Raw genomic sequence first — 57,671 nt, forward strand, 5'->3', positions numbered from 1 at the left:
CTTGAGCCCTTCGCCCACATGGTGATCCGTCAGCACGACCTGGTCGAGCCGTTTGCTCAGCAGTTCATAACTGCAGTGCAATCGGCGACTTTCGCCCGAGCGCTTCCAGGTGCGCAGATGGGTAGCATCCACCAGACGGATGCATCCGGTGAAGCCCGCAGGCAGATCCAGAGCCTTTTCTGGCTCGCTCGATCCCACCAGGGTTTGTACGATCGAGAGCAACCAATCTGAGGACTGATGCGTCCGTTTGGCCCACGAGCGGTCTCCATTGGTGCTCAGTCTCGTGCTCACAGCCCAGGCAGCGAGCTCGCGGAACGAGCGGAAGCAAAAGACGTAGGCAAAGATGCCACGCAGCAAATCGGTTGGGCAACGCAACCCATTGGAGCGTGTAAAGGCTTGATGGGTAAAGGCTTGTTCATTGACATCTGGTGGTAAGAGCGCAAGGATTTCTTGCCATCCAGCATCATTGATCTGGCCCAGGGCTTGCTCTGTGAGACATTTTTGCGTATGATGAGGTCGGCTTGACATGGTGTTTCTCCTTCGTCACGTTTTGGTTTTTTGTAACGATACCAGAGAAAGACCGTGTTTGGCCTCTTTTTTCGTTGTTCAAGTACTATTGTGCTTACGTTCGCACCTATGGGGCTGGCCGCCCCTTGCATCCGGGGCTGGCCGCCAATACTTTTCGTTTAGCGATACGTAGAGAGATGGTTCGACGTGACCAGCAAGCAAGGTGTACGTGGAGAGGGCGCCACACGCGGAGGCCGCCCTGCTGCGTTTGCGCAGGCCAGCGTGCTCGAACGACTCGCAGTGCGGTGGCGCCTCTAGGGATCGTGTGTGCTGTGGCCGTGGCCTGCTCGCGCAGCAACGTGGTGGGAGAGCGCGTGGATCCTTCTCGAAGAGGATCACGACACAGGATTCGTCTCGGTGGAGGCGCCACAGGCATGCGATGCTCGTTGAGCCCCTCGCTCCACGAGAACGCCGCATGCCGGCCTCCGCGTGTGGCGCCCTCTCCACGTATGATTCTCTGCTTTTCTCCACAACGTCTTTCGTTGCCACAAAACTCGTTAAACGAAAAGTATTGGGGCTGGCCGCCCCTTGCATCCCGGCCTCGCCATCACATGATGTCTGACAGAGTACTAGAACGAGAGTACAACCGTGAGAGACCAGATATATAGCTATCAGACCTTAAAAGTGCGATAATAGGTGAAAACATCTTCGCGATGCGGTTGCGTGCTTAGAAAAATGTGTATCCTTCTCTATCCAATGCTATAGCATAAGCACGTTCAGCCGTCTGAGCCGAAAATATGTAGTCGTCTGGAAGCAGGAGCTATGTCGATGGAGTCTCACAACCCCTCTCGATCGTCTGGATCATCGCGCGATCTGGAAGGATCGGGTGACAGCGCACCACAAATTGAGCTACTTCCAATCAGTGAATTGGCTCGTTGTTGTTCTGAAGAGACCAACAAATTTCTGAAGCAGAGCGCCTCAAACGATCGTTTTTGCCTTGAGCTATTTCGTCGTGCCATCCTGTATCGGGATGATGAGGCCTGGGCCAGCCTCTATCAGCAATATGCGCCGTTGGTTCTGACATGGATAAGCCAGCATCAAAGCGCCACCCAATCCTGGGCCAGGATGGTGGGGCTCCTCTGGTGAATGCGGCCTTCGCTAAATTTGCTCAGGCGCTTACCCCTACGAAAATTGGCAACTTTGAAACCCTGGCTGCCATATTGAAATATCTCAAGCTGTGTGTCCATAGTGTGGTTGCCGATGAAGTGCGCGTGCGCCAATCACGCCAGTATGAAGACACACTGGAATCCATTGAGCATGAGCCTGCCAGTGATGATCCGGCCGATGATGTGGTGGCAAATCTTTCCGCACAGGATCTGTGGAAAATTATTCTGCAGGAGGTCCATAGCGAGGAGGAGCGCGTCCTTATTTATGAAGCGTATGTGCATGGGATGAAGCCGGGGGAGATCTGTAGCCTGCATCCACGTTACTTTGCATCGGTTGACGATGTCTACCGTATTAAACGTAATGTACTGGAGCGTTTGCGTCGCAATCGCCGACTTCAGACCCTTTTTCGGCGCTAAGCTATGCTGATATCAAGAAAAGATAAAAAACGAGTCCGAAAACTGGGTTTGAACTCGTTTATTTTGAAGAAGCAGAAAGACAACGAGCCTGCTGAGTATGGCTGTTTGCACTTATCCGATAGTAGTAGTAGTCTGTCAGACATCATGCGATGGGGAGGCGAGCATGCCGGGGGCATGATCAAGCGGCGAGCCCCTTGACCGGGGGATCGGGGGCTGTGCTCCGGCATCTCCCCCCATCCCGCCCGTGTAGCGGGCGCACAACCCATCACACGAAGTTTGGCGATGGAGTAGTAGCTTAATCTGCTTTTTTTTAAGTGTATAGACAAAGAAGACTGGTGCTGAACCTGTATCCTTTGTTGGTGTAGAGGAATGTCATGGAGTGTAGTGAACCAGGTGCTATTCGCGATGACGAGCTCATCGCCTACCTTGAGGGCGAAAAAGTGCGGCCCACGGTTGTTGAGCACCTTGCGCGCTGTCAAAAATGTTCGTCTCAGCTGGCCTCTTACCGGCAGGTAGAGCGCAAGCTGACTCACAGACTCTATCGCTGGGATTGCCCTCCGAATCAGGTTCTCGGTGATTACCTGTTAGGTATGCTGGATGGAGATGTGACGTTAATGGTGCAGACACATCTGCATCTGTGTGTGCTCTGTAGCGCTGAACTGGCTACGCTGACAAACTTTCTGGCGGTAGAGCCACTGGTGCCTGCTTATACGGTCGCCAGCGAGGAAGCGTGGCAGGCAGCGCCACAGGGGAGTCGGCAGCCATTGCAAGAGATCAAACGTACACTTGGTCAGGCCGCTTCGGGCGTGCGGCGTATCGCTGCGCTGCTCTTACCGCCCCAACCAGGACTGGCCTATCAGCGTAGCGTTACCCGCCAGGATATTACCTGGCCGCGTACCTATGCGGCACAAGATGTGACGATCTCCTTGCAATTGGAGAGCGGTCCAAAGTCCAGTGGCACGCTGCAGTTGATTGGCTTTGTAACGCGACAGGGAACGGCCGTGGATGCATTACAGGGAACTACCGCCCGGTTGCTTACCGCCGAGGGCGTGACGCAAACGCAGCAGATCGATGAACTGGGTAATCTGATTTTCTCGGCGCTTGAGCCTGCGGTGTATACCCTGGAAGTGCAATTGCCCGAAGGCACCGTTGTCGTGGATCAGTTGTCCCTTTCTAACCAAGAATAATAGAATAGTTGTTGAATATATGACCCCTCAGGATCTGGTAGCCGCTGTGGTCGGGATGAATGAGGAACAGGGTCGGCAATTGTTGCAGGACCATGTGCCCTTTTTCAGTTCCACTGCCCTTGATCGGCTGGTCTATGCCCTGAAAAAAGAGGCCGATCACCATTGGAATATCGATGCCGAGCGCTCGTTGCTATTGTCTGGCTATCTTTTACTGATTGGAGATCTGACCAAAAATGTGTATTACCATGCCCTTGGTTTGATGGCGCGTGGTGATGCTCTGCGCCGCCTGGGCCGTAACCAGGAATCCTTGCCGTTTTTTGATGCTGCTGGTGATGAGTTTCTTTCGATCAATGACGAGGTGAGCTGGGCGCGTACCCGTTTTGGACGTATCAATGCCTGTCTTGGCCTCAATCGTGCCAGTGAGGCATTGCGGGATGCTGAGGCTGCACGGGTGATCTTTATGCGCCATGGCAAGTTGATGCGTGCTGGCCAGATCGATGCGAATGCGGCTATTTTTAACTATGAGCTGGGTCACTATGAACAGGCTCTTCACCTGTTTGACCGGGCCATTGAAACCTATCTCTTACATGGACAGGATGTGGATCTGCATCTGGCGCGGGCGCAGGGTAATAAGGCTTTGACGCTGGCAGCCCAGGGGAAGTTCCGTGAGGCGGAAGCTTTGCATGAGCAGGCTCGTGCCACGTTTGCGCGTTATGGTGATCAGGAAGAGATCGCGGTGGCGCGTGAAGAGCTGAATATTGCTGAGATCTCGGCGGCTCAGGGTCACTATAGCCGGGCTCTGCTGCTGTATAATCAGAGCCGTGAGCGTTTTCAGCGCCATGAGATTACTTTTGCTGCCTATGAGGTCGCACAGCAGATGTGCCTGTGTCTGGTGCGGCTTAACCGGGCGCTTGAGGCATATGACCTGGCCGAAGAGACGATCGAGTATTTCCGTCGCGCCCCCGCTCAACCTCACTATCTGGCCCGTTCTTTGATGCAGCAGGCTGCCGCGGCTATCCTGTTAGATGATATCCGCGGTTCTGAGGCCATGTTGCGCGAGGCCAGTAGTCTGCTAGAAGAAGGTGGCTTTAATCGGCTTGCAGCCCTGGCGCGTCTACAGCGGGCCGAGCTTTATTTCGCCGATCAGCAGATCGATGCCAGCGCCATTGAGGTCGAGTACGTTGCCGACATCTTTGCCGAACAGGAAGATCTGCCGCGCCTCGCCCAGGCGGTCCTGCTCCAGGGACGGATCGCCGAGGCCCGGGGTGAGATTCTGACGGCCGAGGATCTTTGTTCGCAGGCCCTGGATGTCGCTCAGGGACAGGGTTTGCTGGATTTGCAGTATCGCTGCTTTGATCTGCTCGGACAACTGGCGGAACAGCGCGCTGATCTGGCCGGGGCGGCCGCATATTATGATCGCGCGATCCAGGGTATTGATGAAGTGCAGAGCCGCCTGGTTCTGGATGAGCGCACCAGTTTCCTGGAAAACAAAGGAGATATCTATCAGCGTGGCATTATTCTGGCCCTGCACCGTGGGGAGTTGGAGCAGGCCCTGACCTATGTTGAGAAGGCCAAGTCGCGGGTACTGGGCGACTATCTACGCCACAACATCGATATTCGCGTGCGCAATGATGACCGCATCAGTGAGGATATCCTGGATGCGCTGGTCAAGGCGCGTGAGGAGCAGGCCTGGTTTAGCTCGATTGTCTATCATACCGAGGATGAAGCGAATTTAAGCGATACCGCGATTATGCGCATCCGCTCGGTTGATCCTGCTACGGCCCGGCAGGAGATGCAGCGGCGCGAGCGGCGCATTGAGCAACTATTTGAGCAGATCCAGTTGCGTTCCGCTGGACCTCTGGTATCGCGTCCCCGCTCCAACTGGTCGGATCCTTCGGCTTCCATGCTGGGTAGACAGCTAGAGCCCGGCACGCTGCTGGTTGAATATTATCTGACCGAGCAGGATCTCTATATTTTTCAACTGACCCGCGATACAGTGACCATGTGTAGCGTGCCCGGGGCGGTCCCTCAGTTAGAGCGGCTCTACTCACTCTGGCGCACGAACCTGGACCTCTCCGGTCGCGCGGCCGCGACCAGTGAGCAGGCTCAGGCATTTCATAGCCTGCAGGGTAATAGCCTGGGTCTGCTCAAGCGTTTATATGATCTCCTGCTGGCACCTATCGCAGCGGACATTGATCGCTGCCAGCACCTGACCATCGTGCCCTATGGGATGCTGCACTACATTCCTTTCCACTGCCTGTATGATGGCACACAGTTCGTCATCGAACGGACCGAGCTTTCCTATCTGCCCTCAGCCAGTCTGATGTCCATTTGTCGCCAGCGCGGCCAGTCCGTCCTGTCCCAGCATATTCCCCTCTATAAGTCGCTGGTGATGGGCTTATCGGATAGTGGTCGCTTAGCCTATGCCATTCAGGAGGCGCAGACGGTGGCGCAGCAATTGCAGGTCCCCTGTGCGCTCAACGAGGCGGCCACCACCTCTTTACTATGGGATCGTGGTCCGGCCAGTCCGATCGTGCATATCGCGGCCCATGGTCTGTTTCGCCTGGATGCGCCGAATTTTTCGCATATCCAACTTGCCGATCGTCAGCTCAGCACCATTGAGGTATTTAACTTGAACCTCGCGCGTTGCTCATTACTTGTCCTCAGCGCCTGTGAGACCGGACGAGCGGTCGTGGGCGGTGTTGACGAAGTGATGGGACTGGGCCGTGGTTTCCTCTACGCGGGCGCTGCCTCCTTGTTGCCAACGCTCTGGAAAGTGGACGATGCCAGTAGCGCCGAACTGATGGCGATTTTCTACCAGGTTCTCTTGCAGGGAGCCAGCAAAGCCGCCGCCCTGGCCTATGCCCAGCGCATCTTTATTGCCCGCGTCCGCGCTTCACCCCAGCCTTATCGCATCCACCCCTACTTCTGGGCTGCCTTTCACCTCATCGGCGACGCCGGCCCCCTATTGTAACGGAGTGGGTGTTCTGTCGTAGCGGCAGCGCTGGTCGCCAATATTTTTCGTTTAACGATTTTTGTGGCTGCGAAAGACGTTGTGCAGAAAAGCAGCAAATCGTACGTCGAGAGAGCGCCACACGCGGAGGCCGGCATGCGGCGTGATGGTGGAGCGAGGGGCTCAACGAGCATCGCATGCCTGTGACGCCTCCACCGAGACGGATCGTGTTTCGTGATCCTTTGCGCACTGGTACGAGGATCCACGCGCTCTTCTACCACGTTGCTGTGCGAGCAGGCAACGGCACGGCACCCACGATCCCTGGAGGCGCCACCGCACTGCGCATCGTTCTTGCACGCTGGCCTGCGCAAACGCAGCAGGGCGGCCTCCGCGTGTGGCGCCCTCTCGACGTACATATGACTTGCTGGTCACGTCGAACCATCTCTCTACGTCTCGCTAACCGAAACGTATTGGCGCTGGTCGTTGCGACCTGTCGGCGTCCGACCAGGCACACGTAGCACGCTTGGATGCGCTCGTCTTCCACACGACTACGTGTTTGAGAGACATGGCTTACGTGAACCGGTCGCAGGTGCAAGACCTGCCGCTACATTGGGAGCCTTCATTCCACTATACGCATGAATTCAATTTTGTTATAATGCATTCAGTTTTTACGTGTAAAACAGCATAACTATCACCTGTAAAGCACACATTTTTTGTAGAAATGGGTCAGCACAGCTATGTTATTGACGATTTCAACCACACATCAACCAGCCACGGATCTTGGCTATCTGTTGCATAAAAATCCTGCTCGCTTGCAGAGTTTTACTTTGAATTTCGGGCAAGCGCACGTGTTTTATCCCGAGGCGAGTGCCGAGCGCTGTACGGCTGCGCTGCTATTGGATATTAATACTGTCGACCTGGTGCGCAGCAAGGATAGTTCTATCTCGATGGATCAGTATGTTAACGATCGGCCCTATGTTGCCTCTTCTTTTATGAGCGTTGCGCTGGCTGATGTCTTTGGTACGGCCCTCAATGGTCGTTGTAAGCAGCGTCCAGAATTAGTGACGACGGCTATTCCGCTGGAGGCGAAAATTGCAGCTATTCCCTCGCGTGGTGGAGAAGAATGGCTACGGAAACTTTTTGAGCCACTGGGCTATCAGGTCGAGATAATACAGCATAGTCTGGATGAAGAACATCCTGAATGGGGTGCCAGCCCATACTTTACGCTTACCCTCAAGGCCAATTGTCGCTTGAGCGAATTGCTGACCCATCTCTATGTTTTAATTCCAGTGCTGGATAATGCCAAGCATTACTGGATTGGCAATGATGAGGTAGAAAAGTTATTAAAGCGTGGCAGTGGTTGGCTGCAGGGACATCCTGAGCGTCGGAACATCGCCTATAACTATCTGCGCCATAAGCATAATTTGACTCGCGATGCCCTGGAGCGTCTGGTGGCAGAAGAAGTGTTAGCCGAAGAGGAGTCGGCTGCCACTATCGAGGCTGATGGCGTGGATGTTACTGCCTCTGGAAGTACCGTTGAAGTTGAGCCTATCACGGCTGAGGCGGCCCAGGCTGCTGAGAAGCGGACAAGTCTGCATGAGCAGCGTTTGCTGGCGGCTCTGGATATTCTTAAGCAGAGTGGCGCCAGGCGCGTGTTGGATCTGGGCTGCGGTGAGGGTCGTTTGCTGAAGAAGCTTTTACAAGAGAAAAGTTTTGAGCATATCCTGGGACTGGATGTCTCGTATAAGGCCCTGGAATTGGCGCAGAAGCGTTTACACATGGAGCGTATGGCGCCGCGCCAGCGTGAGCGAATTACCCTGTTGCATGGTGCCCTGACCTATCGGGATAAGCGCCTGGAAGGTTATGATGCTGCAGCCGTGATCGAAGTCATCGAACATCTGGATCCAGCGCGCTTGAGTGCATTTGAGCGGGTGCTTTTTGAGTTTGCGCATCCAGATACTGTCGTTATTACGACCCCAAATGCCGAGTATAACGTGAAATACGAGACGCTGGAGGCTGGCAAGTTCCGGCATCAGGATCATCGCTTTGAATGGACACGCACACAATTTCAGGATTGGGCCCGGCCGCTTGCCGAGCGCTCTGGCTATCAGGTAGATTTCTCGCCCATCGGGACCGAGGATGCCGAGGTGGGAGCCCCTTCACAGATGGCCGTTTTCGCACGCAGTAGCGCTACTATAGAGTCTGAGGTATAAAAAAGAAGTATATGAAAGTAACTATTCCTGAACTCTCGCTCGTTGTCCTGGTTGGTCCATCTGGCTCAGGTAAATCGACCTTCGCGCGTACGCATTTCAAGCCGACCGAGGTGCTTTCTTCTGATTATTGTCGTGGCCTGGTTTCTGACGATGAGAACGATCAGGCGGCTACCGCAGACGCTTTTGCGGTCCTGCACTTTATTGCGGCGAAGCGTCTGGCGGCCGGTAAATTGACGGTAATTGATGCGACCAATGTCCAGCCAGAGTCGCGTAAAGCGCTGGTTGCGCTAGCCCGGAAATATCATTGTCTGCTGACCGCGATTGTCTTTGATCTGTCCGAAAAGATTTGTCAGGAGCGCAACCGTGAGCGATCTGATCGACAGTTTGGACCACATGTGGTGCGGCAGCAGTTGAACCAGATGCGTAAATCCCTGCGTAATCTGAAGACCGAGGGTTTCCATAACATCTATACCCTCTCTACTCCAGAACGTATCGCTGACGTGCAGATCGAGCGTGAGCGGCTCTATAGTAACTTGAAGCATGAGCATGGTCCTTTTGATATTATTGGCGATGTGCATGGCTGTTTTGCTGAACTGTCAATGCTGTTGCAGGAACTTGGCTATGAGATCAAGCGCGATGAGCAGGCTGAGTCACAATTTCAGGTCAGACATCCCGAGGGACGGAAAGTTGTTTTTCTGGGTGACCTGGTTGACCGTGGGCCTGCCACGCCAGCCGTGTTGCGCCTGGTGATGGATATGGTGGAGTCTGGTGTGGCGCTGTGTGTGCCGGGCAATCATGATGTCAAGCTACTGCGTAAGTTGAAAGGCAAAGATGTCTCGCTAAAGCATGGTATCGTGGAGTCCTTGCAGCAGTTGGAGCAGGAGCCAGAGGACTTTAAGCGGCGCGTGATCAATTTTATGGATGGTTTGACCAGCCACTTTGTGCTGGATGCGGGTAAACTGGTGGTGGCTCATGCGGGACTGCAAGCAAGTATGCAGGGTCGTGGCTCACGGGCTGTGCGTGAGTTTGCGCTGTATGGTGAGACGACTGGCGAGACCGATGAGTTTGGACTGCCCATTCGCTATAACTGGGCCGCCGATTATCGTGGGAGTGCCATGGTGGTCTATGGCCATACGCCAGTTCCCACGCCTGCCTGGCTCAACCATACTATCAATATCGATACTGGCTGTGTCTTTGGTGGACAACTGACTGCTCTGCGTTATCCTGAGCAAGAACTGATCGCGGTCGCGGCCCAGCAGGTCTATTGTGAGCCTGTACGCCCACTACAACCTGTCGAGGCGCCCGACGTTCTTTCGGCCCAGCAGTCCCATGATGAGGTGCTGGATGTTGAGGATGTGATTGGTAAGCGACTGGTGCAGACCCGTTTGCAGCCCAGGATCACGATCCGCGAAGAGAATGCCATCGCTGCCCTGGAGGTGATGAGTCGCTTTGCGGCCAATCCCAAATGATTGATCTATCTGCCGCCGACGATGTCGCCGAGTGAAACCACGCAGCAAGCCGGACTGCTTGAATATCCTGAGGAAGCATTTGCCTATTATCGTCAAGAAGGGATCGAGCGCGTTGTCTGTGAAGAAAAGCATATGGGCTCACGTGCGATTGTGATCGTCTGCCGGGATGAACAGGCGGTGCAACGCCGGTTTGGAGTCATCAACGAGGGTATCGGCATCTGCTATACGCGTACTGGTCGTCGTTTCTTTGATGATCAGCAACTGGAAGCGGCGCTCCTGCAGCGTGTCCAGCAAGCCCTGACGGCCACCAACTTCTGGGAACGCTTCGAGACCGACTGGGTCAGCCTGGACTGCGAACTCTTACCCTGGTCCGTCAAAGCTCAATCCCTGGTCCTCAAGCAGTATGCTGCCGTTGGCGCGGCCTCGCGTACATCCCTGGATCAAACCTTGCTAGCATTGGAGCAGGCGCGTAGCAATGGTAGTGAAAACATCGATGCGGTACTGGATAGTTATCGGCAACGTCAGGGCTTAGCTCGGCGCTATGTGGATGCGTATTGTCAGTATTGCTGGCCCGTCAACAGTATTGACGACCTGAAACTGGCTCCTTTCCATCTGCTAGCTACCGAGGGCAAACTGTATATTGATAAAGATCACGTCTGGCATATGCAGACCCTGGCCGAGATCTGTCGCGCCGACGAAAAGATCCTGCTGGCAACGCCTTATCTGGTAGTGGATGTTAATGATCCTCTCAGTGTTGAGCAGGGCATCAATTGGTGGCAACAGGTCACCGCACATGGTGGTGAGGGCATGGTGGTTAAACCCTTTGATTTCATTGCCACTGGCAAACGTGGCATCTTACAGCCGGCCGTCAAGTGTCGTGGCTCAGAGTATTTGCGCATCATCTACGGATTGGAGTATGATGTGCCAGAAAATCTGACGCGCCTGCGTAAACGTGGTCTGGGTGCTAAACGTTCGCTTGCTATGCGTGAGTTCGCATTGGGAATAGAAGCCCTTGAACGCTTTGTCCATCGCGAACCACTACGACGCGTCCACGAATGCGTCTTCGGTGTCCTCGCCCTCGAAAGCGAACCCGTTGATCCACGCCTATAAATAAAGCTGTAGATTTGGCCCTTGTGGCGATTGGTTCCCCCACGCGAATCTCGCATTACTACGAGCAGGGATCTCCTTGGAGGCGAGATGGATGTGGAGCGAGGTATAAAGCGGCTTGATCGTGATCAAGGAAGGATGTCGTGGGGAGCCAATCGGGTGCAAGACCCGAACCTACATTTTCTCTTTTCTTGGTCATTTGATACAATCGAACCTACTTTTGTGATATTTGTGAGGTTGTTATGAAGCTAACTATTGTGCCGTTGACGCTGGCGATCTGTCGTCTGGCTGCGGATGAGCCGATTCCGGGGTGGGCGCTGTCGCGCCAGGGTTTCTTTTCGATTACGGTTACCGAGGATGAGTTGTCGATTGTGTGTCCAGTGGCGGCTGTGCCTGCGGGCGTAACGTGTGAGCAGCCATGGCGCGCCATCAAAGTTCTGGGTCCATTGGATTTTGCGCTGGTCGGTATTCTGGCCGCGCTGGCAGAAGTACTGGCACGGGCGCAGATCTCAATTTTTGCTATCTCGACCTTTGATACCGACTACATTCTGCTTAAAGAGCAGCAACTTGAGCGAGCCATCACCGTCCTGAAGCAGGCGGGCCATGACCTTTTTGGTGAATTAACTTGCAGCTAATACCTGTAGGTTGTCTTTTGCTGCTGACATTGTATCCGGTTGACCTCAACAGAACGTAATCTATGCAGATAGATTTATTCATCTCAAAAAAAAGAAAAATGAGGATAACAATGTCTTCAACAACTAATCCCAAGGGAATACAGCGGCCGACGCCTCAAACGACCGCCGGCGGTGAAGATCGCCCGGATGCGATGCGGCGCTATCGCATTCAGTTTATCTGCTGGTGTATTGGACTCATCGCCTTTATCATTTCCTGCTTCATTATCCATGGGCACCCTAAACCCTATCCTATCGATCTAAACGCGACCCACACGGTTCAGGGTTTCCAATTGCCCGCATATATCAATGCTATATTGATTTTTCCCAGCACTCTCAACAATCCCTTGCCATCTGAGATCGCGCTGGGTGCCTGGTTAGGTTTCATGCTGATCATGGCGCTGATCACCAAACTGCGTGGAAAATCCCCACTGACGTGGCTGCAATCGGCTATTTTTCTGGTGATTACCGTGATGAGTTCGGCTGGACTTAATGTGCTGGTCGATGATCTGGTTGCTCGCCCACGACCAAATCCGAAGGTTGATCATATCCGTCTCATGACCCCGCTGGTCCCATTTCCAACCTATCCCTCCGGACATACCGAGCACGATATCGCTTACTATGGCTTCCTGCTCTACCTGAGTTTCCTGCGACCCGTGCGTGAATGGCGCTATCGCTGGTTCCTGTTGCCACTGCAACTCTATGCTGTCTATGACATCATCTTCATTGGTTATTCGCGTGTGCTCGAAGGTGACCACTGGTTTACCGATGTTATGGGAGGCTATTTAGAGGGAGCCGTCTACCTCTTCTTCTTCATCTTCCTCTATCGCTGGGTTACCAGTGTCCTCGCCAAACGCCGAGCCGCCAAACAAGGCCAGCCCGTCGTATCGTAGCATGCGTACTACTTTACGTGCGTATCGAGCAACAAAAAACGTCCTGGCATTTACCAGGGCGTTTTTTGTGCGTGCGTGTTCGGACGCCAACAGATCGCAGCGACCAGCGCTGCCGGTACTTTATTATCTCCTAACCGAAACGTATTGGCGGCAAGCGCGGCCGTTACGAGAGGGTGAGGTGTTTGGAGAGGAGGAAGGCGCTGAAATTGGCGACGCTTTCGATCTCTCCGTCGTCGAGCATGTTGACGATGCGCTTGATGACTGTACGGCGTGGCTGATCGGGTGTGGTGGGAACGGTGAAGCCGATGACGCGGGTATATTCGGGCTCACGATCACGCCGGATCTCTTCGGCCATCAATTCCAGTAGCTCGGCCATATCTAGTCCCAGGGCCTGCGCCAGACTTTCCAGTACTTTGGCGGACGGATATTTTTGGCCACGCTCGATTTCTCCGACATAAATTTCTGATAGACCTGCTTTTTCGCCCAGTTCTTTAATGGTCAGGTTGCGATATTGCCGTTCCTGGCGTACGACGCGTCCAATCGTTTCTTGTAAGTCGGCCATGGTGTCCATCCTCTTCTTATAGATATGCCTCTACAGAATATACATCCACAGAGAATTTATTTTGACCTATGCTTAGAGCATTGTTCAGAATTCGACCTATGCTAACAGCATAGATATCCCCTATCAGTATAGGCTATGAGCCTGTTATATTCAAGGTGTAGCAAGAAGTGCTGCCAGATGTGAACTGCAAAGCCACCATAAATTCTTAAAAAGCTTAGTTGGATTATAAAAAGAAGAAAGGATCATTACTATGTTTTTTACACCATCAGTTGGGCATACACCCGGTTTATCTGGCCCTGAAGTCCGTTCATCCTTACCAATTCCTACCATCTATGAACAGCCACCACTGAAACAGGTGCAGTGGCAATACCATCTTGTGACCATTAACACGAAAGAAGATGCGCTCCCTGATGCTGAGAAATTGAATGAGCTGGGACGTGAAGGCTGGATCCTGGTGAGTGTGGTGGATGAGCGAGTGACGGGGAGTGGTTCCCATGTCTATTACTACTTTGTGCGTCAAGATATCAATGCATAAAAACAGCTTGCCGATGAAAGGAGCTTATATGATGTCCAATGTGTTAGTCCCAACTGTCTTAGAGAATACTGGCCGTGGCGAACGCGCCTATGACATTTATTCGCGCTTACTTAAGGAGCGCATCATTATGGTTAATGGTATGGTTGAAGATACCATGGCTAACTTGATTGTGGCCCAGTTGTTATTCCTGGCGTCCGAGAGTGCTGAGCGTGAGATCAACCTGTATATCAGTTCGCCTGGTGGCGTCATCTCGGCAGGACTGGCCATTTACGATACGATGCGTTCGCTGCCCTGTCCGATTGCTACGACCTGTGTTGGCCATGCAGCCAGCTTCGGTACGATCCTGTTGCTGGCCGGTGATAAGGGACGCCGCCGCTCGCTACCCAATGCTCGTATCCATATGCACCAGCCGCTGATCCAGGGTGGTATTGGTGGACAGGCAACCGATATTGATATTCATGCGCGCGAGATCCTTTATACACGTGATGTGATTAATGGCATTATTCAGAAGCATACCGGACAAAGTCTGGAGCGCATCCGCAAGGATACTGAGCGCGACTTTTTCTTGAGTGCTCAGGAAGCCATTGAGTATGGCATTATTGATGAAGTTTTGCCACTGGCGGACAAAGAATAATTGTGTCAGGCTACAACACATATACATCAAGGTTCGCTCCTTCACAGGGCGAACCTTTTTTAGCGTGGCGTGATGTGGATACTATCAATGGCGAACCATTGATCGTGGGTCGCGATGGCTCCAAAGCGCAGGATGCCCTGTGGCGTGGCCACGGCATACTGGTTATCCAGCCAGGCGACGAAGCCGAGGGCACGCGTGGGTGGATTGGGCGCATTCAGGACCTGAATACCATCAATCCAGAAGCGGGCGACCTCTGGATACCATTCGAGGGTATAGGTATGCCAGCAGGTCATATCAGTATCAAGTAGTGCTTCCTGCGTCCCGCTCAGTCTTTGGAGCCAGCGGGCCGCGGGCGCACTATTACGGCTCAGGCGGCCCCAGCCCGTGGCCAGCGCTGTTGGTAACGTCGCCAGCAGAGCGCCCGGACGCATACTGTGGACGACCTGCGCCTTCCAGCCCCAGCCGGGAATACCGGGTACCAGCGCCATGTTTGAGGGTGGTGAGGCATAGAAAAACCAGACCGCTTCCGGCAACATCAGGATATCACCACGCATCGAGAAAGGATAATTCCAGAAACCGAAGCCCGCTGTTCCACGCAGGACGCTCAGATCCTGAGCAGTGGTCTGCGCGTTTGCGGCCCCACGGACGAGCGAGCCCGCACCTCCATCCGTAAGGGAGGACGCCAGGGAAACTGTGAGCGCGGCAACTGGCCATAGTCATCAATCTGGGCATCAGCATAGGCCCCATCTGGATTCTCTGCCAGCATCATGCGTAAGGCAGAATCCTCAATGGCCAGCGTACCATTACCCATACAGCGCCGGGTCCAGTGTGGATCAAGTTGGTGGTCGAACTCATCGAAGTAGCAGCTCTGTTTCGTCGTGGTCTCCTTTTTTATATCTGGCTAGATCATCAGTATGGTTCCAGGATAATACATACCTGACGCTACTGGCAACTTTTTCATACTCATCAGCGTGCCAACGGTCAGCGAGGTGCATGTTGTTAGCAAAAAAATACTTTCTTGCTCTCATTCATAGTAAAAATATTTATGCGTATGAATATATTTGTCACAATTATAGAGTTGCAAGATGCAGTAACTCTTCTTCTAATTTTTGCCAGACTCGCAGGTCGGCTTGCGCATTGCTTAAGGATTGTTGCTGGGCGGCTGCTTGCAAGATGGTTTCAGCTACAAACTGCCGAAATCTGGTAAAGTAGGGTTTTTGCTTCTCATGTGGTGGCATGACACCGAGGGCGATGTCTTCTGGACTATAAAAATCTTCTGCCTCAAAGGCCAGTGCGATCAGGTCAGCATATTTTTGGACCAGTTCAGCCCGGCTCGCAGGCAGAAAATAGTTCACTTCTGCGCTAGAGGCCAGCAGGACGCCGGCGATGCGACCCGCATTGAGAATAGGATAAATTGCCGCGCTTTTCTCATGTTCACCCTTGATGGCTGGCATGAGATTATGCTCGATCTCCAGATTCTGGACAATTCCGGGCCGGCAGAGTGTAACCACATTCCCGGCTAGCGATTCGGCCCCGAGAAACATAGCATTTTGTTCCAGATTGTTGATCCAGGGTGGCGTTCCTACCCGACACTTTCGCGCAGGCTACGCACCTTATGATAGGTGCCGGATGGAGGCATGCAGCGCACCACCCAGATAGACATCCCACGCCGTTCTGGATCCAGGTGGCCAAGGGCCTGCTGAAGAATCAGGTTGCAGGTGGACCAGAAACGTAGATTCTCAGTTGTAGATGCAAGTGTTGATAGGACACGTGCATAAAATTCTGCTGGAATGGCGGTTAACAATGGCTCAAACGTTGGAGGGGGAAAATCTCCTAAGCCCTGTTCTTCCTTGAGAAATTTGCGCATTTGCTCTTGATATTTTGATGGTAGGGCATTCATCAATTGCCGTAGATTTTGTGGCCGGGGATCAGATTCGCCGTTGATCCAGCGGTTCAGGGTTATAGGGGTAACTTTTAGCGTTTCTATTAGCCGTTGTTTTTCCTTATTATCACCGATTATTTTTCCTAATAACTCACGCCATGTACGTGCTTCGTGCATATTTTTTACCCTATCGCTGAAATTGCTATAAAAAGCACCCGTATCTATCATCATATCAGCTAGCGTTCTCAACGTCAACTTTTGCTCTGGAGCGGCGTGAGGGGGTTATGCAGGAAAATAGTGTGTGGAACTCCACACGCTATTTTATCAGGTTAGATGTAGTTTATGCTTCAGGATTTTCATTGTAGTGTTTGGCAAGGGAAGAAAAATGTAGAGCACAAAAAAATGGGTCATGGGAACCTTTAACTGGTGGAAAGGCTCCCATGACCCATTGCAGCATCCTGCACGCATATTTTGCTATTATTCCTTAATGGCAACCATTTGTAACCAGGTGCGTGGCACCTCTTTGAGTCCATCTCTTCGCCGGCCTGATACACAGCGACATCCAGCGCCTGAGCACCGATAGCCAGAGGAATACCTGGCAATGCTCCTCAATAAAGAGCCAGTACTGGCCGAGGTCGCGCCAGCCATCCAGTGAAATAACGGCATCGGTCTGCTGCGTCTCCACGGTAGCAAAGCCGGTCTGCTTCAGATCCTGAATATACTGATCCTTTGTGAGCCATTGCATCGCCATCGCCTTAGCCTCGCGGGACAAGCGGGCTTCGGGATGCTCTTGCTTCAACCAGCCGACCGCGCGTCGTGTCCATAAGCGGTAGAAACGCTCGGTCCCGGGAACATAGGTCCCCTCATAGAAAGCACTGTTACAACCGAAAATACCGTGGGGAGCCAGAATGGAGGAGACCTGTTGGAAGGCAACAAGTTTATCTGGTACCAGGTGGATCGCGTTGCAGAAGAAGGCGGCATCCACATTCTGTACAATGTTGGGGAGATCTTCGGCCTCACCCTGGATAAAGGCGGCGCTGATCGGTAGTCCCGACTCTTCCATGCCTTTTTCGGCTCGGCGTAAGGCCTCGGCCGAGGGGTCCACGCCAATCAGCTTAATATTCGTAATCCGGCCCTGCCGGACCAACTCTTCCGCGATGAGGCGTGTGACTGCTCCGGTGCCACAGGCCATATCCACGATTGTGAGCGTGGCATTGTCGGTGGCAGGCTTGAGATGAGCCAATGTCTGTTTGACCAGCGCACGGTTCACCTCTGTATAAAACTCGTGGGCTGCGAATGGCTCAAATGTATAGAGATTCGTTTCATCAGTCTCAATAAGACCCATAAGATAATAAGTCCTCCTTAACAAAATTTTTTGTTAAAAAGTTAGAGTGTTTTCAGCGCTAACTTGTTTCACTAACTTCGCTTTTACTATTCGACGTGTTAGTACTCTGTCAAACTTCATTGGAAAGGTTCGCCCGCTACGCGGGCGGGAGAGGGGGAGGCCAGGGCACCGCCCTGGAACCCAGTCAGGGGATTGCATCCCCTGCCTTTCGCATCACCTTTGACAGAGCACTAGCAGATAAGCTACATATGCATAGACATTCCACCATCGACACTGAGGACCTGACCGGTAATATAGCCAGCATCCGGTGAGCATAGGAATGCGGCGGCGGCGGCTACTTCATCGGTGGTACCAAAGCGGGCGAGCGGTGTATTATCCAGCATATATTTGCGCTGTGGCTCGGTAACAATCGAAGTCAGTTCGGTTGGGATAAAGCCGGGGGCCAGGGCGTTGGCGGTAATATTGCGGCTCGCCATCTCGCGGGCGGTACTCAATGTCAGAGAAATAATCGCAGCCTTCGATGCACCATAATTCGCCTGTCCGGCGGGACCCATCAGACCGGCGACGGAGGCGATATTTACAATGCGTCCCAGCGGGCCTTCATCATCCCACGTAATGCGGCTTTTGTGCAGAGAAATGCTGCGCGTAGATTTGTATCCATAACATGCTCAAAGTCGGCCAGTGACATCTGGAGGATCAATTTGTCGCGGGTCGTGCCCGCGTTATTGACCAGAATTGCCATCGGACCAAATGCGTTCGTCGCTTCTGCAAAGAGTCGCGTGACATCTTCTTCCTTGCTTACATCTGCCTGGACCGCGATGCAGCGCCTCCCCAGGGCCTCAATACTCGCTTTAGCCTCCTCGGCGGCCGCAGCATTACTGCGATAATTGATCACGATATCTGCACCCGATTGAGCCAATCGATACGCAATCGCCCGACCAATACCCTGACTGCTGCCCGTAATCAAGGCAGCTTTTCCTGCTAATGGAAGAAGATGTTCTTGTGACATATATTTTGTTCCTTCAATAAAAATAGAATGTATGGCTACACTGCTGGTTGTAGTATAGCATAGCGGGCCAGGATTCTGATGTAATCTAATGTAGAATATTTCTATCTATTGAAAGTGCGTTGCTGACCCGCCAGATCTTCTTTAATGGAGTGCGATGCGTGGGATGCGAGGTAGGGTGATATCGATCTTCGGGTCTAATTCGGTTGTTCTATCTACGATGGCGCCCCGGATCTGTTCGCTGGTCAGGTTACGCGTATTGCGTAAGTTCGCCCCCACCAGGATGGCGTCGAAAAAGTCGGTAACCAGCGTATTGGCCTCACTGAGATCTGCACCGGTCAGATCTGCATGCATAAAGTTCGCGGCCGAGAGATCCGCCTGGGTGAGTTTAGCGCCGCGTAAACAGGCTCCTGTGAGATCGGCCATAAAAAGATTGGTCTGGCTCAGGTCGGCGTTGCGGAGATCGGCATTGCGCAAGTAACGATAAGAGAGATCATAGCCGACGAGATTGGCTCCATGGAAACTGCGGACCATGTGTGGAATCGTATAGATAGGATCGGTCTGCTGAATTTTTGGTGGTAGCGGAGTGTCTTCGATCCGAGGAAGATGCGAGAGCTCATAGACCGCCCGCTCGGTCTCCTGGACTTTGCGTCGACGCTCCTCAAGATGTAAGTGTTCGATGTGTGCCATCAAGCGTACTTCCAGGTTGGCGTGATCTTTCTGCTGCTGCTCCTCCCAACGTTTGCGGCGCATCTCCTGAGCCTTTGTCCAGGCCTGTAATTGACTGTGGAGCTTTTCAACTCCCTGTTTCTGTCGCCGTGCCGCTGTCAGCGCCAGCCAGAGCACGATTAGACAGGTAATAGTTACGAGAGTAATTAATATAATATCCGTCATCTTCAACACTTTCCCCAATGTTTTCTATTTGCTAGAACGTGGCTGCTTCATCAGAGTAACGAAGAGGTTACAAATATACCTGTGCATATTTCATGGTCTATATGTAGTAATATTTATGGATGTAATGTGATAGTTTACATGCTATGGGTGGAGTGCCCGGGATGATTCGGGCTAGCATGATGGTTTTCATTTATAGACCGCTGGGTCTTGAAAGCATTATAATGTCACTGCACGAAAAAAAGAATTCGTTATAGAAATACTACTTAAGAGGAGATTCCTATGTCACAATATAGTCATGTTTCGCCAACCTCATTTTTTCTGGATGAGGAGCAGCGCGTCCTTTACTTATCGTGGGATGATGAGCACGAGAGCAAGCACGATTGGGAGCGCTTGCGCTGGCCTGTCCCTGTGCCTGGTGTGCCGGCGAAGGTGGTGTCCCGGGCGTGCTGGCCAGCAAGAAGAGCTTGAGCCGTGAAGAGACGACCCTTGTCAATATCGAGCCAGTTGGCCGCTATGGCCTGACCCCGATCTGGGAAGATGGTCATAAGACAGGCATTTACACATACGAAAAATTGCGTGCTATGTGTGATTGTGACGAGTGTAGTAAGAAAAGGATATAGTAAGCATAAACTGTTAGGATTTATCGCCCCCATCGTTTATAGGTAGTGGAAAAAGAATACGTCTGATAGGAACAAAGAGACATCATTCTTGTAATGCGCCCTATCTTTAGTAAAATGTCTACCCAGGGCGATGGAGGTTGATAATAATGGGTATGAATGGGCGATCCCCGGCATCAAAACGTGTGAACCCTAAAACATCACGGATCATGTTGCGGATCATTTTTGCACTGGTGGTTAGCTGTCTGCTGATCCTGGCATTTTTTGCCACCAACGCGCTTTCTCACTGAATTTTGCCGACACCAGGTAAAAGCACGATCTGGCGGACCCGCCCATGTGCGGCGCGGCGGCCGCACATGGCTGATGCTCTACTCTGCTATGAGTTCAGTGTTTCCTGGAGTGCTTTCTGGATAGCGATAAGCGCGCTATCGATCTGCGCTGCTTCAATGCCATAATGGGTGACGGCACGGATATTTTTCTCACCCATCGGTCCTAACAGGACACCATGGGCGCGGGCCTTCTGGAGGAAGAGGTTGATCTGCGGCGTTGTAAATGCCTCTCCATCGGGATGCTGTAGCGAGAAGAGCAGGATGTTGGTGACGACCTGGTCTGTCTGAATGGAGACCATCGGCAGGTCGGCCAGACCATAGGCGAGGCGCTCACAGTTCTCGTGGTCCTCGGCCAGGCGTCCAACCATTTGTTCCAGGGCGACGATGCCTGCCGCCGCCAGGATGCCTGCCTGGCGCATACCACCCCCCAGTAATTTACGCGTACGGCGTGCGCGGCGAATAAACTCACTGGAGCCAACCAGCATCGAGCCAACCGGTGCGCTCAAGCCTTTTGATAAGCAGAACATCACCGAATCAACATCCTGTACCAGTTCGCTGACAGGAATCCCCAGCGCGGTGGCCGCATTGAAGACGCGGGCACCATCCATGTGGATGGCGACGCCATGGGTATGGCCAGTGCCGCCATTGACGCGACCTGTTCCTGACTTAAAACGGTTCCTCCGCAGCGATTATGACTATTTTCAATGCAGATCAACGCGGTCGCCGCCGTATGCTCATCGCTCTCATCGGCGATCGCCCCGAGCAAAGCCGCCATATCCAGCATGCCATCTGGAAGTGTGGGTACCACATACATTGGTGAGCCACCCAGCGTCGAGGCCCCACCGGCCTCATAATGATAAATATGCGATTGATCACCCACGATCACCGCCTGACCACGGCCTGCATGCGTCAACTGCGCAATCGCATTCCCCATCGTCCCCGTAGGAACAAAGAGCGCCGCCTCTTTACCAGTCATCGCGGCCGCCAGTTCCTGCAAACGGTTAATCGTGGGATCCTCCCCATACACATCATCGCCAACCTCAGCCCGATACATCGCCTCACGCATCTCAGGAGTGGGATGGGTCACGGTGTCGCTCCGCAGATCAATATACATACATTCCAACCTTTCAATAAAAGAAATAATTCACCCTGCTACTATTAGTATAGCCCACCTTCGCAACGCTGGTATTTCCCGTACCCGTACCGGCAGCGCTCGTCGCTAATACGTTTCGGTGAAGCGCTTTTGTGACCATAAAAAACATGGTGGAGAAAAGCAGAGAATCATACGTGGAGAGGGCGCCACACGCGGAGGTCGGCATGCGGCGTTCTCGTGGAGCGAGGGGCTCAACGAGCATCGCATGCCTGTGGCGCCTACACCGAGACGGATCCTATTTCGTGATCCTCTTCGAGAAGGGACGGGGAGGATACACCCGCTCACCCAGCACGTTGCTGCGCGAGCAGGCCACGAGCACACACGATCCGTGTAGGCGCCACAGCACTGCGCGTCGTTCTTGCACGCTAGCCTGCGCAAACGCAGCAGTGCGGCCTCCGCGTGTGGCGCCCTCTCCATGTACACGACGCCACGCCATACTGTTGAGGTTATCTCCTTCAACGAAACGTATTGGCGCTAGCCGCTGCGACCCGTACCGGCAGCGCTAGTCGCTGCGACCCGCTCACGTCCGAGCAATCCTCCCCTTCAGAACAGCTATGACAAATGTCATACGAACTTTATGATACCCTTCACTACAAAACGCGACTGTATCCGACTACACTAGAAACAACGAAGAACGTACAGGCGCAACGAGAAAAGCACTTTTATCCAAGAGGAAATTTTTTGTTCATATACATCTTAGAGGAGAAAAGAAATGTCAACACGTTTATATCGCATACTGATCGCTATCTGTGGTATCCTGGAGTTGTAGCACTGATGGCTTCATTCTCGATTAATCCAGCACCTCCAGCAGGTGCAACTATTCCGCAAATCGTTGTCTGGGGGAAAGAGCATCAGGTGCTGATTGAGTTTGGGGCCTGGCTACAGGGCATTGGATCATTGTTGGAAGTCATTTTTATGCTGGGTCTGCTGAAACTGGCTGACTCTACACGTACACTGGCGGGCATGGTTACCGCGTTTGCGGCTACGGTTATTGTCGGTATCAGTTTTGTGGAAGTCTCTTTCTATCTCAGCGCGATTGCTGGTGGCGTGAGTGGCGATATGGCAACCCTGGGGGTCAGTCTTAACCTGATCAAAGCGATCCAGCACGCGTACGTCATCGCGCCCGCTCCAGCGAATCTGATTGCAATCGGGATTGTGCTGATTAGCTCACGCCTGACACCGCGTGTCTTTGGCTACATCGCCTTTGTCCTGGGTGCGGTCCTTGCTATCCTTGGCTTGATCGGTACATACATTCCAATGCAGGATGTCATCGACATGGTATTGAGTGTACAAGAAGTCTGGTATCTGGCCATTGCGATCACGCTGATCGTAACGGCCAGGCGTGTGGCCGCCAGTGTGCAACCAGTGCCAGCGATCGCGGTAGAAGCGTAAGCGAGTTATTCCTACAGGTATAGAGCTATTACGACAAAAACAATCATGCAAGAGGAAGCGGATGAATACACAGGACGCAGATAAAACCAGCATGCTATCCTCTTCACCCATATCACGCTATCTCATCTGGCTGATATGGGTGATCTGGTTACCGTTTATCATTCCACCTATTGTGGATACTCTACAGTTATATGGCGCGACCCCTTATCGGCTGATGGGCATCCTGGCTGCGGCTGCCCTTTTTATCGCGCTCTATCTCTGGGCGACCTGGCAAACCGCTGGATTGGTGAGTGCGGGGATTATGCCGCGCGGCCGGGTTGAACGTGGGCGTCTGGCTGAAGATCGCGGGTATGACTGTACTCAGTATTCTTCTTGCCTTATCTGGTCAGGCCGATAAATGGCTGGCCCCTTTTATTTTCACCAGTAGTTATGTTGGTGGGAGTCTGCGTGCAAAGCAGGCGAGCCTGACCGCCATCGGGTTGGCCCTCTCGATCATCTTGCTGAGTTGGAGTGTCACGATTACCTGGCTTGAGCTTTTGCAGGGGACCGTCTTTATCCTGGCCGTCTGCTTTATTGTGATGACGGTAATACGAGCTATCAAGACCAGTCGGGAGCTACGCATCGCTCGTGAGGAGATTGCGCGACTGGCTGTAGTGAATGAGCGCCTGCGGATCGCGCGTGATCTCCATGATGTGCTCGGACATAATCTGTCCATGATTGCTCTGAAAAGTGAACTGGCCAGACGCCTGATTGATCAAGCGCCAGCGCGAGCCGTGAGCGAGATTATGGATATCGAACAGGTTGCTCGTACCACCCTGCAAGAGGTGCGTGAGTCCGTGTCCAATTATCGTCAACCTACGCTGGAGAGCGAATTGCATGGTGCCAGTGAAATTCTGGCGGCCGCAGGTATCAGCTACCAGTATTCAACAAACATTGAAGCGCACACATTGTTTCCTACCGCCATTGAAAGTGTCCTGGCCTGGGGAGTGCGCGAAGGCGTCACTAATTGTATCCGCCACGGTCGTGCCCACCAATGTAGTATCGCTCTCTACCAGGAAAGTAGCATGGTCCGTTTGACCATCAGCAACGACGGGGTGGTGCTCAAGACAGATCCAGACAGTATCCCACGCACGACAGGTAACGGCCTGCGAGGACTCAATGAGCGCGTTGAAGCGTTGTCCGGCACCTGCGAGTCCGCTGTACTGGATGGTAGAACATTTCGTCTGACCATTACCCTCCCTTATAGCGGTAATAGCAGTAAAAAACGTGACGCACAGGCGTTCTCCAATGATGATGCAGAAAGGAGCCATGCAGGATGATTCGCGTCTTGATAGCAGAGGACCAGGCAATGGTCCGTGGGGCGTTGGCCGCATTGTTGACCCTTGAAGGCGATATAGAGATTGTTGCCGAGGTAAGCCGTGGCGATGAAGTGCTGGCGGTTGCTCGGGCGACCAGGCCAGATATTGCGTTACTGGATATCGAGATGCCTGGGAGCGATGGATTACGGTGGCCGGGATCCTGCATACTGAGATACCCGACTGCCGTGTGCTTATCCTTACAACCTTTGGCCGACCGGGATATCTACGTCAGGCCATGGATAACGGTGTGGTCGGATTTCTCCTCAAAGATGCTCCGGCCTCACGACTGGCCGCGGCGATTCGGCGCATCATGGAAGGCGAGCGCATCGTTGATCCAACGCTGGCTTTAAGCGCCTTAAGCGAGGGTAATAATCCACTTACCGAGCGTGAGCGGGCCGTGCTGGCCGCTGCCACGGGAGGTAACACCATCGCCAAAATCGCCAGTAGCCTTGCTCTCTCGGAGGGTACCGTGCGTAACTATCTTTCCGTCGCGATCCAGAAGCTTGGTGCCAGCAACCGTATTGAAGCTGCGCATATTGCTGAACAAAAAGGCTGGCTGTGAAAGATTGTATGCCAATGTGGCTTGAGTCTCAGGTAGAGGACACAGCGTATTATGCAATATGCTCTCTTCTGCCTCTCATGGTGGCGTAGAAGTTGTGCAGGTAAAGAAAGGTTTTGAGACTATGGCTAGTATTGGGCGGATTCCGCGGTTGGCGCGGGATGAAGCATTTGATGTAAGGTGGAAGCGGCGACGTGATGTGGCGCTGGCGATTCTGGCGTGGGTTGGTGTGATCGCGGTGGTGTTCTGGGGGGCCTCGCATATTGCCCGGGCGCTTTTGTTGATTGTGATTGCCTCCTTGCTCGCCTATGCCCTGGCTCCTGGTGTACAGCGACTGGAAAAATATATTCCTCGTCCTTTTGCCATCGTGGTCATGTGTTTATTATCCCTGACCATCCTGGGTGGTATCTTTTATTTTGTCACCATTACAGCATTACATCAGTTTAGCGCCCTCTCGCGTTCGCTGGACTTCCTGTTATCAGCGAAGAACGGTCACAAATCGCCGTTGGAACAAACGTTAATTTCGCTGGGTATTACGCCGGGACAGATTACCGAGGTGAGGCAACAAGTAGTGACACGCCTGGAGGGAGCGGCCGGCAGTGCGTTGCCTTTAATTACAGGTATCCTGGATTTCCTGCTGGATATGGTGGTCGTGGCCGTATTTACGATCTACTTTTTGATCGATGGTCGGCGTATTGAACGCTGGGTACGCGAGAATCTTCCCGAAAACTGGCGGGCCAACTTTTTAGTAGATACGTTGCAGAAAATTGTCGGGGGCTATATTCGTGGTCAGTTAATCCTGGCGGTAATGATTGGCTTATTGGTTGGCATCGGCATGTTCCTTTTCCACGTTCCTTATGCACTCCTGCTGGGGTGCTGGCCTTCATTCTGGAATTCATCCCGATTCTGGGAACGCTGGTCTCAGGACTCGTCTGTACCTTGATTGCTTTGACCCAGGGTATCTGGATTGCGGTCGGAGTCTTGATCTACTTTATTGTTGTCCACATATTGGAGGGCGATATCATTGGTCCACGTATCGTGGGTGAGGCCGTGGGGCTGCATCCGATTGTCTCGATCGCGGCTGTGATCGCTGGTTCAGAACTCTTTGGCATCTGGGGGGCCTTGCTGGCATCGCCGATTGCCGGTGTCTTGCAGGCACTGCTGATCGCCTTCTGGGTCGAGTGGCGGCACACGCATCGCGACCAATTCGCCATTGCCAGCGCCAACGATGAAAATGTCCCTGCCCCGTAGGTTCGACCCTCGAGGTCGATTGGTCCCATAACGCCAAGGCCACCCCAACGAGATCGGGTAGGTTCGACCCTCGAGGTCGATTGGTCCCATAACGCCAAGGCCACCCCAACGAGATCGGGTAGGTTCGACCCTCGAGGTCGATTGGTCCCATAACGCCAAGGCCACCCCAACGTGAGCAAGAAAATGGAAATCGGTCTCTTTCGGGGCAAGATCGATGCGGGGGAGGCAATCGACCTCGAGGGTCGAACCTACGGGTGGGGTATGGTGGAGTCGCGTTTGATGACGGTGGCGGGCATGATTTCGATGGTTGGCTCTGTCTGGTGGTTTTGCAGCAGCGAGAGGATTTTCCGGGCTCCGGCCCGGCCGAGTTCGCGGAGCGAGATGCTGACGGTGGTGAGGGATGGAATGACCATCGGGGCCATTGGAATATCACCAAAGCCACAGATTGAGATGTCCTGTGGGAGCCGCCAGCCTTGCTGGCGCAGGCCGTTCATCAGCCCGAAGGCGGTCTCGTCGTTGCTGGCGAAGATTGCGGCTGGACGTTGGTCGACCGGCATCTGTGCTAGCGTGGCGGCAATTCTCTCTCCACCTGCTTGTGTGAAGTCTCCTGTTAGTATGAGTTCGGGGGCGAAAGGGATGCTGGCATCTGCCAGTGCGCGTGTATAACCCTGCTGGCGTAGTTCGGAGACGGTGACATGCGCGGGACCTGTCACGAAGGCGATGCGCCGATGTCCCAGGGAGATCAGGTAAGAGGTGAGCTCATAGGCCCCACCGATGTTATCACTCTGAATCGAGGGTGCCTGGATACTATGGGGTGAGAGTGTGACAATCGCGGCTCCGCGCCCCTGGATCTTCTGTACCAGTTCGTTGATCTGTTCCTGCTCTGCATAGTCGGTCTCGCTGAGGCCACTACCGGCAATGATGAAACCATCGGCCCGGTAGTCCTGAAGTGTCTGCAGATAGGCGAGTTCGCGTGCAGGATCGCGTTCGGTATTGCACATAATCGTCAGGTAGCCATGGGCATTGGCGATCTCTTCGACGCCGCGTGCCACCTGGGCAAAATAGGGATCAGTATTATCGCCGACCAGCACCGCAATCAGCTTGCTTCTCTGCACCTTCAGGCTGCGTGCCAATGAGTTGGGCATATACTTGAGCTCTTTGGCGGCGGCAAGTACCTTCTCACGCGTGGTTGCGCTAACAGGATATGTTGAGCTACTGATAACCCGACTGGCCGTAGCAATCGAGACGCCAGCTTTCCTGGCCACATCAACGATCGAAGGAAGTTGTGCAGGCATCTAATTTCTCGCTATCCATCCAAAAAAATGCGTTTCGGATCCCCACTTTAACAAAGTTTCTGCCCTTGTCAATTTGCTGGTTTCGCGCCTCGTACCGGCAGCGCTGGTCGCCAATACTTTTCGGTGAAGCATTTTGTGGCAATAAAAACATGGTGGAGAAAAGCAGCGAATCATACGTGGAGAGGGCGCCACACGCGGAGGCCGGCATGCGGCGTGCTGGTGGAGCGAGGTGCTCAAAGAGCATCGCATGCCTGTGGCGCCTACACCGAGACGGATCCTGTGTCGCGATCCTCTTCAAGAAGGTACGGGGAGGATACACCCGCTCACCCAGCACGTTGCTGCGCGAGCAGGCCACGGCACACACGATCCGTGTAGGCGCCACAGCACTGCGAAGTCGTTCTTGCACGCTGGCCTGCGCAAACGCAGCAGTGCGGCCTCCGCGTGTGGCGCCCTCTCCACGTACACCGTGCTTGCTGGTCACGTCGAACCATCTCTCAACGTCTCGCTAACCGAAAAGTATTGGCGCTGGTCGCTGCGACTTGTTCGCGTACGAGCAATCCTCACATATGTATCTTGTGACTCCCTTGACATGATTATTGCTTTATGTTATATACATAATAACAAATAGCTATAGGTACCAGCAGGTGCTATGTATTACGCAGATATACTTGTTGGGAGGGCAGACTGCCAGGTTTTCTTTTTTTATGTAAAGATGCATGAAAAATGTTATATGTTGTTTGCGGCTTTAGGAGGAGCAATGACCACATATAAGCGCAGCCTATGCTACTTTTTGATGATTTTATTATGTCTTACTGGTGTTTTGACCGCCTGTGAACAGGGACCTGCGGGCACCAGTCAAACGAATGATCCTGTCAAGGCCTGGATAGAGCAGAATGTGGTCCCGCTGAATAGTGTTGAGCCTGGTAGCTCGGATGAAGATCTTGTACATCTACAGAAAGAAATCGGCAGTGCCAGTATTGTTGGTCTGGGCGAGCAGACACATGGCACTCACGAGATTATTATGCTCAAGACACGCCTGACGCAATTTCTGATTACCAGAATGAATTTTCGTACATTTGTGATGGAAAACGACTGGGGGATGTCGAGCATCATTGATGCCTATATCAATGGTGGCTCGGGCAATCTTTCAGACATTATGAAACAGGGACTCCTTGAAGCCTGGCAAACGCAGGAATATCAGGCGTTGATCATATGGATGCGAGCATATAACGCGGATCCAACGCACACCACAAAAATCCACTTTCGTGGTATGGATTGCTATGTGATAGGCCAGGGTGATCGTGGAGATTTTATCGAGGTTGATAACTACATCCAGCATGTCGATCCTGCAAACCTGCCATACGTTAAAAACCTCTACCTGAGTATGAAGAAGAAGTTAGCTGATCAGCCTCAGCAGGTATATAATTTGCTGAAAGCTCATCAACAGAGCTATGAACAACGTTCCTCGCCGGCAGCGTTTGCGCTGGCCCTGCAAAATGCCCGCATCATCGTCGAGGCCATGTCCTGTGCTTCAGCTTCAAGTAACACGAGCCTGTATATCCAGCGGGATGCCTTGATGGCAGAAAATGTCTCCTGGTTGCACGATCACTCCGGTGAGAGCCATCCCAAAATGATCGTCTGGGCGCACGATATGCATATCGCTAATGATACAACCTATAATTTTTCTGGTGAGCTTACAGGGACAAACAACCTGGGGGCTTTCCTGCGCCAACGTTATCACCAGGATTACCTGGCGCTTGGAACAAGTTTGTACCATGGTAGTTATACTACCTATACGGCCAATGCCGTGCAAACTACTTCTCTTGCGCCGCCACAAGAGGGTACCTATACCTCTGTATTCGGCAGTATCAATAAGCCTCTGTATAGTCTGGATTTGCGCCAGACCCCTGCAGGTCCGGTCAGCAACTGGTTTAATCAGGCCCATGTTTTTACTGCTAATGGCGTTGGTGGTGAGGATGTATCCATGCCTGGACCGGTCAAGCAGTGGTTTGATATTATTGTGTTCTTACGCGATACGACGCCAGCGCATTCGCTGCTGAAAATAAATTGACATAGAGCACTTATGACAAGCATGCCGGACAGCCAGCGTGGCCGTCCGGCATGCTTGTCATATATGGGACATACGTAGAGCAGAAGCAGGCGTGGTATAATAGTCGCGTCGATTCAGAGGGCTTCAGGCGATTAGAGGCTTATTTTATCTGCTGTCAGAAATAAACGTACCGAGGAGTTTTTATGGTGTTCCAGGTCGGGCAAGAGATTGGTAATTATCGTATTGTGGGAGAGATTGCGCAGGGGGCGTATGCCTATGTCTATAAGGCGACACATACAGCATTGGCGCATCGAACTGTGGCGATCAAGATTCTGCATAAGACCTTTGTTGATCCTGAGGCGAAGCATGATATTTTGTATCAAGAAGCCCATATTCTGGAGCAACTTCAGCATCCCCATATTCTGGCTGTGCTTGATTTTGGTAGCTATGAGAATGCTCCCTATATTGTGAAGGAATATGCTCCGCATGGTTCGCTGCGGGACCTGCTGCAGCGGCAGCGCAAGCGCCCACTGCCGATCAACGATGCGCTTTTCCTGCTGCGCCAGATTGGCGAGGGACTGCAATTTGCCCATGACCATAATATTGTGCATTGTGATCTGAAGCCGGAGAATATTTTATTTAATGCTGAAAATCAGGCTTTGATCTCGGATTTTGATATTGCGCGTGTCCTGAAGGCCACCAATGTACAGGGGAGAAATATTGGCGGCACGCCTTCATATATGGCTCCAGAGCAGTTTCATGGCAAGGTGCGCCGCGAGAGCGATCAGTATGCTCTGGCGTGTATGGCCTATGAGATGTTGACCGGGCGGCGTATCTTCGAGGGTGAGAATCTGGCGGCCCTGCAGCAGCAGCATCTCCATGAGCAGCCAGTACCGCCCGGTCAGTTGCGCCCCGATCTTCCGCTGCATATAGATCAGGCCCTGTTACGGGCCCTGGATAAAGATTATCAGCATCGCTATCCAGATATCACCGCGTTTATCGATGCGCTGGATCCCGTTATTGCTACGGAATGGCCGACGGCGGTCCTGACCCAGCAGGGTGGTGCGCGCCTGGTCCTGCATGCTCCTGGTAAGTCCCGGCAGGAGGATGAAGATATCTTCTATGAAGAAACCATCTCCATGCATGCCGAGGCCACTCTGGCAGGAGAGGATCTGCCGGCTCCGCGTAAGCGGCGCACCACCACATCAAAGCCTGCCAGTGGTGAGGCCCCTCGTAGCCGGACCGCCCGTTCGACAACTGCCAGGGTGACTAAACCGAAAACTCCTGCTACTACAACTGCTAAGCCGCGAGTCTCACGTGCCAGAGCAAGCGAAACGGATGCCTCGAAGGCCACCACTAAAAAAGCTACCACGACGAAAGCATCCGTGAAAGTGCCTGCCGCTAAGAAGGCGACCGTGAAAAAAGTGAAGGCGTCGGAGACAGCAGGAACTACAACTGCAAAGTCCAAGGCGGTACGAACAAAGGCAGCCGCAGAGAAAAAGCCCACCGCAATTAAGAAACTGCCTGCTACCAGGAAGCCAGCCGCCAGGAAAAGTTCGGAGGTGGTTGAGCAGTCTCCAGTTGCACCTCGATCCCTGCCCGCCTGGCAGCAAGCGATGGCGCATCGGCAGGTGAGGTCCACCGGAAAAGATAAGTAGTGCGCTCGCACCCTTGTGTGGATAGTAGAAGTGCCGGGCGACCATGGTCACCCGGCACTTCTACTATCTTCTCAATTTCAATTGTTGGTTTTACGCTGGATCGACCAAACGTCCGATGATGCTATAGACGATGAGAATGATCAGGCTGATGACGATGTTTGCCAGGATGATCAGTCCAAACTCGGGAAGGAGCGTAGCTCTTTGGCGCTGAACAGGATGTAGCCGAGGGCTGCTGCCATACCGATCACGGCTAACATAGTGGCGCGTAGCGACGAACCGATACTCGGAAACTTTCTGCGGCGTAGCATGGAGAGTCCTGTGAGTAGTCCGGCAAAGCCATAAAAGACCAGTAGAAACCACCAGGCATGAAGCTGTGGAAAGCGTGTATAGCGGAACAAGCTAGCTGTCAGGCTGTCGTTGCTACGATACATGAAATCAGCGATCAGGGCACCACCGGCACCTACCAGGATCCCCACAATGGGACCAAAGGCGGCGCCAAAGAATAGTGGGATCAGCAGGAGCATTGGCATGAAGCGGTAGTAAATTTCGACATGGAAATTATACATGAAACAGAAAAGAATGATGCCGGCGATGGTGGCAATAATCGGCCACTTCAAGCTATTCAGGGGTCCTAACCAATCCGCCAGTGATTCCTGTGGCTGCTCTGCTGCATGTGAACGCGGCTGTGGTCGCTGCCGAGGCTCATCATAGTCGTCCTCACTATGTCGGGGTGGAGTCGAACGCATAGGGGTTTGACTCTGTTGCGAAAACTGTGAAGGTGCGGGCCGATTTTGCTGTTGGTAGCCTTGCTGCTGAGGACCACCAAACTGCTGGCCCTGCTGTGGTCCATTGAACTGTTGCGGATGTTGTGCTGGCCTCTGCGCCTGTGCCTGTCCCATATTGGCATATGGTTGTTGCCCCTGATAGGACTGCTGGGGAGGCCGTTGCTGTCCCTGTGGACGCTGTTGTTGTCCGGCGGGATTGCCTCCTTGTGGCGGTTGGCCTGGCAGGATCATCTTTTGTGGACCAAACTGCCCGCCTGCTCCCGGTGTTTGATTGGGCCGGGATGGCTGTTGCTGGGGGGGATTATTGGGATTGCTGCTGGTATTAAAATTGGTCTGAGCTACGGTTGTCGATGAATGGGCCGTATTGGCTGGTCGGCCAGTTTGATTAAACTGTCCAGCCTGGTTTGACTTCTGCTCCTGTTCTGTTTTTCCGGGATTGCTGGTTCCCTGTCCCATGGGTTGGGACTGCATGGCCGTATAGGGCGCTGCCGTTATAGGAGGAGTAATTGCAGGTTGGCCAGGATTACTGCTGCCGGTCTGCATGGCGACTGTACTGTAGGATGTATTTGCGGCTGTGGGCGACATCAGTTCTGTTTGATATGACGGATTTTCCTGGTTTGCCTGTTGCAGGGCTGCGGCAAAATCCTTGATATGCTCAAAGCGCTTTTTGGGATCTTTATCCAGTGCGCGCATGACGGCCTGCTCTACCGCAGGCGAGATATCGGCCAGTTTCTCACGGATCGGTGGGGGAGCGGCAAACATGTGCTGCGTACACATCTCTGTGAACGAACCATGGAATGGTCGGACGCCAGTCAGCCATTCATAGGCGACAACCGCCAGGGAATACTGATCGCTGGCCGGTCGTGGCTTCCCTTGAATCTGCTCGGGCGACATATAGGCGACCGTACCAATCACATCCTGTGTGCCTTGATAGCGTGAGCTCTGGGCTACCAGCGCGATGCCGAAATCACTGAGCAGTACCTCATTGCGTCTACCCAGCAACATATTCTCAGGTTTAATGTCGCGGTGAATAATATGTTCATCATGGGCATACTGCAAGGCATCCGAGACCTGGACCACATAGGGAAGAATCGTTGCCAGTGGTAATGCGGTTCCCCGGGGATGGCGTTGCCGCAACGTGCCGTTGGGCGCATAATCCATCACCAGATAAGGCGTCTCGCCATCAATACCAAAATCCATCACCCGCACAATATTCGGGTGTGCTAATCGCGCAATTGTCTGTGCCTCTGTCAGGAAGCTATCTGTATCATCTGAACCAGACAGCCGGGTTTGAAGTATTTTAATGGCAGCCAGTGACTTCAGGTAGAGATGCTCACCGAGATATACCTCGGCAAAGCCGCCCTGGCCCAGGAGTTGTTTAATCGTATAGTTCCCTAGTCGCTGCCCAATGCGATCCGCCATCCTTGCTCCTTTGTGCATGCGTGATCTAACTGCAAGCGTACGCTGCTTGCTCAATTTTAAAGAAGTAGCGCAAGAACGTCAAGTTTTGCCGCAGAAGTCACACTGCTAACGTATCACTGTGAGTATCTGTCCTCTATTATAAACCATTCAAACAGTAAAAAATCACAAATAAAATATGTTGCATGACGGACAAAAGGTATGCTGGTCCGGCTAAAATCATTCCTTTGATGGGTGACAAATAGCGCTTTGTGTCGAATACTATTTGATAGGAGCATGTGTATTTGCGTTTGTGGTGTTCGGGAAAGATGATCTATTATGCTTGCGAGATTGCTGAAGATATCCATGAGCCAGTGGATCCGCTGGTTGCTGGCTGCATTGCTGGTTCCTCCAACGCTGATCAGTATTATCCTGGTGCTGGTTGATACGATCCGCAGGCATGGCCATCCGCAGGGACATTTTTTGAGTCTGCGCGATGAGCCGCCGGTACATGTAGATAAGAGTAAGGTACAACTCTATACCTATGGCAATGATCTTTATCAGGCGATGCTAGCGGATATCGAGCACGCGCAGAAGCGAATCCTCTTTGAGACCTTTATCTGGAAAAATGATGTGATCGGCAACAAGTTTAAGGATGCCTTGCAGCGGGCCGCGCAGCGTGGGGTTGAAGTCTACATCATCTATGATCAATTCGCCAATCTGGTCGTCTCTGCGGCTTTCTTCCAATTCGATCCTGCGATCCACGTGCTGCGCTATCCATTGATCTCGTTTCCTTTCCGACCGTTGACGCTGAAGACCTATGCCCGTGATCATCGCAAAGTATTGATAGTTGATGATCTGATTGGCTATCTTGGTGGCTATAATATCGGTGACCTCTATGCCCGCAAATGGCGTGATACCCATGTGCGTGTCCAGGGTCCGGGAGCCTGGGAGATCGAGAATAGTTTTATCGATTTCTGGAATGAATACAAAAAGAAGCGCCAAGCAGAGTTACCAGAGCTCACCAGACGTGATTGGGATTCCAACCTGATCGTACAGCGCAATGATCCTATGCTCTTCATGTTTCCCATTCGCTCAATGTACCTGGAGACTATCGACCGGACGCAGGAAAGCTTTTATCTGACCAATCCTTACTTTATTCCGGATCGGGCTGTTCTGTACTCGTTACTAAAAGCCGCGCGGCGCGGCGTCGATGTGCGCATACTGGTTCCAGCCAAGTCTAATCATATCATTGCCGATTGGCTCTCCCACGGCTTTTATACCCAGTGTCTGAAAGGCGGCATTCGCTTATTGCTGTACTCGGATGCTATGATACATGCAAAGACTGCGACCGCGGATGGTGTCTGGTCGACCGTTGGAACCGCTAATCTGGATCGTTTGAGTATGGTCGGGAACTTTGAGGTCAACCTTGAACTCTATGATCACGCGGTTGCCAGGCAGATGGAAAAGATTTTTGAATATGATGTATCTCAGGCCTATGAGCTGACACTGGCCAACTGGGAGAAGCGGCCACTATACTGGAAGGTGTCCGAATATCTACTCTCCACTTTTCGTCCATTGTTTTAACAGGAGGTTCTGGTGAGCTTCCACTGGAAAGCAAGTATTGCCTGAAGATCCATCGAGTGAGGAAAGGATGCCATATGGAAACACTGTTGACTCGTGCTTTTACACTGGCCGCTCAGCTACATGCCGCACAGACCCGCAAAACTTCAATTGTTCCCAATACACCGTATCTGGGGCACCTGCTGGAAGTTGCCGGTATCGTCCAATCCAATGGTGCTCCAGAGGTCGCGGTGGCGGCGGCCCTCCTCCACGATGCTATCGAGGATCAAGGTGCCGCCACCCGCGAATTGATCCAGGACCAACTTGGTCCTGAAGTGCTGGCCCTGGTCGAAGAATGTACCGAACCAGGGACTGGTGGCGCTACCAAGGCTCCCTGGCGCGAACGCAAAGAAGGCTATCTCCAGCAGGTCCTGCGCGCCTCAACGGCTGCACTGCTGATCAAGTGCGCCGACAAGCTCCAGAATGCGCGCGACCTACGCAAACAGGTCTATCTCGAAGGCGAGCAAGCCTACGCCGCCTTCACACGTGGCAAAGCCGACAAACTCTGGTTCTATCACACCTTTGTCCAGACCGCCCGTGAGCGTCAGCAGGTCCTCCAACAGAGTCAACTCGACCAACCGCTCCTGAGGGCCATCGATTATCTGTTGATCGAGCTCGATGAAGTCCTCACCGACCTCGATAGCCCGGGTAATCGGAGGCAAGCTCCGAACCTACAAGAGATTGGTTCAGGGCGTGATAAAGGTGAGGTCGGCGTTTGAACTGTCAATTCCGGCCTCGGATGCGCTGCTTATGAGTTCATCAGCAATCTTCAGGTGTTTGAAGAACACATTAACGATATGATCGTCCATTCCCTTGATCACCGAGGGATTGCGGCCGGGCTGATACGCGGTATAGTTGATGATCTTCACGTTCTTGATCAAGCCGATGCCCGAGCGATTGGTAATGGCGATATCGATCAGACGCTGCTTGGAGTTGCCACCAATGGCTTCCGACCAGTTGTTGTCATAGGTGATGTTTTCCATCGTATTGCCATCGGCCATATACAGGGCGATCACGCGGTCCGCATGCACGACATTGTTATTGGCAAACGTAATATCCGAGAGCGTATCCTTGGTCTCGGTACCAACCTTTAAGGCCGACTTTTTTGTGTAGCAGACAGAGTTTTGGATCAGGATATGCCGGGTTGGCTGGATCATGTGGAAGGCGCCACTGGTCTTGACGGCAAAACAGTCGTCGGTGGTATAGATGAAGGCACCATCGATTGCGACGTTGCGTGAGCCATCTGGATCGATGCCATCGTTGTTGGTGTTATCTGGATCATTCAGCAGTTTCAGGTTATTGACCTTCACGCCATCCGAAGCTACCAGATGCACGGTCCAGGAGCCAGAGTCGCGCAGAACCACGTCTTGCAGGACAATATTTTTTCGCATTGATGGTACGAATGATTTTCACACGTCCACTTGAGCCAGCCGTGCGGCGTAGCTCCATGCCATGGAGATCTATGGTGCCTCGACCATAGAGTTTACTGTTCTGGACATCCTGGAAAAGCAAAAAGTGTTCCGCGGTATCCTGCGCATTACCGCTCCCCGACAGTAACGCGCCGCTGGACAGGTAGAGCGACATATTGCTTTTCATTTTAAGCGTGCCTGTGACATATTTACCCTGGGGAAAGTAGACGATGCCCTGTGTTTTGGATGCGTCATCAATTGCTTGCTGAATCTGGGCGGTTTGAATCTTGTTCCCGGTACGATCGGACGCATATTTTGTCACATCAATCACATTATGATCGCCGAGTGCCGGCGCGTTTTCCTCCGGTGCATCGGCAAAAAGGAAGAGTTTCTCATCATTGCCCTGCAAGATAAGTTTGCGGGGCTGATTCAGTGCGAAGGTCAGTGTATTCTGCTTCATGGTTGGCTGAAGTTGATAACTTTTAGGACTGATGGTATAGCTGGCTGCATTGGGTGAAGTGATCGTAATCTGGGCCGTTCCGCGGAAAGCGAAGCGGGCATAGTTGATATCCTTATACTTCTCGACAAAGATCTCCTCACCATCTACCGCTACTTTAATCGAGCTCTGAGCGGCACCGGGCATCTGATCATATGGAAGCACCATATCCCGCTGCGTCCCCAGTGTCTGTGTCGCGGCTGAAGTGCTCATGGCCTGGGGCGTAGCATTTTTTGAGCCTGCGGATTTATTGGATTGTGGTCCGTGCAGTAGTGGTGAGTTCAGTAAAGCAACTGCCCCCAGCAGACCCACAATGAAAAGCCCAAGCGTGATCAGGGCTATTTTTTTTCTGGAATTACCCATCACTATCTATCCTCTTTTCTACTCAAACCACGCATCACGTGGCTGGATGGTATAGATGAAGTCATCTCACAAACCGAAGAGCTGTCTGGTGGCTGCTCTGCCTCATTGGGACAAATGCTAAAGTGAATGATTTCATGGTCTGGAATTTATGGTATCAAGATAGATAATCGGGTCATCAGGGCAATTCCTACTATTTTTATGTGTCGAAGTATCTATTTAAAAGCATTGTGTGGTCCATACGTGGACTGGTCGCAGCCTTAAAGGCTGCCGCTACTGGCGAGTGGGCCTTTTGTGCTGTATACTTATGACATGCTGCGAATATGTCAAATACTTACCGATCTGTTCTTTGTGATCCATAGTATGTGATGCAAAGTAAGGAAGTGTGCTGATGACGACAGTTGTATTGCTTGGGACGCTGGACACGCGGGGATCTGAGTATGCGTATGTGCGTGAGCGTATTGTGGCACAGGGATGTCGTGTTCTGCTGGTGGATGCTGGCATTAAAGGAGATCCTTCAATTCAACCGGATATCACACGTGAGGTGGTGGCTCGCGCGGCCCGTATTGATGTCGCTCAACTAGCTTCCGTTGATCAAAATACTGCCATCGCGCTGATGGCTAAAGGTGTTACAGCCACGATCGTTGAACAGTTTGCTCGTGGTCGCCTCCATGGGATCCTGGGACTGGGCGGTGATGGAGGTTCACGACTCGCGACGGCGGCTATGCGTTCTCTTCCTCTGGGTGTACCCAAACTCCTGGTTTCTCCGCTGGCATCTGGCGATGTGCGGCCCTTTGTTGGCGCAACCGATATCTCGGTGATGTATTCTGTTGCAGAGATTCATGGTATTAACGCCATTACTGAATGTATTCTGACCAATGCCGCTGCCTGTATCGCTGCGATGGCCCAGGCATACAACACCTTTGAGCTCTCTCCGCGTGCGCGGCTACACCCCTATCTGATCCATCAAATTCCCACGCGAACGTTAATCCAACCGCATTAAAACACGTTTTTCTATACTGACGACCGATGGTTTTTATCGATCGTCAGTATAGTTGTTGTTGCGCGTTTGGTGTTTCTTTTGTAGAATGGTGGAAATAGATCGAAATTATTCTATGTATTTTTTAGGTGCAAGGGATCTTGTGTGGAAAACAAAACGGTAGAGATAGAGACGACGCTTGTTACGACTACGTATACTGAGGTGCCAGAAATAGAGGAGGTAAGTGAGGGGAAGGCGGAACTGGATGAGATTTTATTTTTCTCGATTTTTATGGTTGTCGGTTCGTTCGTACTTTATGGCTTACTGGCCGTTATTGAGGCACTCAATCGGATATGGAATCCGCTGAGCATTGGCTGCTATGGCATCCTGCTGGTGATGGCATCCTTCATTATGTATGTGTACTTGATGGAGGGGGAGTTCATTAAGAAGGAGAATGCGCCGTTTCACCTTTCGATAACGCTGCTGGGCGTGATTGTGACCCTGGTGTCGTTTTCGCAGGTCTGTCGACACGTTGCTCTCGAGTTCGGCGGTTTTACGGCGCGCCAGTATGGCTACTGGCACTGGCTGCGCTTTGGACTGGCCCATATGCTGGACTCCGCGCTCTTCAATATGCCCAGTAACTATGATTGGAGCATCTCAGAGATTGAACCGACGACCTTCTGGACACGTAGCCTGGTCTTTTTGTTTGATCTCTGTACACAGGTCTTTATTGTCGCGGTCGTCTTTCAGAGGCTCCAGGTAACGCGCAAGCAGTGGGCGAAGCGCAGAGCCACCAACAGGATCCCGTATGGAGTTTTTCTGGTGTCGCGGGCCAAAACCTGGATTTTGATTGTGACCTGGGGATTGCCCTTGATCTTTTTCCTGGGCGTCATCGTGCACGATGGCTTTTCCTGGTTAGGAGCCTGGATCGCCATGTCTGTCAGTCTGCCAGTGTTTCTGGCCTGCTGGCTGATCTGGTATAGCCTGCAGGCCCTGACACTGCGCGGGAAACGCAACAAATTGCTTGCACTGGCTGTCATCATCGCCAGCAGTGGACTCCTAACCATGCTCCTGCCGCGCTTTATCGCTTTCCTGGCCTCGTCCTGATGAAGACATATGCGGAAAGGCTGGCTGCTATGTCAGGTAATCTGTTCATAGACGTTATCAACGACATAAAGGGGTCAATGTCCGCCATGTGGGCTATGGGGGAATAGGATACAGACTTGTAAGAAATGGCCTCTTTTTGATAGATTTTTAAGCGCATGTGGTGAGTGATTTAATAAAGGAAGCTCTTCTGTCGGAGTTAAAAAAGCAGGCCAGCCAATAGGCCGACCTGCTTTTTTGTTTTTTGACCGCTTGATCCTACTTAATTGTGGATTTAGTAGCGATCGTTACGTGAGTAGTTGTCACGGCCCTGGAAACCACGGTTTCCGGATGCCTGGCGCTCACGTGCCTCATTAACAGTGATCGTACGATTTCCTAACATGCTGCCATTGAGTTGTGCGATAGCAGCCTGTGCCTCCTCATCGGAAGCCATTTCGACAAAGCCAAAGCCTTTACTGCGACCGGTCTCACGATCGGTGATAACCGAAGCCTGTGTGACCTCTCCAATTTGTGCAAAAAAGTCGCCAAGGTCCTGCTCTGTTGTCTGATAGGGGAGTCCCCCAACATATAGTCTCATGTGTTTATACTCCTGCGTGAACATCTCTCAACCCATTGAAGCCTGGAGAAACCATTTCCCACAGAAGCAATCCAATTTCTTTTTGATGTCATACACCTATCATAACACACCCTGCCAGTAGTTTATTCCCATTTCTTTCAACTTCCAGATAATTCTTCAAAAACTGGTCTCTGATGTCCTTGTGATGCGGTAGATTGCTCGAGCTTGCTCATCCAGAGATCCGTCGTTATGGTTTAAGCGTTTTTCTGTTGTTTCACTTCGTCATAGATCAGGCCGATTGCGCCGGGGAAGCGCTCCTCACGGTCGCGGGAAGCAATCTTTTGCATCTCGGCCGGGATTCTGGCGATGGCGGTCTCTTTGTCCCAGCCTTGCTCGATGGCGTTCGTTAGTTGCTGGTAGAGATGTTTGATCCAGTTCTGTAGATCGTCGAGTGCCTGCGGTGATTGCTGGAGACCATGGCCTGGAATGACATGCTCGGCTCCCAACTGCTTCAATTGGTCCAGTGCCTTAATCCAGTTGGCGGCATTTCCACCGGGAGGCATGGCTGGTACCATGTCGTTGAAGAGAAGATCGCCTGTGAATAACGTCTTCGATTGTGGAAGCCAGGCCACACTATCGCTGGGGCTATGTGCTACTCCGATATAGATCAATTGTACTTCGATCTCGCCAACGAAGACGGTCAGTCGATCTTGAAATGTGAGATTGGGCGGTGTGATCGTTATCTCGCCGAGCTGTTCCGCCATCTGAGGATTGTTCTTTTTAATCCCTTCCAGTGTTGCGGCGGCAGTCGTGAGCATATTATCACGTACCCCCTGGTGTGCGATGATGGCTGCGTCAGCGAATGCCTGGTTGCCAAAGACATGGTCCACGTGGGGATGGGTATTGAATAATGTCAAATACCCCTGGTCGTGTAGATTATTCACGGCGGCACGCAATGGAGCAGCCTCGGCCACGCTGATACCAGAATCGATGACCAGCACATCTCCACCCGCAGCAATGAGGCCGCGATTGCAGATGCCGCCTGCTACAAACTGTACGCCAGGAACGATATCCTGGACTATAAATTCTGCCATAACACGATTTCGCTTTCCACTAAAGTTGGTTTACGGTTATGGTTTTATTATCGCACCTGACCGCGAGGGGTATCTCTTTCTTTTATGGCATGCTCTCCCCATTGAGTCGCCGCTCTTTTTTGTTCTCTATATGTATGGAGCGTAGTGATCAGGAATTGATCACCTGGAAGTTTTCCAGTTGGTAACAACATGATGCTGGGCGGCAAGGGCGCGTTGGAGGTAGTCTGTGAACTCATCGTACTGCTCTTTATCAAGCATACGCAAATCTCTCATCAAGGAGAGCAAAGCGATGAGTTGATCCGTAATCAGTTCGTTGGTGACGACTTCGCGCACTTTGTCATCCTGGATCTCCAGGGTAGCATCGCTGGCGGTTGTGCGGTGGAGGAGCATATGGTTCATTGAATCTTCTAAATTGCTGGATATTCTTTCTTGTAAATCTTGTACTGCCTGTGAAAAAGTTTTGTCTTGCATTCTATTTCTCTCCTGGAAAAAATTGCACGCTTTCCTTTAGCAGAAGTCCATACAGTTGTGAAGGATGGAAAAATCTGTTAAAGGAAATGATAGACACAATATATTAACTAGATTTATATCTCTGGCGAGAATACATTATGCGACCAACTTGATATGGTGAATGTTTTTCTACTACCAATATTGAAGAATACACAATAATAAAATCTAGTATTACTTGCAAATTATACAAAAAACTGATCAATAAAAACCACTACCTTTCATCTAATACGTTAGAAAAGTTGAACTCGTTCTACACACTGGTAACATGGTCCTACTTATTCCGGAAATAAAAACAATATATTTAAAGATCTATTATGCAGGCGGCTTTTATAATAACGAAGGGAATACAGATGGAAAGCTTACATACCCTTTACTTTTTCTAGCTACTGTTCAAGTTTTCTTGTATTGCTCATAACCCTCTCATAAATAGAGAGTGCTTTAAATATGTAAACCAGATTTCCCGAAAGGAGATTTATTATGGCCGGTACTGTACGTGAGCGAATTTCGGAGGCTCGTGGAGAGCGTGAAGGCACAACAGAAGGTGTTGTCGGTGGAATGCCATTGCTGGTAGCCGCGCTGATGAGCCGTCGTGAAGAGCGTGAAGAGCGTGGCGAGGGCATTCATCCATTGCTGCTGGCAACGTTGATGAATCGCCGTGAAGAGCAGGGCGAAGGAATTCCTCCTCTCTTGCTGGCAACCCTGCTGAGCCGCCGTGAAGAGCGCAAAGAGCGCGGCGAAGGCATCAATCCATTGTTGTTAGCGGTATTGATGAATCGCCGTGAGGAGCGCGAAGAAGGCGAAGAGCGCAAAGAGGGCATCAATCCACTGCTGCTAGCAGTGCTGATGAGCCGCCGTGAAGAGCGCGAGGAGCGCGGTCAGGGCATTCATCCATTGCTGCTGGCGACGTTGATGAAGCGCGGTGAAGAGCGTGGCGAAGGCATCAATCCTCTGCTGCTCGCAGCCCTGGTGAAGCGCGGTGAAGAGCGTGTGGAGCGCGGCGAAGGGATTCATCCATTGCTGCTGGCGACGTTGATGAAGCGCGGTGAAGAGCGTGGCGAAGGCATCAATCCCTTATTGCTAGCAAGCCTGGTGGGTCGCCGTGAAGAGCGCGAGGAGCGCGGTGAAGGCATCAATCCACTGCTGGTGGCGACGTTACTAAGTCGCCGTGAAGAGCGTGAGAAAGAGACAGTATAACGTATCCCGGCGTCAACCACTTTTTTTTTCAGCCTTTCCGGGCATGCTCAAAAGTTGAGGAATGTCCCAACCTTTGAGCGAAAAGAAAAAAGAGAGGTTTGCAGCGAATATCGGTTGGTGTTCGCTGCAAACCTCTCTAGAGGGCTTACATCTCTCAATGCAAAGGAAACATCACCATGACTACGAATTCTGAACAAGCAAAAACCAAAGGCCATATGGATCCTATGGTGGAGGCTCTGATTAAAGAGTTGCTTGATAACCCACCCCATCCGAAAACAGCGAACGATGCCATCAGGGCTGCTGTAACCGAAGAGTTAATGGCTTCGCTGCTTCCTTCAACGCGTTCTGGATCACAGTCATCGCCAGTTGAAACTGCGATCCTGGCTGAAGCGCTGGCACCTGCTCTGGCGGAAGCACTGGCACCTCTGCTAGCTGAAGCGCTGGTACCCGCCCTTGAGAAGGCCTTGACCAATATCGCTTCACCGAAGAAAGCCGAGCCGGAAACAACTGCCTAAAAGATACTGACAAACAATAGTGAGATCGTCTGTGTGTTGCGTTAAAGCCAGTCTAAAAGCTCACTGACATTGTTAATGATGAGCTGGGGCCGGATAAGACCAGTGGCGAAGTGTTGCAGGTGAGTACTCTTCTGGTTTTTAGCAGGAATAGGGGGAGCCTCTATTGTGCCGTGGTCTTTGAGGAGGGCCAGTTGCCGATGGTTATATTCAGTGACAGTCATACCTTCGGACGTTGTCAGATACTGGCTTACTTCTTCATAGCGTGCTGGTTTCCAGACAGCAAACATAGATAGTTGTTGAGCACCAGCCACGTCAGCAATCAATGAATCGCCGATCATGATGGCCATACTTTTATCCACCTGGCAAGCTGCAAGCGCCCGGGTAAATATATGTGGATTGGGTTTGCGTATATGCTCATCGGCCGAAACAATCGTCTTAGCCGGCTCAAAATAGTCCACCATACCCAGTAACTGCAGATCCTCTTGAAAGGGCGCGCCTCCCCAGTAACGATTCGTCACCATACCCAGTTGAAATGAGCGCCTCTGCAATTCCTGTAATGTCGATAGCGCGTCTGGAAAGAGTTGCCGTGATTGAAAAATGCGCACACGCAGCGCTTCAAAAATAGCCGCATAGACTTCGTTATCGCCTCTTCAAGTTCTAACGCCTTAAACGCCTGCTTGACCATAGCTTCTCCTGTCGGCTCAATCCCCGGCTGGTGTGTGATGGCAAGCTGAAATTGACGTAGGATTTCCTCGTGTAATGTGCGGCCCAAACTGACATCATCGCAGGTCGCAAGTGGAGTGGACGCGCTAAAGCGGCGGGCGATACCTGCGGCCTGCTGTTGCGCGACCAGTTCCAACGCAGGTAGCCGCTGTGGATCTTTCCGCCAGAGCGTATTACCCACATCAAATAATAGACAACTGAATGAGCGACCAGTAAGCGCATGAATATTGTTCTCAGATATCATTTTCCTTATCCTTTTGTACCGGCAGCCTTCACGGTTGCGACCTGTGGACGTACGAGCAAGCTACATGCTCATGCGCGAAGAGGTTGCAGCGGCAAGCGCTGCCGCTACGATTGGCGTACCGCGATGTTTAATACGAGCAAAAGGATGACGCCTAATGTTAATAAGGCCAGCGCGCCGATTGCCAGATAATCGTTTTTTTGCAGGCGGTGCTCATGCATAAAGGTTCTCTTCTGCTGTGTTCCAAAGGCACGGGCATCGACGACCATGGCGGTTGTAGAGGTAGAGCGTAGTGAGCCGATCAGCAGTGGGACCGTTACAATAGGAATAACGGTGAAGATACGGCGCAGGTAACCAGGCCAGGCAGACGCTTCGTGCCAGGTGGGACGACTGAGATCGTATCCTCGTACCTGGACAACCTGTAGTAAGACCGTTGTGCGCTCGATTAATTGGGGCAAGAAGCGTAGCGCGACGGTAAAGGCCAGACCAACGGTGGCCGGCATGCGAAATTTATAAAAAGCCCAGATGATCTCCGATGGTTTTGTGGTCATGAGCAGGATGAGCGTGGCTGAAGTTGCTACCATCACGCGTCCGGCTTGCTGTAAACCATTTACAAGGCCCTCCCTTGATACTCCTGGTGTTCCGAGCCAGCTCACGGTAGATGGAAAACTGTAGAGCATGTGCAGTCCCGTTGTAGATACTGTGTAATACAGACTTTGGGACCAGATGATACCGAGTGCCGGTATCATTACCATGGTTAACACGACACGTGTGCGCGCTGCGGAAGGTCGAACCAGTATCCAGGGGATGATGGCGAAGATCAATAAGAGATAGACAAAGTTCCAGTTCAGCAGAATGCTCAGTGTGCTGATGATAAATGGATACAGCACTTTGATACGCGCATCAAGCGTGTGCACAAATGTTACTTGCGGTTCATATGAAAATAGGTGTCGTAGTCCCTGTACTCCAACCAGGGTGATCAAAAAGGCCGGTAGCGTGAAGGGAACGATGAACATAAGTATGTAGCTAATGATGGTGCGTGCGAGGAGCGATTGCGAGAGAAAATAGAGTAGCCAGTTGATCATAAAAATACCTTTAGTGCTTGAAATGATTTTACCAGTACATCAATGTTAAGCGCGACCTGACGTGCATCACCTTCACACAATCTTGCGTGTAACTGCGCAACCGGCGGTGCCAGAATTCCATAACGGGCCAGTTCCTCATTACGCGCAAAGACATACGCAGGAGCATCATCCATCACAATTTGTCCGGCGTTGAGTACAACGACACGGTTGGCATAGCGAGCCACCGCTTCCATATTATGCGTAATCATCAGATAGGTCAGGCGTTCCTGTTCGCGTAACTGTTCCAAAAATTGTAAAAAGGCCTGCGCGTGCCCCTCGTCCTGTCCCGTTGTTGGTTCGTCCAGGATAAAAACGCGTGGATAGCGTGTGAGCAGGGCGCCAAGTGCCAGACGTTTGCGTTGACCATGACTGAGATGGAAAGGATTAAAGTGCCGATATGCGGTGAGATCAATGATCTCTAGCAATTGATCAATGCTATAGGGGATCGTTGCCTGCTTGTTGCGCTTGCGCTGATGTTTCAGACCAAACAATAATTCCTGTTCGACAGTCGCGGTAAAGAGCATCTTATCGGCAGCCTGAAACAGATAGGCCATGTGTTCGGATTGGCGTGCGATCCGACCGGGAATTACCTGTTGGTCCTCATAGTGTATGCGGCCATGGGTTGGAGCTTGAAAGCCCATCGCGAGTGATGCCAGCGATGTTTTGCCCATGCCGTTGGCGCCGATCAATGCTACCCATTCCTGCTGCTGGATCGTGAGATCCACGCCGTCAAGCACCTGTTTGTCACCGTAGTTCAGGCTCACTTTTTTCCAGGAGAGGACGCTCTTTTCCTGTCTATTTGTCAGCGGATGGATCGCGCTCGACTGCTGTGCTTGCTGTCTGAGCGCTTGTGCATACGCTGTGTTACGAAGGGCTGCGTAGGCTTCATCGACGGATAGCGGGAGGGTGGATTGAAAAACATCCGGGAGTGCGTGTGCCAGGGTGACCATTTGCGGTATGGCGACGCCTAAGCGTTGCCAGGGTTCCAGATTGGAGAAGGCCGCGCGTGCCGGAGCATCAACCGCAATGCGACCCGCATCCATCAGCAGCACGCGATCTACCCAGGGCATTACCTCGTCGATTTTGTGCTCGATCAGAATGATTGTCCAGCCATACTGCTTGTTCAAAGCGCGCAGCACTCCCAGCACCTCCTGGGTACCGACTGGATCCAGGTCGGAGGTAGGCTCATCGAGAATCAAGACGCGAGATTGCATGGCCAGTGTCGCGGCGATGGCAACCCGTTGCTTCTGACCACCGGAGAGCGCGAAGATTTCCAGGTCGCGAAACGCTTCCATCTGCGTGTAGGCTAACGCCTGGGCTACGCGTCGTTCAATTTCCGCGTTTGGGAGTGCCATGTTTTCCGGCCCAAAGGCGACCTCTGATTCCACGTCGAGATGGACCAGTTGCTCATCTGGATTTTGAAAGACGATGCCGATGTGCTGGGATACCTGGTGCAGATCCATCGCACTCACATCTTTGTCGCCCAGATAGATATGTCCTTCGAATGATCCCGCGATGCGTTCAGGGATCAGGCCGGCCAGGGCCAGGGCGAGAGTTGACTTCCCGCACCCGGATGGCCCGGCCAGCAATAGAAATTCACCTTCAGGGATGGTTACATCCAGTGAACGCAACGTGGGATGCACCGAACCAGTATACGTGAACGATACATTATCCACATGAATTGCAGGCATAGTTTATTCTTGTACCTCTGAATTTAGTTCTTGGCCTTCGCCGACGGTGCCAACTTCCGGCGTTGTCCCGGCAGTAGTTGTATCACCGGTCGTACTGACCTCTGGTGTTACTCCAGCAGTAGTTGTATCCTCGGCTGTACTGATCTCTGGTGTTACTCCAGCAGTGGCCACCTCGGTCTGTGGACGCCTCGATAGTACGAAGGCGACAACGGTCACGATTAAGAGCAGAGCCGCTGCAACCAGCACCGTTGTGCCGTCTGACATAAGCGTAACCCGCCGCAAGCCGCTGTGGTTTGAACCCAGGCGGATAGGCGGGTTTCTCGTGGGCTTTAGCCCTCGCTTGTTGCAATATCGTCTTTTCTCCTGTATACTGCAACAATGGAAAAGACGAGTACATTGCAGTATCAGCGTGACGAGCACCGCGTCCATCTTATTGTGTATCATCTCATCTGGTGTCCTCGTCGTCGCAAAGCCATTCTTACGGGTCCCATCAAAGAACGGTGTCAACAGATACTCGAAGAGAAATGTCTGGAAAAAGGGTGGAGTATTCTCACCCTGGCGATTCAACCTGACCATATTCATCTTTTTATCCGCGTCTGGCCTTCTGAAAGTGCCGCTGATGTGGTGAAAGAACTTAAGGGCATCACGTCCTTTCATTTACGAAGGGAGTTCGCCCCTATCATGAAGAAAATGCCTTCGACCTGGACCCGTTCCTATTTTGCCAGCACGGCTGGTGCAGTGAGTGCTGAGACCATTCAACACTATATCAATGCGCAAAAAGGAATCTAGCGGGGAGGAAGGGAGGGAGTCATCGCATGGCAAAGGCAACGAAAACCATCACACAAGCAATGCAGTATCCATCCCGGTATGCTGCCTGGTTTACGACCACCCAGGCATTGTTCAACACAGTGGCTTCCTTCTACTTTGAGGTCATTACAGCTCACGAGCAGGTGCTGTTGCTTTCCTCACACAAAGCCTTGCATGCCCTTGAGACATTGACCCATGCGACGGAAGAAAACCCCGATCCGGTGATGCCGCTCGATGCCATTGCTCCTCAGGTTCCTGCCCTCTTTCGCCGTGCCGCTATTCACGCGGCTCTTGGCTCCGCCCATGCCTTTGAGACGAGCTTGCAGAAGTGGCGTGCGCGCAAAGAGAAAGCGGCCCTCAAAAAGAAGCGTTTCACCGAGCACCCACCGGTTCCCCCGCGGACCTGGAATCGGTCGCCGACGTTCTACAAGGGCCAGTGGAAAGGGCGCACTGCGTCCTCCATTCTTCTCAAGCTCTGGACAGGGGCGAGGTGGATCTGGGTCAACGTTCGGCTCTTGAGCCGTGACCTTCCCAATGGCTATGAGCCCGGGAGTCCGTCGCTGGTTCGCCATGGCTCACATTGGCGGTTGCATACCCCGGTCGAAAAGACCTTCACCAGTCCGGGGAAGGTGGCTGTGCAACTGGCTCATGCCCAGACACGCATCTGTGCCATTGATCTCAATCTCGACCATCATCTGGCGGTCTGTACCATCCAAACAGCCGACGGCTCGACCGTTGCCACCACCTTTCTCAGTGGCGGCAAACGCGTAAATGGCCGTAGGAAGTGGCTGCTTGGTCGGATCGCCCGCAACCGTCGTAAGACGGGTATCCTGGCCGAAAACGAACCCGATAATGTGGCATTATGGAGAAAATCCGTCATGTGGATGAGCAGGTGGCACACCTGATCAGTGCGCGCATTGTGCACTTTGCTCGTCAGCATCAGGCGAGTGTGCTGGTATTTGAACACTGGGCAACCTGAAACCCAAAAAGGCCGCTACAGTCGCCGAGGGAACAGCAAACGAGCCTTCTGGATGAAGGGGCGTATATTCACCAATGCCAAATATAAAGCGTGGAACGAGGGCATGATCACGAGTCGGGTGAACCCGCGCAACACGAGCCGCGAATGCGCCCGTTGTCATGGCCTGATTGTACGTTACCATGCCAAGCAGGGGCCCGAGCCAGCAGGCTACACCCCTGGGGCACCGTTGGCCTGGTGTCCTGCGTGTGGCATGAAGGGTCATGCCGATCGCAATGCGAGCCTGGTCATTGGTCAGCGCTTGCGTACACGGTTTCACCATCAGGAAAAGCCTCGCGCTCCTCTCCTGGGTCCAGGAGAGAGGGATGAGAAATCATCAGGTGTTGTCCGTTCCCAAGACGCCAACAGCAAAGGTGGCCCATCGCGCCGCCGAGCACGGAGGCACGGAACGGGCAAGGGGCATGGCACCGCCCATGAGGATCACGCCAGGATGGTGGCGCCCTCAGCTATTCCTCGCCCATTACCTCTGTTCAGTGAGTCATAGCAACGCTATCTATCTCGAACAGTGGCGTACGCAGGAGTGGAAGAAGCCGCCGCCCCTTCAGGGCGTGCGGAGTGTCACATATGCAGAGTATTATTGCTGGTATCATCGGGATGATAATTGGTGACGACCATGAAGATGCCATCCAGCGCGACCAGAACGGTCAGGATCAGTCCCGCGATAGCAAGACGCCTGAGAAAAATGGGATTCATAGTGTGCTCTCTCCTTTCAGGGTGGCATTGACCGGAGTGGTTTTTTCGCGGATCATGGGGCGCTCGGCACCTGGATTGACTGAACGTGCGATGCGCACAGCCAGCGGACCCGAGATCGCGGCCTCGATACCATTACCGATGGTATTGAATAACGTGTAGAAGAAGATATAGCCCAGCGTCTTGGTCGAGCCTTCCAACAGGGGACCGAGAAACGCGCTCTGAACGGTGACGGCAGGAAAAGCGCGCAGGGCACCCAGGATCAAGCCATCGACGACAGCCACCCAGCCACCACGACTAAAGACCTTACCACTGCGTTGCAGGATATAGATATCCAGCAGAAGGCCCTGCAACAGTCCATATGGCCACATCAAAATATTAAGTCCGCTTCCGCTGTAGAGCAACTGCATTAAAATAAAATTGAGGAATACCATGGCAGTTGCACAGCCAGGCTTGCGAATGAGCGCGATACCGACCATGAGCAAGAACATATAGGGAAGATCATTTAAGGCCAGCAGGTGACCAAATGGAATGAGTTGAATGATCGGAGTAATAAATTGATCACCCAGCAGATTATCGTAAACTTCAAGCAGCACACCCATGATCGCAACGATGAGAACATCTTGTGTGGTCCAGCGTACAAAGGCAGCAGCACGGCTACGCTGATAAATAAAGAAAAGTCCCGCAATGACAACAGCCCAGATAATAATGTAGACAATTAAGCTGGTTGGATAGGGAAGATTAACGGTTGTCGTGCCTTCCCAGGATTTTGGAATCATAAAATGACCTCCTGATGTGCATAGAACTTATCGTCGCTATGATGTGATAGTTCAAGAAAAAGTTCAAAACCTATGGTTCTCCTTCTTTGAACTTAGAGCGATCGATTACGTATCTGGTAGTAGCATACGGCTCTACTTTTAATATGCAGTAATATAGAGGTTAAGTTACTGTGAACAAGTGTTACATATATATTTTTGTTACAGTAAACAAGTGTTACAAATCATGTCTGTTACAAGTATAGTGGCCTGATTTTATACTTCTTTAGAATAGGTGGTGAAAAATAGGTGGTGAATGGGTTCTATGGGAGTGAGCATCAGGCATCCGTTAAAGATAAAAAAAAGAGAAAAGCGAGCGGAAACAAATTCCACTCGCTTTTCTCTTTTCCTGAGTACTGTGAACTACGGTATGACCACATCTTGTAGCACTACCGGATGTTTGGTGTAATCCAGTTCATCGGACTGGTTTACGCCGGCAGGGGTGAGGGTATCCATGACTTTGGGGACTGTGTTTGGATCAACTGTACAGTGTGGATCGCTACTGGCGGTTGCACAGACACCAAAGGAATAGCCACCTGGTGTAGCCGTGAAGGCTCGGGCCATGTCAGGACTGTATCCGTCCTGTCCGGTCAGGGTGACTGTGAAGCCCCAGCCGGAGGTTGGGGTTCCCAGGGTCGCTTTTGGTACACTGAAGGTGATATAGCGCGAAATGGCATTCGCACTGACCTGCACGCTTCCCAACGATGTCCCATGCGCATCAACATAGCGCTGACCAAAGCCCTGGACCTCGATCAATTGGTTCCAGGCTGCTCCAGGTGCGATCGTGTAGTTGCGCTGTGGATACGCGGCCGCAGTAGATGTCGCGCTGGCTGTGGGATTGTGTACATAGACATCTACCAGTTGAGCGCCCAGCGGGCTACCAAAGGTTGGACTGAGATCACGGGTTTGCAGTTTGAAGATGATATTGGTGCCATCATCATAGACGCGGAAATTCTGCATATCGTAGGCGCCAGGATGGAAGTCTCCCGCGGTTGGATATGCATAGTTTCCTGGACCATTATCATCGTTGCTGGGATCAGTGGAATTGTAGACGAGCGTGCCCGGAGTAAAGTCATAGACAACTGTGCGCTGATCATGAGCCGTTGCACCAGTTGGACTGGTGGCTACGGTGTTGATCACGGTTGTGCCGCCGGTAACTGGCAGCGAGGCGCTGAATGAACCATCCGCCGCGACGGCTGCACGCACGACGCTGGTCTGGTTCTGCTGATCGGTATTGGTGCCGGAAACATAGACGGTATTACCCGCTGCGGTTTTGCCGGTCACGGTAACTGGTGAAGCGCTCACCGCTGAAAGGTTCGTCGGACTGGTCACGGTCAACTGGGTCTGCGCGACCGGATGGGCAACATAGCGGTCATAGGTATTATGTGGCTGTTCGAGGATCTGGTTAGAGAGCGTGTCGTTGAACAGGCGCACATACGAGGCAACGCCCCAGGTGAGCGGCGAGGCCGAACCATCCGGTTTGCCATTCTGGAAGCCAATGGATGCGACCGTTGGATCCGTACCATATGGTGACGCGGCCAGATCGGGTTGATCCCAGATCTGCTCGGGCATCAAGCCCACACCGGAAGTGGATTTCTGTAAGGTATCCAGCAGCGAGATCGCGGTTAACCGATCACCGGTCGCGAGTTGATACTCCCCACGCTCTGCTCCCAGCACCGGCCATGGATGTCCTGTGCCTTTACCACTGGGGGCCCATGGATGTCCATCCTGTGCTCCATCGCCATAGCCATCACCATTGTAGCGATCCCAGCCAGGACCACTGGCGGTTTGCACTTTGATGGTTTTGTCGACTACGGAGAGAGAATTGACGATATCTTTATCACTGGCCGATAGCTCGCCCAGGCGCACCAGATCCAGGAAGCCAGCGTCAATGATTGAGCGCTGATCCAGGGTTGCGCCACCATTGCCCACATTGTAAGAGATCGCTGCATTTGGATCACCGGTTTTAGAGAGGCGGATAAAGTATGGCTGTGAAGAGAGAGGACCATTGGTGGTTACCGTCCATGTTTTGATGGACCGTTGCCAGTCATCAGCCACACCCAACCAGAGCTTCTCACTTACCAGATCATGGTTTTTCTGTGCGATATGAGCGGCAGCAACCAATCCGGCAATCTCGGCTGAGATCGTGGAAGGTGAGTAGCCACCCTGTTCTTCCCAGCGCTCGACCCCAAACGAAGGGCCATGCCCAATGATAAAATTAGCCGCTGGCTTGATATGGTTTGTATAGAGATCGCTGCCGGTCATACCCATTTGATCGGCCATGAGAATCGGATAGCTATTTTCATCTAGCTGTGTATTGAACGAATCCGGTGCCACCTTACCATTGAGCAGGCTATTGCGTGGGAAAGAACCGTCCGCTTGCTGCTGATGATAGAACAGGAAATTGACCGCGTTACGCGCTGTCTCCTGATCCCCATCGGTATACAGGGCGGTCCAGGTCTCATACAGGTCACGGGCGAACACCTCACGATACGAACCGAAGTAGGTATTGTTCGGATCACCGGCCGAAGTGGCCTGTCCCCATGGCGAAGCCAGTCCAGCGACGAGTGCGCCAGGGAAGGTCTTGTCTTCCGACGCTTTCACAACGTTGACACTGAGATAATATTCATTGATCAGGCGCGCAAAATCGACGCTGGAGCTTGTCTTTGCCATGGCGGCGATGCGCTTGAGTGTTAACTTCACATCATATTGCAGCCAGCCAGCCGTATATCTGGCCAGGGTGGCATTGAAGTTCTGCCTCACCGTGTCATGGACCGTTTTCACAGCATCAGCCTGGGACTGTCCAAAGCCCAGTCCCAGTGTGAAGTCACCACCATGTGAGATATCAGCCTGCGCCGTCTGCACAACATTGCCATTGTCCGCTGCTGTATACAGCGAGGTCAATGTGTGTGAGGCATCGAGCTGTTTCAAGCCGTCGCTATCCGTGCCCACAAAGCCATTTGAGACCTGTGTAAACGGAGTAGACGCAGCCAGGGCGCTATAGACGGGCACTCCATAATCACGATTGACAGCATTGGTTTTGGTTTGAGTATCAAATGCTACAGGCAGTGCGTGTCCGGTCGTCGTATCTACCGTAGCATTGTCCGCACCACCATTGCCAGCGCCGCCACCGCCGTTGCCATTGATGGTTGGATCATAGCGTAAATAGAGCTTATAGCTTGAGAGTTTTCCACTCAGTGGCTCAAAGTGCATGCGCATCACAACGGCATTGCGAGCGGGATCAGTGATATAGTCCGTGACCACGCGATATTTGCCACTTTTCGCTGTGGTTGTCACACGACAGGCCAGATTCGGACCATTCAGTTCCTGCACGGTATAGGTCGTGTCGCGTGTCTGAAGGTCCGTAAATGTGCTTCCATCAGTCACGATAAATTGTAGCGATTTCACATTGGTATTATCGATGGTTGGATAGTAGACATCGCTCAGCACACCATCCGCCAGCGTAAACCAGACCTTCGAGGTTGTGTTTCTGGCCGTCCCCACACAATCCTTGCGTGCCTGATCAAAATAAGAGAGGTCTCCAGGCCCACCTGGAGCGGCTGCAGAAGAGGCTGCGTTTACCGGTGAAGAAGAGCGCAAGCCTTGAGCGAACAGGAGCAACAACATACAAAATGCTACAAATAAGCGCCAGGAAATTGGGCGCGGACGCGGCAGTGCATCCAGGGTATCCCTACCGTAATTCCTCATACATTTTTAGTCCTTTTTAGTTTATTGGACATTAAGAAAATTTACAGGGTACAACAGTGTAGTGCATTCAGCAGGGTAAACAGGTAGTAATAGAAGACCAGACGAAAGGGGCGGCATCAATGGGTAAAAATACCGCCTCATTCTATATAACGTTTCGCTACATAATGATAACATATGTAAAGAATGAGAATACCATCTCTCTTTTCATTCCCTTAAATATGTATCCTGACAGGCAGGATTTTATATTCCTTTTTAGCAGTAGATGCTGTCATGCTGTATACGACATGGAGTTGTTTCAGAGACTGGCAGTGGAAAATGCTGGCAATGCCTGTAAGAGAGCCTGCGCGGGCTGGTCGGATGTGTACACCACTCCTCAAATGGTTGACTGGACTGCACAGGCTCTCTTGTGAGGTTGTTACGCTATCTAAGTAACGCAGGACGACTACTAGTAACCGGCGGTCTGCTCGAACGCGTTGGCGATCACTCTATAGCCGGTTGAGGTGGCATGGATGTCCTTGAAGATGCTGCACATCCATGTATAGTTGCAGGTATTGGGATTGGGGGTAGCCGCGCCACCAAAGGGCGTGAAGACATCCACAACTGTCGCGTAGCCACTGGCATCCGCTGCCAGATGCTGATTGAGTGTCTGGACGTATGGCACCAGAGATGGGCAGAGATTCTGATAGGGATCGTAGTAGTTCATCAGGAACAGATCACCAGTGCGTTGACCATTGACGGTCATCGCGGCCGATAATCTGGGCAAGATAGTCTGTCGGATGTTGGTATCCATGGTGGCCAGATCAGTGGTCCAGGTTGAGCTGACCGTACAGGTTGATTTGTTGAGGTCCGGCAGCATGTCGTTGGCTCCGATATCCAGCGTGACCGGGCTGACTTTGCCTGCGTTTAATTCAAGATACAGGACGGCGGCATCAAGCTGGTTGCCAATGTAAGGGAATTTGCGCAACACAGAGTAGGTGCAGCCACCATTGATCATCGAGGCTGCGGTCTCGCCCGGGCACGCCATATTGGCATAGCTCGATGTGCCGTGATTCTTGAGATCAGCGTAAAAATCCTCTCCATAGCCATGGTTCAAATTAAGGTTAGGCTGGAAACCATAGGCTAACGAATCGCCGAGGGCCAGATAATTAGACTTGGGGCCAATCGGGGCTGCATGTGTGGCGGCAAACACTGACGAGGTTGGGAAGAGGAACAAGCTAAATACGAAAACCATTGGTGCAACAATGCAGAGAAGACGTCGGCTCATACCTTTGAGCATATTTTCCTCCTTGAAAAAATATAGTAGATTCATCCTTCACTGAAGGACATTCGAGTAGCGATCACTCTGAGGAGAAAATAAAAATGTACCCATCTATTTACTAGTATAAATATGAACGGGCGAAATTGCAAGCTTTTAGCGCATATAAATATGCTATTACATTAAACGCAATGCACTCTATTTGTATATTGAAGATATTTAGAATAAAAAAAACTTATTACTAAGGCTATGTTTTGTGGGTGAAGCGGGGTGTGATAGCAGTCCTGGCCGCACGCAAGGGCCCAGCTCTATTCTGTCGCAGGACGGAGAATCTTTGTGGGGATAGAGAGATATATTACATTTTATGTTGTTTATGTATTGACAATAAATAATTAATCTGGCACTGGAAAACCCATCCTACTTGACAAAACACAAATTTTGCCGTTATAATTCTTACATACGGTATATGCTTTTATGTAGAAACTCTTCTGCTAGCAGCATTCCATACTGTAAACATCAATTCAGAAGAGAAGGAACGCGATGAACACCATGCAGGCAAAAGCAGTCTGGTCTACCACTACCATCTTTGCCTCTATGACCCGTTGTCTCCCCTTTATGGGATATCCACGGGCCGGGTGTTGCTGCCCTCTCATTCTTTCTACACCATTGATGAACGTACCATGACACAGTACCTGTTAGCATAGACAGGTTGAGATAAAAAAGAGAGAGGCGCAGGCGACACACCTGCGCCTCTCTCTTTTTTGCGTTAAATGCTTATCCAGCTTGTTTTCCTGTGTTGAACGTCTGCGGGACAGATTTTTCCAGAGCAAGGAGTATGCCAATGTCAATTGTTGAGGTAGAACATTTAGCCAAGACTTTCCGGAGTCGGGAACGTGCCTCCGGCATTGCCGAGAGTATGCGCTCGTTTGCGCGGCCACGCTATCGTACCCGTGAGGCTGTGAAGGATATGAGCTTTTCTCTGGAGGCTGGTGAGGTGCTGGCCTTTATCGGGCCAAACGGAGCCGGGAAAAGCACCACCATTAAGATGTTGACCGGCATTCTCTATCCCACGTCTGGTAATGTACGTGTGCTTGGATTTACGCCCTGGCAGCAGCGACACCAGCTGGCGTACCAGATCGCCAGCGTGTTTGGCCAGAAATCCCAGCTCTGGTATCACCTGCCGCCACAGGATACCTTCAATCTGCTGGCGCGCATTTACGAGCTGGATATGAACGAGTATCGCAAACGCCGTGACTTTCTGATCGATGTCTTTGATATCGCGGACTATATCCGCACGCCGGCACGTAAGTTGAGTCTGGGTGAACGCATGCGTTGTGAACTGGCTGCGACCTTTCTGCATAAGCCGCGCATTGTCTTCCTGGATGAACCGACGATTGGTCTGGATGTTATTGCCAAACAGCGTATCCGCGATCTCATCGCCCAGCTGAATGTAGAGGAGGGCGTAACGATTTTATTGACCTCTCATGACGCAGGAGACGTGGAGCAGGTCTGTCGACGGGCGATAGTCATCAATCACGGTGAGATCATCCTGGACGAGTCGGTCGCGACCCTCAAAAGCCATTATCTCAAGGCCAAGACCATTGACCTGCAATTGGCCGGGACCGTTGAAGAATTGCTCACAAACGAGGCAGGAGATCAGCAATCGCGCCTGAAGCTACAGTTATCCACCCCTGAATTGGACCGGGAAGGGATCCAGGTTCTCAAGGCGCAGGGCCATAGTTTGCGCCTGGAAGTCGATACGGACCGCTGTCCGCTGGAGCCGGTGATCGCGTCCATCATGCAGCAGCAGCACATTCTGGATATGACGATCTCGGATCCTCCGATGGAGACCATTATTGCCGCCATCTATGGCAGCCAGGGTACGGTGGATAATAGCATTCCGTCTCCTGCCGCGGTCGAGAGTGCCGGCCTGCTGGCGGAATAGGTGTCAGATTGATGAAAGGATGAATACTCTATGCAAACAGAGGTAGCAACAGCACGCAGTGCGGGACTGATAACACGCCTCAAGCGACGTGTGCGGCTCTCCACGTTAAAATATCTGGCCATTTTACATGTGAGCATCTTAAACAATCTGGCCTATATTATGGAAGTGTTCTTCCGGGCATTATTGCTGGTGGTGCTGGTCTTTGTGTTGACCCAGCTCTGGACCACAACTTTTACCCTGCACGGGTCGCGGGTGCTCAAAGGCTTTAGTATTGCGGATATGATCTGGTATCTTGTGGCTGCTGAAGCCATCGCACTGAGCCTGCCGCCCCTCACCAGGCGTATTGATCAGGAGGTTCGTTCGGGACAACTGGCCTATCTATTGGGCCGGCCGGCCAGTTATGTGCTCTACAACTACGCGCATTATCTGGGTGAGCGCCTGGTGCGTCTGCTGATGAACATCCTGATTGGCTCTATGCTTGCGCTCGTGATGGCTGGTGTACCACACTTC

At 52.2% G+C, this 57,671-nt stretch carries 52 protein-coding genes and 6 pseudogenes (2 of these 58 cut by a window edge); 29 read left to right on the forward strand and 29 right to left on the reverse strand.

The genetic code is table 11. The features are described 5' to 3' along the window. Together KDW_RS30310 and KDW_RS30315 are read right to left on the reverse strand one after the other, a co-directional pair. Positions 1-528: the 5' end (the start) of a transposase gene (locus KDW_RS30310; protein ID WP_151756115.1), read on the reverse strand. 825 nt of this gene lie to the left of the window's left edge; only the first 528 of its 1,353 coding nucleotides appear in the window; it begins with the start codon at positions 526-528; its stop codon lies beyond the left edge, outside the window. A 106-nt stretch (positions 529-634) separates the two neighbouring features. Next, on the reverse strand, positions 635-943 hold the full coding sequence (locus tag KDW_RS30315) for a hypothetical protein (protein ID WP_151759628.1): 309 nt from the start codon (positions 941-943) through the stop codon (positions 635-637). Between the two features lie 392 nt (positions 944-1,335). Here KDW_RS30315 and KDW_RS30320 point away from each other — a divergent pair, with 392 nt between their 5' ends. From KDW_RS30320 to KDW_RS30360, 9 genes and pseudogenes are all read left to right on the forward strand, one after another. Further along, a complete protein-coding gene (locus KDW_RS30320) occupies positions 1,336-1,653 on the forward strand; it encodes a hypothetical protein (protein ID WP_151759629.1) in 318 nt (105 codons plus the stop codon). Next, positions 1,590-2,090 carry a sigma-70 RNA polymerase sigma factor region 4 domain-containing protein gene (locus KDW_RS30325; protein WP_151759630.1) on the forward strand — a complete coding sequence of 167 codons (501 nt, stop codon included), beginning with the start codon at positions 1,590-1,592 and terminating at the stop codon, positions 2,088-2,090. The genes KDW_RS30320 and KDW_RS30325 overlap by 64 nt, the downstream gene beginning before the upstream one ends. A gap of 374 nt (positions 2,091-2,464) precedes the next feature. Further along, positions 2,465-3,277: a hypothetical protein gene (locus tag KDW_RS30330; RefSeq protein ID WP_151759631.1), complete on the forward strand. Its 813-nt coding sequence runs from the start codon at positions 2,465-2,467 to the stop codon at positions 3,275-3,277. 19 nt (positions 3,278-3,296) lie between these two features. Next, positions 3,297-6,251 carry a CHAT domain-containing protein gene (locus KDW_RS30335; protein ID WP_151759632.1) on the forward strand — a complete coding sequence of 985 codons (2,955 nt, stop codon included), beginning with the start codon at positions 3,297-3,299 and terminating at the stop codon, positions 6,249-6,251. Positions 6,252-6,427: 176 nt separating this feature from the next. Continuing rightward, positions 6,428-6,748, forward strand: coding sequence for a hypothetical protein (locus tag KDW_RS30340; RefSeq protein ID WP_151759633.1), 321 nt, complete (start codon positions 6,428-6,430; stop codon positions 6,746-6,748). Positions 6,749-6,967: 219 nt separating this feature from the next. Next, on the forward strand, positions 6,968-8,443 hold the full coding sequence (locus tag KDW_RS30345; RefSeq protein ID WP_151759634.1) for a 3' terminal RNA ribose 2'-O-methyltransferase Hen1: 1,476 nt from the start codon (positions 6,968-6,970) through the stop codon (positions 8,441-8,443). An 11-nt stretch (positions 8,444-8,454) separates the two neighbouring features. Further along, a pseudogene (locus tag KDW_RS36350) lies at positions 8,455-11,022 on the forward strand (polynucleotide kinase-phosphatase). Between the two features lie 239 nt (positions 11,023-11,261). Further along, positions 11,262-11,654, forward strand: coding sequence for an ACT domain-containing protein (locus KDW_RS30355; RefSeq protein WP_151759635.1), 393 nt, complete (start codon positions 11,262-11,264; stop codon positions 11,652-11,654). 110 nt (positions 11,655-11,764) lie between these two features. Beyond that, on the forward strand, positions 11,765-12,583 hold the full coding sequence (locus tag KDW_RS30360; RefSeq protein ID WP_162005760.1) for a phosphatase PAP2 family protein: 819 nt from the start codon (positions 11,765-11,767) through the stop codon (positions 12,581-12,583). A gap of 163 nt (positions 12,584-12,746) precedes the next feature. On the opposite strand, the gene KDW_RS30365 is transcribed toward KDW_RS30360, so the two are convergent. Beyond that, a complete protein-coding gene (locus KDW_RS30365) occupies positions 12,747-13,145 on the reverse strand; it encodes a helix-turn-helix domain-containing protein (RefSeq protein ID WP_162005761.1) in 399 nt (132 codons plus the stop codon). Between the two features lie 250 nt (positions 13,146-13,395). On the opposite strand from KDW_RS30365, the gene KDW_RS30370 reads away from it, so the two are divergent. Both KDW_RS30370 and KDW_RS30375 read left to right on the forward strand, forming a co-directional pair. Next, entirely contained in the window at positions 13,396-13,680 is a 285-nt protein-coding gene (locus tag KDW_RS30370) for a hypothetical protein (RefSeq protein ID WP_198925723.1), read from the forward strand. 31 nt (positions 13,681-13,711) lie between these two features. Then, complete coding sequence (locus KDW_RS30375) at positions 13,712-14,314, forward strand: ATP-dependent Clp protease proteolytic subunit (protein WP_151759704.1); 603 nt, start codon at positions 13,712-13,714, stop codon at positions 14,312-14,314. Positions 14,315-14,373: 59 nt separating this feature from the next. Here KDW_RS30375 and KDW_RS30380 read toward each other — a convergent pair whose 3' ends face one another. The 7 genes and pseudogenes from KDW_RS30380 to KDW_RS30410 form a co-directional block, all read right to left on the reverse strand. Then, positions 14,374-14,868, reverse strand: coding sequence for a hypothetical protein (locus tag KDW_RS30380; protein ID WP_151759638.1), 495 nt, complete (start codon positions 14,866-14,868; stop codon positions 14,374-14,376). 50 nt (positions 14,869-14,918) lie between these two features. Continuing rightward, positions 14,919-15,125, reverse strand: a complete 207-nt coding sequence (locus tag KDW_RS30385; protein ID WP_151759639.1) for a hypothetical protein — start codon at positions 15,123-15,125, stop codon at positions 14,919-14,921. 259 nt (positions 15,126-15,384) lie between these two features. After that, positions 15,385-15,858: a GAF domain-containing protein gene (locus KDW_RS30390; protein WP_151759640.1), complete on the reverse strand. Its 474-nt coding sequence runs from the start codon at positions 15,856-15,858 to the stop codon at positions 15,385-15,387. 38 nt (positions 15,859-15,896) lie between these two features. Continuing rightward, complete coding sequence (locus tag KDW_RS30395) at positions 15,897-16,373, reverse strand: hypothetical protein (protein ID WP_151759641.1); 477 nt, start codon at positions 16,371-16,373, stop codon at positions 15,897-15,899. A 307-nt stretch (positions 16,374-16,680) separates the two neighbouring features. Next, positions 16,681-17,541 (reverse strand): class I SAM-dependent methyltransferase, encoded by an 861-nt coding sequence (locus KDW_RS30400; RefSeq protein WP_151759642.1) that lies wholly within the window; start codon positions 17,539-17,541, stop codon positions 16,681-16,683. Positions 17,542-17,783: 242 nt separating this feature from the next. Beyond that, a pseudogene (fabG, locus tag KDW_RS30405) lies at positions 17,784-18,550 on the reverse strand (3-oxoacyl-[acyl-carrier-protein] reductase). A gap of 141 nt (positions 18,551-18,691) precedes the next feature. Then, on the reverse strand, positions 18,692-19,441 hold the full coding sequence (locus tag KDW_RS30410; RefSeq protein ID WP_151759643.1) for a pentapeptide repeat-containing protein: 750 nt from the start codon (positions 19,439-19,441) through the stop codon (positions 18,692-18,694). Between the two features lie 380 nt (positions 19,442-19,821). On the opposite strand from KDW_RS30410, the gene KDW_RS30415 reads away from it, so the two are divergent. Beyond that, positions 19,822-20,061, forward strand: coding sequence for a gamma-butyrobetaine hydroxylase-like domain-containing protein (locus KDW_RS30415; RefSeq protein ID WP_151759644.1), 240 nt, complete (start codon positions 19,822-19,824; stop codon positions 20,059-20,061). Between the two features lie 373 nt (positions 20,062-20,434). Here KDW_RS30415 and KDW_RS36355 read toward each other — a convergent pair. Together KDW_RS36355 and KDW_RS30425 are read right to left on the reverse strand one after the other, a co-directional pair. Continuing rightward, positions 20,435-21,501, reverse strand: a pseudogene (locus KDW_RS36355) (GntG family PLP-dependent aldolase). Positions 21,502-21,775: 274 nt separating this feature from the next. After that, positions 21,776-21,976 carry a hypothetical protein gene (locus KDW_RS30425; RefSeq protein WP_151759645.1) on the reverse strand — a complete coding sequence of 67 codons (201 nt, stop codon included), beginning with the start codon at positions 21,974-21,976 and terminating at the stop codon, positions 21,776-21,778. 245 nt (positions 21,977-22,221) lie between these two features. Between KDW_RS30425 and KDW_RS30430 the strand changes: the two genes are divergently transcribed. The 5 genes and pseudogenes from KDW_RS30430 (at position 22,222) to KDW_RS30450 (ending at position 26,100) form a co-directional block, all read left to right on the forward strand. After that, positions 22,222-22,932 carry a hypothetical protein gene (locus KDW_RS30430; protein ID WP_151759646.1) on the forward strand — a complete coding sequence of 237 codons (711 nt, stop codon included), beginning with the start codon at positions 22,222-22,224 and terminating at the stop codon, positions 22,930-22,932. A 61-nt stretch (positions 22,933-22,993) separates the two neighbouring features. Next, on the forward strand, positions 22,994-23,329 hold the full coding sequence (locus tag KDW_RS30435; protein WP_151759647.1) for a hypothetical protein: 336 nt from the start codon (positions 22,994-22,996) through the stop codon (positions 23,327-23,329). Beyond that, positions 23,283-24,251 (forward strand): sensor histidine kinase, encoded by a 969-nt coding sequence (locus KDW_RS30440; protein ID WP_151759648.1) that lies wholly within the window; start codon positions 23,283-23,285, stop codon positions 24,249-24,251. Before KDW_RS30435 ends, KDW_RS30440 begins: the two co-directional genes overlap by 47 nt. Beyond that, a pseudogene (locus KDW_RS30445) lies at positions 24,248-24,852 on the forward strand (response regulator transcription factor). The gene KDW_RS30440 and the pseudogene KDW_RS30445 overlap by 4 nt, the downstream one beginning before the upstream one ends. 121 nt (positions 24,853-24,973) lie before the next feature. Beyond that, positions 24,974-26,100, forward strand: a pseudogene (locus KDW_RS30450) (AI-2E family transporter). A gap of 248 nt (positions 26,101-26,348) precedes the next feature. Here the strand turns inward: KDW_RS30450 and KDW_RS30460 are convergent. Next, positions 26,349-27,395: a LacI family DNA-binding transcriptional regulator gene (locus KDW_RS30460; protein ID WP_151759651.1), complete on the reverse strand. Its 1,047-nt coding sequence runs from the start codon at positions 27,393-27,395 to the stop codon at positions 26,349-26,351. Beyond that, the gene (locus KDW_RS32110) at positions 27,367-27,876 is read right to left on the reverse strand and encodes a hypothetical protein (RefSeq protein WP_162005763.1); all 510 of its coding nucleotides are present in this window, start codon (positions 27,874-27,876) and stop codon (positions 27,367-27,369) included. The genes KDW_RS30460 and KDW_RS32110 overlap by 29 nt, the downstream gene beginning before the upstream one ends. Before the next feature lie 276 nt (positions 27,877-28,152). Between KDW_RS32110 and KDW_RS30470 the strand changes: the two genes are divergently transcribed. Together KDW_RS30470 and KDW_RS30475 are read left to right on the forward strand one after the other, a co-directional pair. Further along, entirely contained in the window at positions 28,153-29,466 is a 1,314-nt protein-coding gene (locus KDW_RS30470; protein WP_162005764.1) for an erythromycin esterase family protein, read from the forward strand. A gap of 182 nt (positions 29,467-29,648) precedes the next feature. After that, on the forward strand, positions 29,649-31,103 hold the full coding sequence (locus KDW_RS30475; protein WP_151759654.1) for a serine/threonine protein kinase: 1,455 nt from the start codon (positions 29,649-29,651) through the stop codon (positions 31,101-31,103). Between the two features lie 170 nt (positions 31,104-31,273). Here KDW_RS30475 and KDW_RS30480 read toward each other — a convergent pair whose 3' ends face one another. Further along, positions 31,274-33,310: a serine/threonine protein kinase gene (locus KDW_RS30480; protein ID WP_162005765.1), complete on the reverse strand. Its 2,037-nt coding sequence runs from the start codon at positions 33,308-33,310 to the stop codon at positions 31,274-31,276. Between the two features lie 342 nt (positions 33,311-33,652). Here KDW_RS30480 and KDW_RS30485 point away from each other — a divergent pair, with 342 nt between their 5' ends. Further along, on the forward strand, positions 33,653-34,873 hold the full coding sequence (locus KDW_RS30485) for a phospholipase D-like domain-containing protein (RefSeq protein WP_233098038.1): 1,221 nt from the start codon (positions 33,653-33,655) through the stop codon (positions 34,871-34,873). 74 nt (positions 34,874-34,947) lie between these two features. Beyond that, positions 34,948-35,628 carry an HD domain-containing protein gene (locus KDW_RS30490; protein WP_151759657.1) on the forward strand — a complete coding sequence of 227 codons (681 nt, stop codon included), beginning with the start codon at positions 34,948-34,950 and terminating at the stop codon, positions 35,626-35,628. Here KDW_RS30490 and KDW_RS30495 read toward each other — a convergent pair. Beyond that, positions 35,596-36,243: a glycosyl hydrolase family 28 protein gene (locus KDW_RS30495; protein WP_233098039.1), complete on the reverse strand. Its 648-nt coding sequence runs from the start codon at positions 36,241-36,243 to the stop codon at positions 35,596-35,598. The genes KDW_RS30490 and KDW_RS30495 overlap by 33 nt on opposite strands. Then, positions 36,206-37,177 (reverse strand): glycosyl hydrolase family 28-related protein, encoded by a 972-nt coding sequence (locus KDW_RS30500; protein ID WP_151759659.1) that lies wholly within the window; start codon positions 37,175-37,177, stop codon positions 36,206-36,208. Before KDW_RS30500 ends, KDW_RS30495 begins: the two co-directional genes overlap by 38 nt. Before the next feature lie 388 nt (positions 37,178-37,565). Between KDW_RS30500 and KDW_RS30505 the strand changes: the two genes are divergently transcribed. Further along, on the forward strand, positions 37,566-38,177 hold the full coding sequence (locus KDW_RS30505; RefSeq protein WP_151759660.1) for a Tm-1-like ATP-binding domain-containing protein: 612 nt from the start codon (positions 37,566-37,568) through the stop codon (positions 38,175-38,177). A 141-nt stretch (positions 38,178-38,318) separates the two neighbouring features. Then, positions 38,319-39,260, forward strand: coding sequence for a hypothetical protein (locus KDW_RS30510; RefSeq protein ID WP_151759661.1), 942 nt, complete (start codon positions 38,319-38,321; stop codon positions 39,258-39,260). 271 nt (positions 39,261-39,531) lie between these two features. Here the strand turns inward: KDW_RS30510 and rbp are convergent, their stop codons facing one another. From rbp to KDW_RS30525, 3 genes are all read right to left on the reverse strand, one after another. Then, a complete protein-coding gene (gene rbp / locus KDW_RS30515) occupies positions 39,532-39,834 on the reverse strand; it encodes an RNA-binding regulator (protein WP_151759662.1) in 303 nt (100 codons plus the stop codon). 233 nt (positions 39,835-40,067) lie between these two features. Then, the gene (locus KDW_RS30520) at positions 40,068-40,907 is read right to left on the reverse strand and encodes an MBL fold metallo-hydrolase (protein ID WP_151759663.1); all 840 of its coding nucleotides are present in this window, start codon (positions 40,905-40,907) and stop codon (positions 40,068-40,070) included. Between the two features lie 159 nt (positions 40,908-41,066). Continuing rightward, entirely contained in the window at positions 41,067-41,378 is a 312-nt protein-coding gene (locus tag KDW_RS30525) for a hypothetical protein (RefSeq protein WP_151759664.1), read from the reverse strand. Between the two features lie 516 nt (positions 41,379-41,894). On the opposite strand from KDW_RS30525, the gene KDW_RS30530 reads away from it, so the two are divergent. After that, entirely contained in the window at positions 41,895-42,611 is a 717-nt protein-coding gene (locus tag KDW_RS30530; protein WP_151759665.1) for a hypothetical protein, read from the forward strand. Positions 42,612-42,787: 176 nt separating this feature from the next. Continuing rightward, entirely contained in the window at positions 42,788-43,126 is a 339-nt protein-coding gene (locus KDW_RS30535; protein WP_151759666.1) for a hypothetical protein, read from the forward strand. Positions 43,127-43,167: 41 nt separating this feature from the next. On the opposite strand, the gene KDW_RS30540 is transcribed toward KDW_RS30535, so the two are convergent. The 5 genes from KDW_RS30540 to KDW_RS30560 form a co-directional block, all read right to left on the reverse strand. Continuing rightward, positions 43,168-43,731, reverse strand: a complete 564-nt coding sequence (locus KDW_RS30540) for an HAD family hydrolase (protein WP_162005766.1) — start codon at positions 43,729-43,731, stop codon at positions 43,168-43,170. Beyond that, positions 43,641-44,093, reverse strand: coding sequence for a hypothetical protein (locus tag KDW_RS30545; protein WP_151759668.1), 453 nt, complete (start codon positions 44,091-44,093; stop codon positions 43,641-43,643). The genes KDW_RS30540 and KDW_RS30545 overlap by 91 nt, the downstream gene beginning before the upstream one ends. 104 nt (positions 44,094-44,197) lie before the next feature. Then, positions 44,198-45,175, reverse strand: a complete 978-nt coding sequence (locus KDW_RS30550) for an energy-coupling factor transporter transmembrane component T family protein (RefSeq protein ID WP_151759669.1) — start codon at positions 45,173-45,175, stop codon at positions 44,198-44,200. Beyond that, positions 45,172-46,905 (reverse strand): ABC transporter ATP-binding protein, encoded by a 1,734-nt coding sequence (locus tag KDW_RS30555; RefSeq protein ID WP_151759670.1) that lies wholly within the window; start codon positions 46,903-46,905, stop codon positions 45,172-45,174. The genes KDW_RS30550 and KDW_RS30555 overlap by 4 nt, the downstream gene beginning before the upstream one ends. Before the next feature lie 3 nt (positions 46,906-46,908). After that, on the reverse strand, positions 46,909-47,169 hold the full coding sequence (locus KDW_RS30560; protein WP_151759671.1) for a hypothetical protein: 261 nt from the start codon (positions 47,167-47,169) through the stop codon (positions 46,909-46,911). A gap of 114 nt (positions 47,170-47,283) precedes the next feature. Between KDW_RS30560 and tnpA the strand changes: the two genes are divergently transcribed. Further along, complete coding sequence (gene tnpA / locus KDW_RS30565) at positions 47,284-47,694, forward strand: IS200/IS605 family transposase (RefSeq protein WP_151755659.1); 411 nt, start codon at positions 47,284-47,286, stop codon at positions 47,692-47,694. Between the two features lie 26 nt (positions 47,695-47,720). Then, positions 47,721-49,232: pseudogene (locus KDW_RS36360) on the forward strand (zinc ribbon domain-containing protein). 74 nt (positions 49,233-49,306) lie between these two features. Here the strand turns inward: KDW_RS36360 and KDW_RS35525 are convergent. The 4 genes from KDW_RS35525 to KDW_RS30585 form a co-directional block, all read right to left on the reverse strand. Further along, positions 49,307-49,441, reverse strand: coding sequence for a hypothetical protein (locus tag KDW_RS35525; protein WP_269822561.1), 135 nt, complete (start codon positions 49,439-49,441; stop codon positions 49,307-49,309). Beyond that, positions 49,438-50,217, reverse strand: coding sequence for a hypothetical protein (locus KDW_RS30575; protein ID WP_198925724.1), 780 nt, complete (start codon positions 50,215-50,217; stop codon positions 49,438-49,440). The genes KDW_RS35525 and KDW_RS30575 overlap by 4 nt, the downstream gene beginning before the upstream one ends. A gap of 399 nt (positions 50,218-50,616) precedes the next feature. Continuing rightward, a complete protein-coding gene (locus tag KDW_RS30580; RefSeq protein ID WP_233098040.1) occupies positions 50,617-53,961 on the reverse strand; it encodes a glucodextranase DOMON-like domain-containing protein in 3,345 nt (1,114 codons plus the stop codon). Between the two features lie 445 nt (positions 53,962-54,406). Next, positions 54,407-55,237: an SGNH/GDSL hydrolase family protein gene (locus KDW_RS30585; protein WP_162005767.1), complete on the reverse strand. Its 831-nt coding sequence runs from the start codon at positions 55,235-55,237 to the stop codon at positions 54,407-54,409. Between the two features lie 820 nt (positions 55,238-56,057). Here KDW_RS30585 and KDW_RS30590 point away from each other — a divergent pair. Together KDW_RS30590 and KDW_RS30595 are read left to right on the forward strand one after the other, a co-directional pair. After that, positions 56,058-57,161, forward strand: coding sequence for an ABC transporter ATP-binding protein (locus tag KDW_RS30590; RefSeq protein ID WP_151759673.1), 1,104 nt, complete (start codon positions 56,058-56,060; stop codon positions 57,159-57,161). Between the two features lie 30 nt (positions 57,162-57,191). After that, positions 57,192-57,671, forward strand: partial view of an ABC transporter permease gene (locus KDW_RS30595; RefSeq protein ID WP_151759674.1) — the 5' portion only. Its footprint extends 381 nt past the window's final position; only the first 480 of its 861 coding nucleotides appear in the window; the start codon lies at positions 57,192-57,194; its stop codon lies beyond the right edge, outside the window.

This window comes from Dictyobacter vulcani (assembly GCF_008974265.1).
Classification (GTDB): Bacteria; Chloroflexota; Ktedonobacteria; order Ktedonobacterales; family Ktedonobacteraceae; genus Dictyobacter; species Dictyobacter vulcani.

Coding starts and splice junctions, on each gene's coding strand:
- KDW_RS30315 (WP_151759628.1), bottom strand. CDS start 943: ATGCCTGTGGCGCCTCCACCGAGACGAATCCTGTGTCGTGATCCTCTT.
- KDW_RS30320 (WP_151759629.1), top strand. CDS start 1,336: ATGGAGTCTCACAACCCCTCTCGATCGTCTGGATCATCGCGCGATCTG.
- KDW_RS30325 (WP_151759630.1), top strand. CDS start 1,590: ATGGATAAGCCAGCATCAAAGCGCCACCCAATCCTGGGCCAGGATGGT.
- KDW_RS30330 (WP_151759631.1), top strand. CDS start 2,465: ATGGAGTGTAGTGAACCAGGTGCTATTCGCGATGACGAGCTCATCGCC.
- KDW_RS30335 (WP_151759632.1), top strand. CDS start 3,297: ATGACCCCTCAGGATCTGGTAGCCGCTGTGGTCGGGATGAATGAGGAA.
- KDW_RS30340 (WP_151759633.1), top strand. CDS start 6,428: ATGCCTGTGACGCCTCCACCGAGACGGATCGTGTTTCGTGATCCTTTG.
- KDW_RS30345 (WP_151759634.1), top strand. CDS start 6,968: ATGTTATTGACGATTTCAACCACACATCAACCAGCCACGGATCTTGGC.
- KDW_RS30355 (WP_151759635.1), top strand. CDS start 11,262: ATGAAGCTAACTATTGTGCCGTTGACGCTGGCGATCTGTCGTCTGGCT.
- KDW_RS30360 (WP_162005760.1), top strand. CDS start 11,765: ATGTCTTCAACAACTAATCCCAAGGGAATACAGCGGCCGACGCCTCAA.
- KDW_RS30365 (WP_162005761.1), bottom strand. CDS start 13,145: ATGGCCGACTTACAAGAAACGATTGGACGCGTCGTACGCCAGGAACGG.
- KDW_RS30370 (WP_198925723.1), top strand. CDS start 13,396: ATGTTTTTTACACCATCAGTTGGGCATACACCCGGTTTATCTGGCCCT.
- KDW_RS30375 (WP_151759704.1), top strand. CDS start 13,712: ATGTCCAATGTGTTAGTCCCAACTGTCTTAGAGAATACTGGCCGTGGC.
- KDW_RS30380 (WP_151759638.1), bottom strand. CDS start 14,868: ATGCGTGGTGATATCCTGATGTTGCCGGAAGCGGTCTGGTTTTTCTAT.
- KDW_RS30385 (WP_151759639.1), bottom strand. CDS start 15,125: ATGGGTAATGGTACGCTGGCCATTGAGGATTCTGCCTTACGCATGATG.
- KDW_RS30390 (WP_151759640.1), bottom strand. CDS start 15,858: ATGTTTCTCGGGGCCGAATCGCTAGCCGGGAATGTGGTTACACTCTGC.
- KDW_RS30395 (WP_151759641.1), bottom strand. CDS start 16,373: ATGCACGAAGCACGTACATGGCGTGAGTTATTAGGAAAAATAATCGGT.
- KDW_RS30400 (WP_151759642.1), bottom strand. CDS start 17,541: ATGGGTCTTATTGAGACTGATGAAACGAATCTCTATACATTTGAGCCA.
- KDW_RS30410 (WP_151759643.1), bottom strand. CDS start 19,441: ATGACGGATATTATATTAATTACTCTCGTAACTATTACCTGTCTAATC.
- KDW_RS30425 (WP_151759645.1), bottom strand. CDS start 21,976: ATGGCGTGGCGTCGTGTACATGGAGAGGGCGCCACACGCGGAGGCCGC.
- KDW_RS30435 (WP_151759647.1), top strand. CDS start 22,994: ATGAATACACAGGACGCAGATAAAACCAGCATGCTATCCTCTTCACCC.
- KDW_RS30440 (WP_151759648.1), top strand. CDS start 23,283: ATGACTGTACTCAGTATTCTTCTTGCCTTATCTGGTCAGGCCGATAAA.
- KDW_RS30460 (WP_151759651.1), bottom strand. CDS start 27,395: ATGCCTGCACAACTTCCTTCGATCGTTGATGTGGCCAGGAAAGCTGGC.
- KDW_RS30470 (WP_162005764.1), top strand. CDS start 28,153: ATGACCACATATAAGCGCAGCCTATGCTACTTTTTGATGATTTTATTA.
- KDW_RS30475 (WP_151759654.1), top strand. CDS start 29,649: ATGGTGTTCCAGGTCGGGCAAGAGATTGGTAATTATCGTATTGTGGGA.
- KDW_RS30480 (WP_162005765.1), bottom strand. CDS start 33,310: ATGGCGGATCGCATTGGGCAGCGACTAGGGAACTATACGATTAAACAA.
- KDW_RS30485 (WP_233098038.1), top strand. CDS start 33,653: ATGAGCCAGTGGATCCGCTGGTTGCTGGCTGCATTGCTGGTTCCTCCA.
- KDW_RS30490 (WP_151759657.1), top strand. CDS start 34,948: ATGGAAACACTGTTGACTCGTGCTTTTACACTGGCCGCTCAGCTACAT.
- KDW_RS30500 (WP_151759659.1), bottom strand. CDS start 37,177: ATGGGTAATTCCAGAAAAAAAATAGCCCTGATCACGCTTGGGCTTTTC.
- KDW_RS30505 (WP_151759660.1), top strand. CDS start 37,566: ATGACGACAGTTGTATTGCTTGGGACGCTGGACACGCGGGGATCTGAG.
- rbp (WP_151759662.1), bottom strand. CDS start 39,834: ATGAGACTATATGTTGGGGGACTCCCCTATCAGACAACAGAGCAGGAC.
- KDW_RS30520 (WP_151759663.1), bottom strand. CDS start 40,907: ATGGCAGAATTTATAGTCCAGGATATCGTTCCTGGCGTACAGTTTGTA.
- KDW_RS30525 (WP_151759664.1), bottom strand. CDS start 41,378: ATGCAAGACAAAACTTTTTCACAGGCAGTACAAGATTTACAAGAAAGA.
- KDW_RS30530 (WP_151759665.1), top strand. CDS start 41,895: ATGGCCGGTACTGTACGTGAGCGAATTTCGGAGGCTCGTGGAGAGCGT.
- KDW_RS30535 (WP_151759666.1), top strand. CDS start 42,788: ATGACTACGAATTCTGAACAAGCAAAAACCAAAGGCCATATGGATCCT.
- KDW_RS30545 (WP_151759668.1), bottom strand. CDS start 44,093: ATGATATCTGAGAACAATATTCATGCGCTTACTGGTCGCTCATTCAGT.
- KDW_RS30550 (WP_151759669.1), bottom strand. CDS start 45,175: ATGATCAACTGGCTACTCTATTTTCTCTCGCAATCGCTCCTCGCACGC.
- KDW_RS30555 (WP_151759670.1), bottom strand. CDS start 46,905: ATGCCTGCAATTCATGTGGATAATGTATCGTTCACGTATACTGGTTCG.
- KDW_RS30560 (WP_151759671.1), bottom strand. CDS start 47,169: ATGTCAGACGGCACAACGGTGCTGGTTGCAGCGGCTCTGCTCTTAATC.
- tnpA (WP_151755659.1), top strand. CDS start 47,284: ATGGAAAAGACGAGTACATTGCAGTATCAGCGTGACGAGCACCGCGTC.
- KDW_RS35525 (WP_269822561.1), bottom strand. CDS start 49,441: ATGAATCCCATTTTTCTCAGGCGTCTTGCTATCGCGGGACTGATCCTG.
- KDW_RS30575 (WP_198925724.1), bottom strand. CDS start 50,217: ATGATTCCAAAATCCTGGGAAGGCACGACAACCGTTAATCTTCCCTAT.
- KDW_RS30580 (WP_233098040.1), bottom strand. CDS start 53,961: ATGAGGAATTACGGTAGGGATACCCTGGATGCACTGCCGCGTCCGCGC.
- KDW_RS30585 (WP_162005767.1), bottom strand. CDS start 55,237: ATGCTCAAAGGTATGAGCCGACGTCTTCTCTGCATTGTTGCACCAATG.
- KDW_RS30590 (WP_151759673.1), top strand. CDS start 56,058: ATGTCAATTGTTGAGGTAGAACATTTAGCCAAGACTTTCCGGAGTCGG.